This is a genomic window from Micromonospora sp. DT233, assembly GCF_049841815.1.
Classification (GTDB): Bacteria; Actinomycetota; Actinomycetes; order Mycobacteriales; family Micromonosporaceae; genus Micromonospora.
In genome coordinates this window covers 337,840-395,510 of the sequence record NZ_JBNCLB010000005.1, presented here as the reverse complement: position 1 = coordinate 395,510, position 57,671 = coordinate 337,840, and the positions used below count along the sequence as shown (strand labels likewise).

Genomic DNA, 57,671 nt, shown 5'->3' with positions numbered 1-57,671 from the left:
AGCGGGCCGGTGAGGGCGCCCATCGCCGCCACGAGGGCGGGGCCGACGATGCCGGCCAGCCCGTAGGTGGCCGAGTCCCAGCCCTCGGCCCGCCGTTGCCGGGCCGGGGCCTCGCCGACCACACCGGTCAGCCGGCTGCTCAGCCCGCCCGTCATCAGCGGCCCGGCGAGGCCGGCCAGGGCGATCAGGGCCGCGACACCGAGCACGGGCGCGCGGCCGAGCAGCAGCGCCCCGGCGGCCAGGCCGACGCCGAAGACGGTGAACGATCCGGCCAGGACGAGTCGGCCGTCGCGGGCGGAGTCCAGCCACCGCGCCAGCCACGGCCCGGCGATGTTCGGGGCGGTGAGCAGCGCGGCGAGCATCCCGGCGAGGGCGGCGCCCCCGCGCTCGCCGGAGCTGATGGTCAGGGCCACCAGCCCGACGGTGGCGCCACCCTGGGCGCATCGCACCAGGCAGGCCGAGAGCAGATAGCGGATCAGTGGCGACGACACGGCCGGCCGGGCCACCTCGGCCGGTGCCCGCCCGGCGGGCGGCTCGGCGGGGGTGGACGCACGGTCGGTCGTGGTCGGGACGTCGGTGGGATGGCCCACGTTCGCACCTCTCGGATCCCGGCGGTCGGCGCACTCGACGGTGTCACAGGGCACCGAGGGCCGCAACCGCATTCCCCGCCGGCCCGTACGGCTCGTCGGCCGCCGCGCCGGAGCCGGTCCCGACCGAGCGGGCGGGCACGGCCGGGGCGGCGACGCGATGACGGGGCATGCTGGTGGCATGCGCGCGGTGGTCTACGAGACGTTCGGCACGATGCCCGAGGTACGACAGGTGCCCGACCCGGTGGCTCCGCCCGGCGGGGTGGTGGTCGCCGTCGAGGCGACCGGGGTGTGCCGCAGCGACTGGCACGGCTGGCGGGGGCACGACCCGGACATCCGGCTGCCGCACGTGCCCGGCCACGAGTTCGCCGGGGTGGTCGCGGCGCTCGGCACGGGGGTCACCGGCTGGGCCGTGGGCGACCGGGTGACCGCCCCGTTCGTCTGCGCCTGCGGCACCTGCCCCGCCTGCCTCGCCGGGGACCACCAGGTCTGTCACCGGCAGCGGCAACCGGGGTTCACCCACTGGGGGTCCTTCGCCGACCTGGTCGTCGTGCACCACGCCCAGGTCAACCTGGTCCGCCTGCCGGACACCGTGGACTTCCCCACCGCCGCGGCGCTCGGCTGCCGCTTCGCCACCGCGTTCCGGGCGGTGCTGGCCCAGGGGCGGGTGCGCGCCGGGGAGTGGGTCGTCGTGCACGGCTGCGGCGGCGTCGGGCTCTCCGCCGTCATGATCGCCGCCGCCGCCGGGGCCCGGGTCGTGGCCGTCGACGTCCGACCGGAGGCGCTGGCCCTGGCGGCGCGCTTCGGCGCGGCGGTCACGCTGGCCGCGGCGACGGCGGCGGTGGACGTCCCCGCCGTGACCGGCGGCGGGGCGCACGTGTCGATCGACGCCCTGGGCAGCCAGGCGACGCTGACCGCGTCGGTCGAGGGGCTGCGCCGCCGGGGCCGGCACGTGCAGGTGGGGCTGCTCCCGGCGCGGGTGAGCGTGCCGATGGACCGGGTGGTGGCGTACGAGTTGGAGATCGTGGGCAGTCACGGGATGGCGGCCCACGCGTACGGCGACCTGCTGGCCCTGGTGGAGTCCGGCCGGTTGCGCCCCGGCGACCTGGTCACCGAGCGCCTGCCCCTGGCCGCCGCGCCGGCCGCGCTGGCCGCCATGGACGGCCCGACGCCGCCGGGCATCAGGATCGTCACGCCCTGACGTGGCATCAGGATCGTCACGCCCTGACGAGGAGCAGCGTCACGGCCTGGCGGTCAGGGTCGGCCCGGTGCTCGTCCGCTCCGGCGCAGCAGCAGCCCGAGGGCGACCAGGCCCAGCAGCACCCCCGCCGCGCCCACGGCCAGGGTGACCGGGCCGGCGCGGTCGGCGTCGGGGCTGCCGGTGCCCGGCGCCGCCCGGTCGACGGTGTCGTCGGCGGCGCGGTCGCTGGGCTCGGGGCGGGAGGTGGCCGGCGCTGGGTCGGGCCGCCGGCTGGGTGTGGCGGTGGGCGGCCCCGGAGCCAGGGCGTAGCGCAGGATGACCGGCAGGGTGCCCGGCGGCTCGTTCGCGGTCTCGGAGACGGTGAGCAGGGAGCGGCCGTCGCGGCTATAGGTGATCGACTCGCCCTGGGGCTCGTCGGGCAGCGCCACGACCCGGGGCGTGCCGGTGGTCAGGGCCGCGACCACGTCGCCGCCGGGGACGTCGTACTCGAACGCGTCGGCGTAGCTTCGCAGCGCCACCCGGCGGCCGTCCGGGGCGGTCGCGCCGCCGGTGACCAGGCCCCGGCCGACGAAGAAGAACGGGTTGCGGGTCCCGGTGGCGGGCAGTCGCAACTGCCCCACCCGGGCCAGCGGCACCGTCGCGCCGGGCCGCAGCGGCCCGGTCGGCCGGTACAGCCCCGCCACGCCGCCCTGCTTGGTCACGATCACCGGCGGCCCGTCGCCGGGGACCAGCAGCGCCTCCGCGTCGTGCGGCCCGTCGGGGTACGCCAGGCGGTGCAGCACCGGGCGGGTCGCCCCGGGGGCGAGTCGCCACAGGGCGACGGTGTCGCGGGAGCGGTCGTTGTCGCCGGTGTCGGCGACCCAGACCGTGCCGTCCGCGCCGACGCCCAGGTCCTCGGTGTCGCGGGGGCGCGACGGGTAGCGCACCGCGCGGACCACCGCGCAGTCGGCGTCGAGGAAGAAGATCCGGCGACGGGACGCCTCGTCGGCCCCGTCGTTGACCACGACGTACCCGTCCTCCGTGGCGACCAGCCCGGAGATCTCGTTGAGCCGGGCGTCGCGGATCCGGCAGACGGACGCGGGCGCGACGGCCGCAGACCCGGCACCCCGGCCCGAAGCGGGCCCGGTGCCCTGGCCCGATGCGGGCTCGGTGCCCTGGCCCGATGCGGGCCCGACGCCCTGGCCCGATGCGGGCTCCGCGCCCTGGCCCGGTGGGGAGGCGGCGGGCGGGCCGGCGAGCGCGGGGCCGGGGGTCGGGGTGGCGACGCCGAGGACGACCGTGATCGCCCCCGCCGCCGCCCACCGCCGACGTCGCGTACCCGACTGCGCCCGCATGGCCCGCCCCCTCATGCCGCCACCGGGCCGCCCGTCACCACCCGCGCCCCGGAACTCGGACGCCGTCAGTGGATCAGCACCGGGGCGACCGGCTCGTCACTGCGCTGGTCGTCGAGCAGGTGGGACTTCTGACGACGGCGCGGCAGGAAGAACACCGGGACGAAGGTCAGCAGCATCAGCAGGAAGCCCACCCAGAACGTGGAGGCGAACGAGTTCGCCACGAAGTCCAGGCCCCGCTGAAGGATCCCCGGGTCGACCGGGAACGCCTGACCCAGCTCCGGGTTCTGCTTCACGGCGATCGCGAGACCGGCCTCGGTGACCGGGGCACCGGTGTTCGGGTCGACCGCCCCCGGGATGACCGGCGAGGAGTTCAGCTTGTTGGTCAGGATCACCGACATCAGCGCCGAGCCCACCGAGCCGGCGATCTGCTGGAGAATGTTCAGCAGCGTCGAGCCCCGGGCCACCTCGTGGTTCGTCAGCGTCTTGAGCGCCGAGGTCATGACCGGCATCATCGTGCCGCCCATGCCGAGGCCCATCACGAAGAGCGAACCGCAGAGCAGCAGGTACGACGTGTCGGTGCCGACCTGGGTGAAGGCGAAGAAGCCGGCCACGATCAGCAGCAGCGCGAACGGCACCGTCCGGCCGACCGGGAGCCGGTCGGCCAGCATGCCGGCGATGGGCATGGTGACCATCGCGCCGATGCCCTGCGGCGCCATCAGCAGGCCGGCGTCGAGCGTCGACTCGCCGCGCACCTGCAGGAAGTAGCTCGGGAAGAGCAGACCGGCGCCCATGAAGGCGACGGTGAAGACCGCCAGCGTCAGGGTGGCGACGGTGAGGTTGCGGTCGCGCAGCAGCCGCAGGTCCAGCAGCGGGTGCTTCGGCTTGAACGAGTAGAGCACGAAGGCGATCACCAGCAGGCCGCCGACCAGCATCGGCAGCCACACCTTCCGGTCGGCGAACGTGCCGGTCTCGGGCAGCGACGACACCCCGTACAGGAAGAGGGCCAGGCCCGGCGAGAGCATCAGCATCCCGACGAAGTCGAACGACTCGGACGGCTCGGGGGCGTCCTTCGGCAGCGCCCACTGCGCGTAGACCAGCGAGAGGGCACCGATCGGCAGGTTGATCAGGAAGATCCAGTGCCAGCTCGCCACGTCGATCAGCCAGCCACCCAGGATCGGGCCGCCGATCGGGCCGAGCAGCATCGGGATGCCCAGCACGGCCATCAGCCGGCCGATCCGTTCGGGGCCGGCAGCCCTGGTCATGATCGTCATGCCGAGCGGCATGAGCATGCCGCCACCGAGGCCCTGCAGCACCCGGTAGGCGATGAGCTGGCCGATCGAGTCGGCGGTGGCGCAGAGCCCCGAGCCGAGCGTGAACAGCAGCAGCGCCGTCATGTAGAGCCGCTTGGTGCCGAAGCGGTCGGCGGCCCAGCCGGTCAGCGGGATCACCGTGGCCAGCGCCAGCGTGTAGGCCGTCATCGTCCAGGCGACCCGGGCGTACGACGCGTCGAACTCCGTCTGGAACGTCGGCAGCGCGACGCTGACCACCGTGACGTCGAGGATCGACATGATCGCGCCGAGGACCACGACCCCGGCGATCTTGAGTACGGCGGCGTCGATCCTGCTCGACACCGCGGGTTGACTACTCACAGCACATCTCCTGGTGAAGCTGGCGGATGTCGCAGATCGACCGAGCGACGGTAACAAGCTGCGTGCGCACGCACCCGCCCTATCCACCCGTTGGCATGTGTGACGGGTCACGGCAGCGGCATCCGCCGATCGACCGGCCCGCCCCGGGCGGCCGCGCCTACGCGCTCCCCGCCGCGCTCCCCGTCGGCCTCGCCGGCCCGGAGCGCGGCACCGCTTACCCCCCGGCGGGCGGCGGGCGGCGGGCGGCCGCGGCTTCCGCCCGAGACGGTGACTCCCCGCCCGAGACGGCGACTTCCCGAACCCCGACGGCCTGCGTCACCGCCCGAATTGCGCCGCGCCCCAGCGGCCTGAGCAGATGATGATCAGGACGCCATGGACCTTAAAACGCCCGCGTAGCGTCCATGGCGTCCTGATCACCATCAGTCGACCGCCCCGCCCCGCCCGGTCAGGGCCGGACCGGTCAGGACCGCCGGTCGATCGCGACGTGCGCGGCGACGGTGAGCAGGTGCCACAGCTCCGGCTCGATCCGGTACGTCGGGGGCAGACCGTAGAAGCGGCGGGTGCCGTACTCCCAGTCCAGGTCGCGGACCGCCTCGTCGGCCGCCGCCAGGACCGCCGCCCGACGGACCTCGGCAAGCCGCGTGCGGCCCGTCACCAGGTCGCGCAGGATCAGCCGTAGCTGGGCCTCCTCGCCGACCTGCTGGCTCTGCCCGCCACGGTGCGAGCGGGTGTGCCAGCCGAGGACCTGGTCGCCGCCGTCCTCGGCGAAGACCGGCGCCAACCGCTCGTTGGCCAGCGCCACGGCCGCGGCGTGCAGCAGGTCGGCGTCCCGACACAACAGCAGCATCCCGCCGGTGACCCGGCCCAACGGCCGGGCCAGGACGCCCTCGCCGACCAGTTCCTCCGAACGCGCCTCCAGCACCGCCGCGTTCTTCTCCTCGGTGATCACATGCGGCGACGGCGGGGTGTCCCGGCGCTCCTCGTACGACCTGCGCAGGTCGTTGAAGCCGTCGAAGGCCGCCAACCGAAGCGAGTGCCGGGAGGCGAAGAGCACGATCTTGTCGGTCGCCGGTCGCTCCTCGGCCTCGTTCGAGGGCACGATGTCGTTGAGGTTCACCCGCTGCTGGCGCAGGAACTTCCAGAGCTCGCGGCTCAGCCCGGCACCGGGGGCGTCGGTCGAGGGCAGGGCGGCGAAGGCGTACACCTGCTGTTGGGTCTCGTCGTCGTCGGTGCGGGAGAGGTTCACCAGCCGGCGGTGCTCCTCGTCGTCGTAGCTGACCAGCCAGGCACTGCCGTCCAGCAGCTCCCGGCCCAGCTCGTCGCCGGCCTCGCCGCGGCGCTCGAGCAGTTCGAAGACCGACATCTGCCGCAGCGGCGCGACGAGCGGGCGAGCCGCGTCGCGCAGCGCCCCCACCACCGCGTCGACCGGACCGGCCGGGGCCCCCGGGCCGGCCCCCGCGACGAGGCCCAGCGTCGGCACCTCACCGACGAGGGCGACCCGCCAGGTCAGGGCGGCGCCCACGGCGTCGAGGCGGGGCCGCCGGCCGGAGCTGTCGGCGGCCCCGACCGAACGGTCGTAGAGCCACTCCTCGGTGTCGCGGTCGTCCACCGGGGGCAGGACCCGCCGCAACGGGAATCGCTCGGCCTGCCGCCGTTCCTTCTGGACGTCCTCCATGGCGAGGCGCACGACGCGGCCCGCGTCGTCCACCGCGTCGGCCCAGGCCTGCGTCTCCTTGCGGACCAGCGCCACGGTCTGCGTCATCCGCTCCAGCATCAGCAGCGTCCGGCGCTGGCAGTCCTGCTGGTGACGGGCGGTCAGCAGGGACTGCTCGGCCGCCAGGTAGGTCAGTTGGTGCCGGCCCCGGAAGAGGCCCTTGTCCTCGCGTACCCGCTGCTCCTCGCGGTCCCGGACGGCCTTGGCGCTGCCCGGGTCCGCCCGCTGGGCGTTCTCCACCCGGTCGCGGAACACGTCGAGCCGCTGCTGCACCTGGCCCAGGAAGGCCAGGCCGCCCCGGGGGCCGCCGTCGCGGCGGGACATGATCCGGGCCACCGCGCCGCGCAGCGCGAGCCCCCACTGGTGATCGCTACGCCGGGCGTGATGATCGGCCACCGGGTGCCACTGCTGCTGCGTCCTCAGCGTGAGCGGGACGTTCTCCTCACCCCAGAACAACCGCACCGTCTCCTGGGTCGCGTCGACGACCACCTGGCCCCGGTGCTCGGTGCGCATCGCCCCGATGTCCTCGAACGGCAGGTGCAGGTTGGGCAGCTCCGGCAGGCGGGGGCCGCCGCCGGCCGTCGTCAACCAGGTCGAGGTGGGGGTCAACAGCCCCTCCCTGGCCGAGTCGCTGTCCAGCTCCTGGAGCACCGGCGGCGGCTGGGCGCCCTCGGCCTCCGGCATGTCGGTGGCACCGCCGAGGAACTGGTCGACCTCCGGCCCGAGGTCGGTGAAGGTGCGGGGCAGCCCGGCCAGCACGTCGGCGGCCACCCGGTTGACCAGCCCACGGATCAGCGGCTCCCAGGCGTACTCGACCAGGTAGACGCCGAAGGTGGAGTAGAGGTCCGACGAGCCGTGGGTGTACGGCCTGGCGTTGACCCGGTAACTGCTGAACGCCGGGCCGACCGTCGGCAGCAGGTGCGCGTACACGGCGTCGGCCACCGCGACGGGGCAGACGGTCCCCGCGTCGAAGGCCGGCAGCTGCCGGCCCGCCGAGCGCGACCGCCGGCCGTCGACGAGGTAGACGTACTGCACCGGTGCCGCCGTCATCTCGTGCCGGTTCCGCGGCGACCAGCGGAACTCCGCCGGATGCGCGCGGTCGGCGTACATCAGGCGGTCCAGCTCGCGCAGCAGCGCGTAGCCGTTGGCCTCGCTGCGGGCCCGCTGCGGCCCCTCCAGGCTGCGCCGGAACGCTCCGGAAAGCACGCAGAACAGCGTCACCGAGAACTTCGCGTCCTGCGCTTGGCGCAGTTGCTGCAGGTACGCCAGGACGTCGAGCAGGATGCCCGCGCCGGTGCCGCCCGCCGTCGAACTCACCACGTAGATGTTCGGCGTGCTGTCCGCGTTTTTCTGGATGAGCTGGTCGAGCGCGTCCTCCAGCCGCTTCATCACCGGCGTCGCCCCCAGCACGTCGGAGAAGAACGACAGCCGTCCGAACGAGCGGATCTGCCCGGCGCCCTCGACCAGGAAGGAGAGGGCCTCGTCGTCGCGGATCTGGCGGGCGTCCTGCGGACCGAACCACGGCACCACCGTGGGGTAGAACTGCTCGGCGACCTCCCGCCCCTGCCGGATCTTGTTGATCATCGAACCGATCGAGCCGTCCAGGTAGAGGTCCTCGGTGTCCACGTCCAGGCTCATGCCGTCCACCCGGGGGCGGGTACGGCGGTCCACGTCGAGGGCGCGCAGCAGGACGGGCCAGTCGTGCACGTGCCCCTCCGCCCGCTCGGGCGCGCCCGGATCGTGTCGCAGGTCCTGCCAGCGCTGCTCGGTGGCGAGCCGGTACTTCAGGTGGGCCGCGGCGGCGCTTCCGGTGCCGCCGAGCCCGATCACCAATGCGGGAAGCACACTGTCCTCCATGTCCGCCGTGAGGCTGGGTCAGGGTTGGTAGGTGAAGATGGTTCCGTCGGCCGCCGACACCGGCTGCCGAGGCGGGCAGAGCACGCGGTGCCGCCGGCCGGCGCGGCGGAAGTCGACGTGCAGCACCAGCTCGGTGCCGCCGCCCACCGCGCGACGCCGTCGTCGGGCCCGCACCGTGCCCGTGCCCTGCGCGCCGCCCCTGCCCTGCGCCGCCGGGAAGCGCACCCTGCGGCCGGAGAGCAACTGCCGGTACGGCGCGACCCCGCCCGGCTCGGCGACCAGCAGGTGTCCCCCGCCCATGGACTTCCAGCGCCGCCGCAGCAGCACGACCAGGAACGCGACCAGCGCCGCCAGCGCGAGCCCCGCCAGGACCACCAGCCAGACGGGGATCCCGGTCGCCGTGCGGGACGTCGACGCCGTCCCGGCCACCGGGTGCGGGGCGAACTCCAGGCCCAGGTCGCGATCGATCACGTCCCGCCACGGCGAGTCGACGGTGCCCACCAGCCGGGCCGTCCCGCCGGTGCTCCGCTCGCCGCCGACCCACCTGCCCGACAGCGCCTGCGGCTCGAGCCGGATCCTGACCTGCCGCTCGGGCGCGGACGGGTCCAACCCGACCTCCGCGGGCGTGACCGTCCCGGTGAGCCGCACGCCGTCGACCTCGACGGCGAGCCCGCTGACCGTCATCGGCACCCGGGCGGCGGTGCTACGGAGCCGGGCCACCAGCTCCACCGGCTCGTCCCGCACGACGACCGAGGCCGGCTCCAGGGCGATGGTGACGTCGAGCGCGTCGCGGGAGACGTACGCCCGGGCCTTCTCCACGGCGATCCGGTCCCGCACCCGGTCGAGGTAGGCGCCCACCTGGCCCGGGGGCAGGTCCATCAGCACCGTGTCGTCGAAGACCTCGTCCAGCAGGCGCACGTCGGTCCGCCCGGTCAACGGCAGGCCGAGGGCCCGCACCGACCGGCGCTCCTCCACCGCCCGCGCCCGGCGGCGCATGGCGTCGAAGGCCGCCCGGCCGGAGCGGGCGAACGTCGAGTCCGCGGGCGGGTCCTGCAGGCCGTCGGTGAGCAGGATCACCGTCGCCGGGTCCGTGTTGCCGGGCTCCTCGATGATCCTCAACGCCGCGTCGATCGCCGCGCCGATGTCGGTCTTGCGCCCCTCCGCTCGGGGTGGCAGCCGGTTCAGCACCCCCGCGCCGCCCGCGCCGACGACCCCGCTGAAGACGGGGTCGGGCCGCTCGGCGAAGGCGATCAGGTGCAGCCGGTCGACCGGGGCCAGCTCGCCCAGCAGCGGGCGCAGCGCCGCCCGGGCGGCGGCGTAGAGGTCACGGGGCCCGTCCTGCATGGACGACGAGACGTCGAAGAGCACGACGTAGTCGGCGGGCAGGGTGTCCACGCGTAGCCCACGCAGGACCTCGGGCAGGCCCGCCTGCCCGGTGACGGACGCGGCACGGGCCTGCGCGCCGACGGCGGACGGCAACGCCAGCAGGCAGAGGATCAGCACGGAACGGAGTGTGCGGCTGAGCACCATGGGACTCCTCCTTCAGCGGATGGCGCCGTAGACGACCCGGCCGGGCTTCTGGTCGATCTCCGGGGAGCGCAGGTACGGCCGGAGGCAGTCCAGGACCTGGCCGTCGTCCTCGGGGCGGGCCTGGAGCCGGACGTCCTCGCGCCCGACGGTCAGGCCCTCCTTGCTCACCTCGGCGTACCGGCCGGCGACCTCGACGACCTGCACGTGCGGGGCGTGTTCGTGCCTGACCCGCCCCACCAGGATCAGGGCCTCCGCCCGGGCCCGGCCCCACCAGCTGTCGGGCGCGACCAGCGGGCGGTGCACCACCAGCCGCAGTCCCTCGGCGAGCTGGGCGGCGCGCACGACGCAGTGGTCCCGGTAGTTGCCGTCGATCGCCTCGGAGAACCTCGCCGACCGCTCGGCGAGCAGCGCTTCGTAGGCGGCGAGTTCGTCGCGCTCCCGCAACGACACCAGCCGGGCGGTCCGGGCACTGAAGACCGCCGGGTCCGTCCGGGCCAACCAGGCCATCTGCCCCGCCAGGGCGGTGGCGAGGGCGGACGTGGGCGAGGCCGGGCGTCGGGCGACGCCGTCCTCGTACGCCGCCGACGGTTCGGCCAGGACGCCGGCGCGCGGACCGCAGGCCGGCACGAGGATCCGGCCGCCCAGCGCCCGGGGCGTGGGAAGCCGCTGCCACGCCTCGCCCGGTTGCTGCCAGGCCGGCGGCGCGGCGGCCGCCATCCGCCGCCGCCAGCGCGACTCCACCTCCGCCGGCAGGCGCAGCAGGCGCAGGTGGAACGCCGTCCACCGGTCGGCGAGGTCGTCCGCCTCGGCCGGGTGCTGGTCGCCGGTCCAGGCGCGTACCTCCGCCGCCTCGGCGAAGTCGGCGAAGACCTGCTCCATGGCCCGGCGTATCTGCCAGCCGGTCTCCTGGACGACCGGGCGCGGCTCGCCGGCCCAGGCCCCTCCGCCCGCCCTCGCGACCGTCGGGGGCCGGGCGCCGCCGGCCCCGCCGACCGGCCCTGCGCCCTCGCGGTCCCGAGCCCCGGGGTCTGCCGCTGGCGCGGCCAGGCCGGCCCGAGCCGGCGGGACGACCGAAGCCGGCGGGACCCCCTGAGCCGGCGGCACGGCCTGGGCCGGCGGGGCCGGTGAGGCCGGCGGGGCCGGTGAGGCCGGCGGGGCGGGCGAAGCCGGTGGGACCTGGGCCGGTGGGACCTGGGCCGGTGGGGCCCCCGAAGCCGGGGGGACCACCTGGACCGCCGGGGCGGCCGGGGCGGCGGCGGGCCGCAGCGGCTCCCGCCCGCTCGGGGCCGGCCCGACCGGGCTCCGCCCGACGGCCTCCGGTGGGTGCCGGCGCAGGTGCGACGCCACCCGGCGGTACAGCTCGGCGATCCGCTGCCGCATCCTGTCCTCCTCCTCGCCGGGAGCGGTGCCCCGGGCCCGGTCCAGCTCGGCCGCGATCAGCTCCGCCTGCATCACCCCGCCGAGCCTGGTCACCTGGTCGCGCAGCGCGGCGCAGAGCCGACCGTCGCCGACCAGGACCGCGGCGAGCAGTTCCTCGAAGGGCACCCCGGAGAAGTCCGATCCGCGCTCCATCAGTGCGTCCCGTCGAAGGGGTCGTCGTGGTCGTCGACGTCCACCCGCGGCACGCCGAGCCGCACCCGGAACACCAGCCCCGGCCGCTGCTCGATCTCCACCGGGTCCTCGGCGGTCCACAGCGGCGGGTCGCCCGCATGCACCCGGACGGCACCGTCGGCGTCCAGGCTCAACACGTGCGGCGCCCGGGTGCCGGGCACCGCCGAGAGGGTGCCGATCCGGTGGTGACGGTCGTCGTCTGCCCGGAACAGCAGGCTCCACTGCCCCGCGTCGTCGGGCGGCGGCAGCACGGCCCCGCCGAGCACACCGGCGCGGGGCTCGCCGCGCTCGTCGACGAACGTCTCCCGGGTCGGGCCCGCCGACCCGTCGGCGGCGCCCAGCGCCGGTTGCGGCCGGCGCGTCGCCGCCCCGACGACGTAGAGCCGGTCGGCGAGGACCGTCGCGTCGATGCCGACGCCGTCAACGTCGCCGACGCCGACGCCGTCAACGTCGCCGACGCCGACGCCGAGCAGCTCCGCCGGCAGCCGCCGGGCCGGCTGCGCGCGGTCCACCCGCAGGTACGGCCGGTCCCCCCGCCACAGCAGCAGGTCCAGGTTCAGCCCGCCGTCGACCTCGACGCCGGCCCGGATCCGTCGCGGCCAGACCTGACGGTCGAGCCGCCGGGCCGGCTGCGTCGCCGCCGGCCGGGAGTCCAGCTCGCTCCACCTGAACACCCCCCACGGCACGGGCTGCCCGCCGTCGACCTCACGCCGCACGATGCAGCGATCGCCCAGCGGCCCGATCGTGGCGAAGGCGCGCAGCCGGCCGTCGGCCTGCTCCCGCAGCGGGGTGCCCGCCGGCAGGAGCACCCGGTGCTGGTCGGCGCGGCCCTGCACGCTCAGGGCGCAGGGCAGCTCCAGCAGCATGTTCTCGACCTCGATGGCGACCTCGGTGGCGCCCTGCCGCAGCAACTCCTCGTCGGCCACGGGCGCGCCCAGGGAGCCCAGCGACGCCGCCCAGGCCGCCCCCATCGAGGCCGCGTTCTTCGCGTACGTCCGCTCCACCACCACCCGTACGGGCGGCTCGCCCCGCCGGTCGCCGGCGGCCAACTCCCGCGCCGCCACCTCGGCGGCGAGCGCGAGCTGACTGGCCTTGCCGGTGAGGATGACCCGGTCGAGCCGCTCGCCGGGCCCCAGCCGGGCGCGGGCCAGGCCGGCCGCCAACCGGCAGACCTCCACCAGCATCGGTTCGGTCACCTCGGCGAAGTCCTCGTAGGACAGCTCCAGCGGCCCGCTGCCGACGGTCGGGGGCAGCTTCGCCGGTACCCCACCGGCGAAGCTGACGATGTCCTGCACCACGTCGGCGGTGAGCCGGAAGGGCCGGCCCGGCGCAATGGTGATCTTTGCCCGCTCGGCCAGGTTCCAGAGGTCGCCGAAGGCCCGCTGGCGTTGGTCCGGCAGGCCACCCGGGGCGGCGCCGACGGTGCGGGTGCCCACGACCCGCTCCACGTTGTCCCGCAACCGTCGCCCCGCAGCGCCCTGCGCGACCGAGGTGTCCCGGCGCAGCGCCGTCAGGGCCTGACGGACGAGCCTGCCGGGCACGTACCGGCCCTCCTCGCCGCAGCACGACGCGTCGAGCTGGGCGGTCACGGCGTGCTGCCACTCCCGCCAGGTCTCGGCGTCGTCGAGCCGACCGGTGTCGGGGTAATCGGTGCTGAGGAGGTGGTCGGCGATGAGCGCCTTGAGCAGGTGGAAGACCTGCAGGGTCAGGAAGTCGCCGCCGCGCCGGGCCCGTCCGCTGGTGCCCCGCAGCCGGGGCAGCAACCGGTAGAAACGGCCGGTGGTGCCGGGCCCCGCGCCGGGCAGCTCCGGCGTCTCGTCGCGCAGGTCGATGGTGACGAGCGCGATGTCCGTGGTGCCACCGCCGATGTCGATGACCAGGTTGTTCTCGATCCACTGCCGCGAGCGGCCGGGCACCGGGCGGAACCGGGCGCGCAGCGCCTCGATCCCGATGGCGTAGTGCGCGCCGAGGTCGCGCATGAGGAAGAAGAGCGCGGCGGAGATCGCCTCGTCGTAGCGCAGGTCCGCCTCGCCGACGCCGAGCACCTCGGTCAGCACGCGCGCCAGGCGTTGGCGGGCCGACGGCGGGGCCATGGTCGGGTAGGTGGCCACCACCTGGTCGACGTGGCCGTTCTCCAACCGGTCGGGGTGGGTCCGGGTGAACTCGTCGGTGCAGTCGAGCAGGAACCCGAGGGCGCCGCCGAGCAGCGCCTCCAGGTCGACCGAGCGGTGGTCGTCGCGCAGCCCGACCCGGAAGTCGGGCTCGTCGAGGTGGTGCTTGAGGCCGCGTACGGAGGCGAGCGGGACGCCGTCGCCCAGGGGCAGCCCCAGGCGGACGCGCAGTCGCGGGTCGACGGCCACGACGTCGAGCCGGCTCGGCACCTCCTCCGCCTCGATCGCGCTGTCCAACCGCACCGGGAACAGGCAGTGGTGCTCCAGGGCCGGGGTGTCGAAGGCGATGTCGTAGCAGCGGTGCAGCCGGTCGGCCAGCCACGCCGCGAACGGCGCGGTGCCGCCGGGCTGCGCCAGGTCCAGCGCCAGCAGCACCCGGTAGAGCAGCGTCCCCCCGGCCGCCTCGTCGGCCTCGAGGGCCTCGGCCAGGTCGCGGGCCCCGACGCCGGCCATAGTGGTGGCGATCCGGTCGCGCAGGCTGAGCCATTCGGCGCGGCTCTGGGCGGCGCGGGGCCCGGCGAGGTCGTGCCCGGCGGGCTCGGCGCGCAGCAGGGCGACGGTCTCCCGGCACAGCGCCGCCCGCTGGTCGGTCGGCATCGGCAGTTGCGGCGGCGGCCGGTACGGGTCGTAGAGCGTGACCGTGGAGTTGGTGGTGCCGAAGTCGACCGCGGCCAGACCGCCGTGCCGGTCGGGGAAGTCACGCCGCCCCGGCCGGATCTGCCGGTCGGCACCGGGCGTCCGGGGGTCCTCGGTCGTCATCTGCCCTCCTCGTCGGCGCGGGGCCAGTGGTCGTCGTCGTCGAGGAGGGCCTCGATCCGCCGCGCGAGCAGCTGCGGAGGGTCCGGATCCGGCAGCCGCTCGACGCCGGTCAGCACCCGGATCTCCGCGTCGGTGCGGGGCAGCGCGTCGCGCAGCTCACGCAGCTCGCGCCGGAGGGCGTCGACCCGACGTACCTGCTCGACGGCGAGGCCTTCGATCGCCAGCCGACGCACGGCCTCGACCAGCTCCCGGCGCAACCGCATGACGGTCATCTGGTGCCGCCCGTGCCCGTGCGGGTCGTGCCAGGGCAGGAGCCGGTCCGGCGCCAGCGGGAAGGCCGCCCGCGCGGCCTCGGCGTCGAGGGGCGCCACGGCGGCCGGTGGGCCCACCCGGGTCAGCCACTCCGGCTGCACCGCCCGCCGCAGGCGGCCCAGCACCGCGTCGGCACCCTCCCGGGCCAGTCGCTCGCGTGCCGGCTCGACGTCGTCGAGCAGCGCGGTCCGCAGCGGGGTGAGCCGGGTGGACCACCGTTGCTGCCACGCCCCGACCGTCGCGTCGACGACCTCGGCGACCATGGCCGGCACCTCCCGCAGGGTGGCGCGGAAGCGCGCCTCGAAGGCATCGGGCCGGACGGGCAGCTCCTCGCGGTCGAAGCCGGCACCGGGCTGCAGCACCTGTTCGTCGAGGGCGGCGAGGAGCATCGCCCACTGCGGCCAGGAGTGGACCCGGACCACCACCCGCCGGGTCAGCGCCTCCTGCGGCGACGCGTCCCCGGCGAGCCGGGCGTCGGGGCCGGCCACGCCGCGTGCCACGTCGTCGATCAGCGCCGACAGTTCGGCGCCGACGCGGCCCACCAGGTCACGCAGCCGTCCCTCGGCGGCCGGCGGCGGCGGGGCGACGGCGGGCTCCCGGTCCAGCGCCGCGACGGTGTCGCGCAGCACCCGGCGCAGGCCCAGATGGGCGGCGTGGGCGCGGGCGGCGCGGGCGGCGCGACCGGCCTGTCGGCCGACGCCGAGGACGGCGGCGCGCAGTTCGTCGACGCGGTCGAGGGCGAGCCGGCCGGCCAGCAGGGTCGCGCTCGGCGGGCCGGTCAGCACCGTCAGCTCCGGGAAGGCCTGGACGGCCCGCTCCGCCTCCCGCCGGGGGCCGGGCAACAGCACCACGGCGGTGGCCGCGGCCAGTTCCCCGTCGCTGAGCCGCACGGCCCGGCCGGTACGCACGCGCGGGTCGAGCACCGGCAGGTCGACGAGCTCGACGGGTTCGTCGGCCAGCGGCCAGTGCGACTGCGGCACCTCCACCTCGACCGTGACGCGGCGGACCACCGGGAGGATCCGGTGCAGGACGCCCTCGGTGAGTGCGGTGCCGGGCGCGTAGGGGCCCGGCGCGACCGGGTCGGGAAAGGCAGGGACGCCACCGCCGGCCCTGGCCCGCTGGAACGGCATCGTGGCCTGGTGTACCGCGCCGAGCCGGGCCGGCACCTCCTCGGCGCCGAGGAGGTACTCGGCGAAGACCTCGGCCCGGTACAGCGCGACGAGTTCCGTCAGGCCCGCCCGGGTGACCGGGTCGGCGCCGGGCCACCGCCGCCGGGCGTCCGCGAGCGCGTCGGCCCAGTCGGCGGTGGGCTCCGTCGTCGGGGGCGCCCCACCCCACCGCGTCACCAGGTCGGCGCGGCAGCGCGCGATCTCCGCGCGGTCGAGGAACGACACCGACACGGTACGCAGGGCCGCCCGCCCGGCGTCGACGGCGCGCAGCCGCACGGCCGTGACGTACCCGATGGTGGACCGCTCGGGGGTGACGGCCGGCGCGCCGTCACCGAGCAGCGGCTGCCAGAGCCGATGGCTGACCACCCGGTCGTCGCCGCCCTCGGCCAGCAGCGCCACGCGGGTCGGCGCCCCGGCGGCCCGCGTGACGGCGACGGCGGCGTCCCGGGCCGCGTCGGCGTGCGGGCCGGGCGGCAGCACGTCGACGACCGCGCCGAGCAGCCGGTCGGCCCGCGCACGGGTCTGCGCCGCGGTATCCGTGCTCTGTGTCGGCACAATTTCCTCCGGGGTGGGGATGCGGCCCGCCAACCGTTTCCGGCCAGCATCAGGCCACCGGCGGCACTGGGACGAGAAGGGGAATTTCCGCGTGGACCGTCCGGGTCCGACCGACTCTAGTCACCGATCGGGAATTGTTCGTGTCGGCCTCCAGACAGTTATTCACCGCGTTTTCAGGAAAGGCCGTCCGGTGCGCGGCGGCACCCGAATGGGCACCGGATTTCCGCGATTTGGCGGCCGGCGGCCACCCGCGTCGCCCATTCGTACGATCCGGTGCCGGTGTTCGTCCTACGGCGGAGGCAACCGACCGCGTCCGAATCCGTCCTCCCGGGCGCGTTCGAGAAACTGCACGCGGTGTTCGATCGGCCGGCCGGCCTGGGCGTACTTGTCCCTGATCCGGCTCAGGTAGGTGCGCACCGTGCCCGGCGCTATCCCCAGCACCCGGCCGACCGCCTCCAGGGTGCGCCCGCTGCCGTAGGAGATGAGCACCTCCCGTTCCCGGGTGGACAGTTGCGGCCGGTCCCGGCGGGCGTCGCGGCCGAGCCAGAACGCATGCTCCGTCGTCGTCGGCGTCTCGCCGGCGGCGACCTGCCTGAGCACGCCGGCGAGGACGTCGAGGTTGTTGGCCTTGAGCACGTACGCCGAGGCGCCCGCCTCCGTGGTCGCCGCGATGTACACCGGGTCCGGGATCACCGAGACGACGACGACCGTGTGCCCGGCGGCGACCAGGCGGCGGACGTTCTCCGCGGGGTCGGTGAAGTTCTCCAGGTTAAGGTCGAGCACGACGATCTGCGGCCGTTGCGGCATCGCCAGGTACCCGTCGACCGAGGCGGCCAGCGCCGTGAGCGAGATGTCCGGCAGCCGGCTCATCCAGGCGGACATGCCCTCCAGCAGCATCTGGTCGTTGTCGATCGCGCCGATCTCGATCATGGGCGCCATGAGACCTCCACCATCGTTCCCTGTTCCGGTGCCGAGTCGATGGCGACCCGCCCGCCGACTTCGATGACGCCGTGCCGCAGGTCGCGCATCAGCCCCCGGCCGGTGGCGGTGGTCTCGGGCCGGAACCCGCGTCCCCGGTCGACGACGCGCAGGGTCACGCCGCCGTCGCCGCCCACCGCCGTCAACCAGGCCTCGTCGGTGCCGGCGTGTTTGGTGACGTTGGTCAGCGCCTCGCTGACCGCGTTGGTGAGCGCCTGCTCGACGTCCTCGGGCAGGCGGTCGGAGAGGTCGTGGAACTGGGAGTGGACGTGCAGGCCCAACGCCTGCTTGTCCCGCACCACCCCGGCCAGCGCGGTCGCCAGGTTGGCCGCCGGGCCGCCGCTGCCGGCGGTCACCAGCCCACGCAGGTAGTCGGCGTCGCGCTGGGCGAGCGCGCGCACCTGGTCCTGGCGGTGGTCGAGCCGGCCCCGGGCGATCATGCTCAGCGTGGTCAGCACGGTGCGGTGCAGCGCGTCGTACTGGCGGGTGCGCTCGTCGAAGCGGGCCTGGGCGGCGGCCTCCCGGGCCCCGGCGGCCAGCGCGGCCTCGGTCGCGTCGTCCAACTGGGCGGCGCTGCTGCGCAGGTAGCCGGCGACCACGGCGGCCAGCACCGCGAAGCCCAGCAGCGACACCGCGTTGACGATGACCGAGCCCGAGCCGTCCGGGCCGGCGGCCAGTTCCCGGAAGGAACCGACCAGGTAGCCGGCGACGAGCAGCCCGACACCCAGGATCGCGGGCCAGCGCGGCGCGAAGCCGGCGACCACGATCGCGGCGCCCATCGCCGGCGGGAGGACGAAGTGCTGCCAACCGGTGGCGCAGGAGGTGGCGCAGGCGGCGGGGACCAGCAGGAGCCCGAGCAGCGCCACCAGCACGTCGGCGTAGACCCAGCGGTGGTCCATCCGACGCACCCGCCCGGCCCGGAGGAAGAACAGCGCGGCCCAGGCCACCGTCAGCAGGTAACCGGCGAGGACCAGGCCCGGTAGCCGGTACATCCGCAGGCCGCCGATCAGCGGCACCGGCAGCCAGACCGCGAGCTGCACCGCCCGCAGGCAGCCGGCGGCCCAGATCAGCAGGACGTCCACCCGCTGGGCGGCTTTCCCGTACGTCGGCACATCTGTTTGCACCACGCACCGACCATCCCACGGTGGGCCCGCCCCGGACAGTCGGCATATCGGCGGACACGGCTGCCTCGTCGGGTCCGCCGGAGGACTTCTTCGCGCAATCTCCGCAAAGGCATTGACTCAACGAATAGTGGGCTGCGACGCTGGCACGGCCGAATCGGCACCCCCCTTCTCATGCCAACCGTTCGGATGATTCATGCTGAAAGCGATGGGGTTCATTCCCTGCCATCAGGTCGATGCCGCGGTGCGCGCCGCAAAAGATCAACTTGCGGCCGCCGGAAGCCGTTCCGCCGCCGAGCGGCTCGGGTTGCTCTGGAAGCTTTGCGACGCATTCCAGGGCCGATTCCTGTGCACCAATTCCGCCGCCGACCTGGACGACGGGATCGCCGCCCTGGGCGCGGCCCGGGAGCTGGTGCCGGCCGCCCGGCCCGAGGCGCGGGCGGTCGCGCTGCGGCTGGCGATGCTGCTCGCCATCCGCAGCCGACCCGGCGACGAGGAGGAGGCGCTCGGCGCCCTCACCGCCACGCAGAAGGCGCTGCGTCCGGGCGGAGGGGAGCACGCGGCGATCGACGTCATGATCGGCCTCACGCTGCTGCCCCGGTACCTGCGCCACCGGCGCGAGGCGGACCTGAGCGACGCGATCGAGCGGGTCGAACGGGCCATGCCCGTCTTCGACGCCGAGGCCGCCCGGGACCGACTGAACCCGCAGCACGCGGAGCTGCTGGCCGCCGTGGCGGCGATAGTGCGGCTCCAGCTGGCGATGGCGGACACCAGCCGGCTCACCGCGGTCGACAGCGCCGACGAGGGTACGGAGGATCGGGTCGGCGCGCTGCTGGCCGAGGTAGAACGGCTCTCGCCGGAGCTGGCGTACACGGCGGGCATGGTCGGCGGGGTGCGCCGGCTGCACCGGGGCCTGGTCATGGGCGAGGCGGACGACCCGCTGACCCTGGCCGAGACGGCCTCGATCGGGGAGGACGCCCCGTTCCCGGGCCTGACCTCGATGCTGGCGACCACGACCGGCGCGATCCGCAGCGGGGGGCGGTTCGGCTACTCCGGCGACGTTCAGGCGCTCGACGCGCAGATCACCGCGCTGGAGGCCGAGCGCGCCGACCCGGCCCGCCACGAGCCCGACCCGTCGAGCCAGCTGACCACCCTGGCGCAGTGCTACCAGCTGCGGGCCAGGACCAAGGCGCTCTCCGACGACCCGTCGGCGGGATCGGACCGGCGGCGGGCCGAGGAGTTGGCGACCGAGGCGCTCGGCCTGGGCGGCGACTCCGACCGCGCCCGGCTGGTGCTGGGTGGCTGCAAACTGGACAGCTACCGCCCGCAGCGACCCGACCCGCAGGTGCTCGACGAGGCGGTCCGGTTGCTGCGGCTGGGCACCAGCGACGGCGGCGACCTCAGCCCGGCGCTGCGCCAGGCCGCCCGCAACCAACTCGCCGAGGCGCTGATCGCCCACGCCACGCTCACCCGCGACCCGGACGAGGTCGAGGAGGCGGTGGGCATCGTCACCATGCACCGCGACCGGTTCCGGCCCGGTTCCCTGCAGTACGCGGTGGGCACCTCCCGGGTCGCCGCGATGCTGCACGTCCGGGCCGAGATGACCGGCACGACGGAGGACCTGCTGCACGCGGCGGACGAGTCCCGCCGGGCGACGGCGCTGGTCGGGGAGCTGAGCCCGATGTGGGCGTACGACACCGCCCTGCTCTGGGCGGAGTGGTCGTTGCGGCACGGGCGGATGGCCGACGCGGCGGAGGCGTACCTGCTCACCCTGCGCCGGCTCAACCAACTGGCCCGGGCTCAGCTCAGCCGCGCCTACGGCGAGCTGGCCCTGCGCCGGCGCACCTCGGGGCTGCTCGGCCGGGCCGCGTACGCCCTGACCCGCCGTCGGCGGCTGCCCGACGCCGTCGTCGCCCTGGAGTCGGGGCGGGCCGTGCTGCTCTCGGCGGCGTTGGAACGGGACCTGGTCGGCCTCAGCGCCCCGGAACACCTGCCGGCGCGCGAGCGCTACCGCCGCGCGGTCGAGCGGCTGGCCGCGGTCGAGGAACGGGCGCTCAACACGGCGCTCGACGAGGAGGCGGCATGAGCGACGTCCCGACCCGACGCGAGGGCGGCGGGCGGCACACCCCGCCCACCACCGCCGACCCGAATGGCAACATCGCCCCGCCCACCACCGCCGACCCGCCGGGCGACACCGCCCCGGCCACCACCCGGGAGCCCGCCGGGCACACCCCGGCGGCCCCGGCGACCGGCGGCGACGACGGCGGCCTTCCCCGGGGGGTGTCGGCCCGCTTCGACCCGGTGCGGCACCTGGCCACCGGGGGCGAGGCGCACCTGGTGATGCTGGTCGAGGAGCGGGAGACCGGCAGCCAGCGGGTCGCGAAGGTCTACCCCACCTCCATCCGCCCGGACCCCCGGCTGCTCGCCGCGCTGCGCACCGCCGACGAGCGCCACGTGGTCCGGATGATCGACTACGGCACCGAGGTCAACCGGTACGGCACCGCCACCAGCTGGGAGGTCCTGGAGTACCTGCCGCACGGCTCCCTCGCCGAGCTGGCCGCCGGACGGGGCGGGTCGCTCCCGCCGGAGCAGGTCCGCCGGGTCGTGGAGGAGGTCACCGCCGCCCTGGCCTACCTGCACGGTGAGCTGCACCACGGCGACGCCACCGGCATCGCCCACCGCGACATCAAGCCGGAGAACGTCCTGGTCCGCAGCCTCGACCCGCTGGAGCTGGTGCTCTGCGACTTCGGCCTGGTCGCCGAGCTGCGCGCCACCCGACGCACCACCGGCCGGGCGGGCACCCCCGCCTACCAGGCACCGGAGACGTGGTGGCAGAAGAGCCAGGAGCCCGCGCAGGACTGGTGGTCCCTCGGCGTGCTGGTCGTCGAGCTGCTCACCGGCCGCAACCCGAACAGCGGCGTGGGAGGAGCGGCCGCCAACGAGCGGACCATCTTCGCGCACATCGCCACCCACGGCGTGGACCTCAGCGGGGTCACCGACCCCGGGTGGCTGCTGCTCTGCCGGGGCCTGCTGACCCGGGCCCCCGACCGGCGGTGGGGCGCGGCGCAGGTCCGCGACTGGCTCGCCGGCGAGACCCCCGCCGTGGACGACCCCGACCCGGAGCCCGTCGCGCGGCCGGTGCCCCCGTTCGAGCTGGCCGGCCGGCTCTGCCGCTCGCCGCAGGACGTGGGGGTGGCGATGTCCGAGAACTGGCGGGCCGGTGTCGAGCTGTTCCTGCGCCGGGGCAGCCAGCTCGACCTCGACGACTGGCTACGGGACAACTTCCCCGACGTCAACCTGCCGGTCAACCTGATGAAGTCGAAGACCACGGGGCGCGACGACGCGGCCGCCCGGGTGACCCGCCTGGTCTCCCACCTCGCGCCGGAGCTGGTCCCCGCCGTGGAGGGCGTGCGTGCCGACGCGCCGGGCCTGGCCGCGTTGTCCGCCCGGGCCGCCGGGGGCGACGCGGACGCGACCGCGCTGCTGGCCCGCCTCGACGCCCAGCTGCTGCGGGCCCTGGCCCGGCACCGCTGCCGGGCCCACGACACCTGCCCCGGTCCCTGCGCCGTCCTCGATGACACCGCCGAACGGCTCGACCGGGTCACCGCGCTCGTCACCGGCCGGGCCGAGCGGATCCGCGCCGAGTTGGAGTCGGACACCACGCGGGGCTGGCCGCGCGAGGTGGGGCCGGAGCTCGACCGGGCGCTGCCGGTCGCGCGGGCCGCCGCGCTGTGGCTGCTCGTCGACCCCGACCACCGTGAGCAGTCGCGCACGGCGCTGCGCAAGCAGGCCGTGGCCCGGCGCTGCCCCTGGTGGGACCAGCTCCGGAAGGAGGCCGGCGCCCTCGCCGACGACCCGCAGCTCGCGGCCGGCGCGCTCGCCACCGGGCTGGTCCCGCTGGCGACCGCCCGGGTGGCCGAGGAGCGGGCGCAGGTCGCGCAGGAGCGACAGCGGGCACGCAACGAGCGCGCCGCCCGCGCCGGAGGGCGGACGGTCGACTGGTCGACGCCGCTGCGCAACGCCGGGCGGGACGCGCTGAACTACCTGGTCGTGGTCGCGATCGGGTACCTGACCACGTTCGCGGCGGGCGCGTTGTGGACCGTCGTCGTCTTCCCCGACGCCCAACTGCGCCCGGAGGCGATGCTCGCCCTCGTGGTGGACGTGCAGACCTCCGTCGCGCTGCCCCTGCTCCTGGTGCTGGCCTGCCTGGTGATCTGCCCGGCCACCGCCGAGGTCGGGCTGCGCCGGGCGCGCTGGCTCTGCTGGATCGCCGGCGCGCTGGTGTGGGGGCTGCTCACCGTCGACGACAGCTCGTACGCGATGTTCCTGCAGTTCCCCGTGGTCCTCGACACCGGCGTGCGGGCCGGGCTGACCGAGGTGGCCGCCACGTACGGGCAGTCCTACCCGTACGTGGCGGCGGGCGGGCTGCTGCTGGCGGTCTGGCTGGGCCGCCGGCAGGCCACCCGGGCCCACCGGGTCGAGAGCGGCCGGCTGTCGGGGCCGGTGCCCCGCGCCGTCCGCGTCACGGTGATCGCCCTGGTGGTCGGCCTCTACCTGCTGCAACCGGCGTACGTCTGGAAACAGTGGACGGTGCCGTTCCTGCCCGACCCCACCCAGGTGTGGTGGGTCCTGTGAGGAGCCCGCGATGAGTGGAATCACCGGTGCCCGGTACGTGGTGGAGACGCCGGCCGAGCGCCTCGCCCGCGAGCAGCGGGCCCAGTGGCAGCAGTTCGTCCAGGCCCGGGGCGAGCTGGAGGCGCTGCGGGCCGAGGCCGACGCCTACCGGTCGGTCTACGGCAGGCGGATCGGCCGGGTCGCCGCCGGCGCGCGGGCTCGACCCGGCCACTCCCCCGACCGGATCGCCTCGGCCACCGCCGAGGTTTCCCTGCTGGTCGAGCGCGAGCGGGAGCGGCTGCGCGAGCAGGTGCGCGCGGCCGCGCAGGAGGACATCGGTGGCCTGCTGGCCGCCCCCGCGACGACCGGGACGGCCCCGGCGTCGACCACCCGCCGCCGGTGGGACGACCGCACGGTCGCCGAGCCGGCCCCGCCGGCCGCGCCGCCGCCGGACACCGGGGCGCAGGAGCGCCGCCGGGTCCGCGCCGCCCGCGCCGCGGAACTGCTCTCCCGGCTGCCCGCCACCGCCCCGGACGACGTCCGGGCGCCGTGCGTCGCCGCCGTCGCGGAGATCGCCTCGGGGGCGCCGGCCAGCCGCGCCCAGTTGCTGCTGCGGGACCTGGAGCACCGGGTCCGCGCCCAGCGGCGCGTCGAGGAGCGGATCGCGCTCGCCCGCCGGGACCTGACGGCGCTGGCGGCCCCGCTGGAGACGGTGCCCGGTGCGGCCGCCGCGCGGCTGCGCGAGCAGGTGGCCCGGCTCGTCGCCGAACGCGCCGACCGGGTTCCCGACGGGCTGCGGGCCGCCGCCGACGAGGTGGTCGGGCAGGCCGACCGGGCCCGCCGACGCAAGGCCGTGGCCGACGCGGTCCGGGTCGGGCTGACCGATCTCGGCTACCGGGTCGACGAGGGCTTCGACACCGCCCTGGCCGGCACCGGGGTGGCCTACGCGGCGATGGACGGTGACCGGGGCTACGGCGTCAAGGTGCTGCTCGACCACGACAGCCCGGTGCTGCGTACCCAGGTCGTGCGCGGCGGCGGCACGCCGGCCGACCGGTCGGACGACGCCGCCGCGGAGCGGAAGTTCTGCGACGACTACGAGGTGCTCAAGCGGCGGGTCCGCCGCAACGGCATCCCCATCGACCAGTTCGGGCAGGTCGACCCCGGCCAGCGGGCGGTCCAGGTCGTCGCCGACGAGGTGATCCCGGCCCGGTCCTCCGGCGCCGCCGGGCAGCAGCAGAGGAAGCAGGAGAGATGACCACACCCGCGACGAGCGTGCCCACCGTCGACGACGTGCCGCAGCAACCGGCGTGGCTGCGCGAGGTGAGCCTGGCGCTCTGCGCGCACCCGCAGATCCTGCTCACCGGCAACGTCCGTGACCTCTACCGGCTGCCGGACCCGCAACGGGGGGGCGCGGTGCGGTTCATGGGCCTGGTCGACGCGCTGTGGAGCGTCGCGCAGGCCCGGGGGTACGCCGCGCTGCTGACGTACTCCAGCGGGGTCGGCGTGGAGATCGCCGCGCACCGGCCCGACGACGGCGCGGCCGCCGCGCAGGCCGCGCTGCGGGAGGCCGACGTCGAGCCGAACCGCCCGCTGCACCTGGCCCAGGTGCGGGACCTGATCACCGCCGTGGTGGACGTGCCCCGACGGCGCGCGGCCGGCCCGCCCGTGGCGCTGGTCCTGGTCGACGCGGCCCGGCTCTTCACCGGCGAACTACTCTCCCCGGAGGAGCGGCTCCTGCTGGCCACCGCCGACCGGCTGGCCTACCGGGCGACGCCGGTCGGTGCCGGCTACCACACCGTCTTCTGGGTGCTCGACCGCGAGCACGACCTGCCGTCGTGGTTCGCCACCGGCAACCACACGCTGCGGATCACCGCGATCCCCGAGCCGGACCTGACGGCCCGTCAGCAGACCGCCGAGGACCTGGTCGCGACGCTGCCCGGGATGTCCGGCGAGGAGAGCCAACGGCGGGCGGTCGTACGCCGGTTCGCCGAGGCCAGCCACGGCATGCGGCTGCGCAGCATGCGCGACGTGGTGCGCCTCGCCGTGGCCGCCGGCATCCCCGGCCCCCGGGTCGACGACGCGGTCCGGGCCTTCCGGGTCGGCGTGCCCGACAACCCCTGGCAGAGCGCCGGCCTGCGCCAGCGTCTCGGCAGTGCCCAGCAGGAGCTGAGCCAGCGGGTGCTGGGGCAGCCGGACGCGGTGCGCCGGGTGCTGGACATCCTGGCCCGCTCCGCGACCGGCCTGGCCGGCGCGCACACCGGCGGGCACAGCAAGCCCCGGGGTGTGCTCTTCTTCGCCGGGCCCACCGGCGTCGGCAAGACGGAGCTGGCGAAGGCGCTGGCGGCGCTGCTCTTCGGCGACGACAACGCGTACCTGCGCTTCGACATGAGCGAGTTCGCCGCCGAGCACACCGAGGCGCGGCTGATCGGCGCCCCGCCGGGCTTCATCGGGCACGACGCGGGCGGCGAGCTGACCAACGGCATCCGGCAGCAGCCGTTCCGGGTGGTGCTCTTCGACGAGATCGAGAAGGCCCACCCGAGGCTGCTGGACAAGTTCCTCCAGATCCTCGACGACGGCCGGCTCACCGACGGCCGGGGCGGCACCGTCTACTTCACCGAGGCGCTCATCGTCTTCACCACCAACCTGGGCATCATCGTCCAGGACGAGGACGGCAAACCGAAGGAGAACGTGACCTCCGCGCAGGAGCTGCCGGAGATCGAAGAGGGCGTGCGGCGCTACATCGAGCTCTTCTTCCGCCACCTGCTGCGCCGGCCGGAGCTGTTCAACCGGGTGCAGCAGAGCATCGTGGTCTTCGACTTCCTGCGCCCGGACACGGCGGTGGAGATCGCCGACCGGGCCATCGCCCACGTCGCCGAGACCGTGCAGCGCACGTACGGGGCCACCCTGGAGTTCAGGGACGAGGCCCGCGACGAGCTACGCAAGGAGGCCACCTACGACCTGTCCAACGGCGGCCGGGGCATCGTCTCCGCCATCGAGAGCATCCTGGTCAACCCGCTCGCCCGGGAGGTGTTCGCCCATCCGCCCAGGCCGGGGCAGACGCTGCGGGTCGCCGCGATCGCCCAGGACGGTCAGAACCGTGAGCTGGTGATGGAGTGAAACTGCGGCTGTCCCGGCTGCACCACCCGGTCACCGTCCTCGGGCCGGGCCGGCGCATCGGCATCTGGTTGCAGGGCTGCACCATCGGCTGCCCCGGCTGCGTCTCCCGGGACACCTGGGTCGCCGAGCCCCGGCACGACCTCGAGGTCGCCGCCGTGCTCGACTGGGTCGCCGACCGGGACCCGGCCGAGGTCGACGGGGTCACGATCACCGGCGGCGAGCCGTCGGAGCAGCCCGAGGCGCTCGCCGAGCTGGTCACCGCGCTCGGGGCGCTCGGAGCCGGGCACGACTGGGACGTCCTGTGCTACACGGGCGTCGAGCTCGACGAGTTCCGCCGGCGTTGCCCGGCGGCGTATCCCGGCATCGACGCGCTGATCACCGGCCCGTACCGGGCGGGCGAGCCGACGGACCTTCTCTGGCGGGGCTCGGCCAACCAGCGGCTGGTGCCGTGCTCGGAGCGCGGCCGACGCCGCTACGCGCAGTGGGTCGACGCCCGCCGCGACCGGCCGGAGCTTCAGCTCCAGGTCGACGACGACCGGGTCTGGCTGATCGGCATTCCCGGCCGGGGCGACCTCGCCCGCGTCCAACGGGACCTCGACGCCCGGGGCATCCGACTGGAGGGAGTCTCATGGCGGCCCTGATCTGCCCGAACCACGGTCCGCAACCGACCGGCGGCACGCTCTGCCCGATCTGCCAGGAATTCTTGGAGCCGGCGCCCGCAACGCCACCGCCCGCCGCCGAGCCGGTCTGCCCGATCCCCGGCTGCGGCAACGTGCTCGACGCCGACGGCCGGTGCCCGCTGCACGATCTCGGCGGGATGGCCGCCGAGGCCGCGGCCTGGGCCGGGGCCTCGGCCGCCGCAACGACGCCGGGGCCGGTGGGCGCGGCGGCGACCACCCGGGAGGCGGCGGCGCAGGCGTCGGGCTTCCGCCTCGAGTTCCCGTTCGGGCCGGTCCACGTCGGCCGCGCCGAGGTGCGCCTCGGCCGGGCCGACGACCTCGGCGAGATCGCCGTGCGGCTGGGCGCGCACGGCAACGTCTCCCGCCAGCACGCGCTGGCCTGGGTCGAGAACGACGAGCTCTACGTGCAGGACCTGAACTCCACCAACGGCACCTACGTCAACGACCGCCGCCTCGACCCGCACACCCGCCAGCGTCTCTTCGACGGCGACGAGCTGCGCCTGGCCGGCACCGTGCGGGCCCGGGTACGCCGCACGGGAGGATCCAGATGAGCACACCCGCACCCGCCCGGCCGAGCTTCGCGGCGGTCCGGGCGTGCGCCGTCACCGCCCGCGGTGCCGTCCGGCCGGGCAACGAGGACGCCGTCCTGCTCTTCGACTGGATCAACCAGTCCCCCCGCGCCCGTCTCACCGAACTCACCACCGCCTGGACGCCGCCGCTGGTCTGCGCGGTCGCCGACGGTCTCGGCGGGCACAGCGCCGGTGAGTTGGCCAGCCGGTTGGCCGTCGCCGACGTCGCCAACCGCTACATCGCCTGGGACGGCCCGCAGGCCGTGCACGACGGGGTGATCGCCGTCGGCCACGCCCTGCACGACACGGCCGCCCGCCAGCCCGGCACCGGCGGCATGCGGACCACGCTCGCGGGCGTCCTGCTCGTCGACGACGGCGCGTACGTCTTCAACGTCGGCGACAGCAGGGTCTACCGCCTCACCGACGGCTACCTCGAGCAGCTCAGCGTCGACGACGCCGGCCCCGACGGGGCCACCGTCACCCAGTCCCTGGGCGACCCGCCCGAGCCGCCCCTCGCCCCGCACGTCGCGCTCGCCCGGCTGGACCCGGCCGGCGGTCGCTTCCTGCTCTGCACCGACGGCGTCCACGGCCAGCTCGACGAGCGGCAGTTCCGGGCCATCTGCCGGGAGCCGGACGCCCGCGCCCTGGTCGAGAGGCTGCGCGACGAGGTCTACGCCGCCGGCGCCGCCGACAACCTGACCGCCGTGGTCGTCGACGTCCTGCCCCACCCCGTCGACCCGCCCTCGGGCGACCCCGACCGGTGAGCGGGAGACGGCCCGGTCGCGGACGGTCCCGCCGGTCGGTCCTGGTGGCGACGGCGTTCGTGCTCCTCGCGGTCGCCGGCTACCTGTTATTGGCACCGCACGGGACACTGCTCGGGCAGTTCGACCAGTTGGCGAGCGTCATCTCGGCGATGGCCAGCGTGGTCACCCTGGCCATCGCCCTGAAACCCGAGCCGGCCGCGGTGCGGGGTGCCGACGAGGACGACACCAAAGCTCGAAGGGAGCTCGCGGAGCGGGTCGCCGCGTCGTACCAGCAGCGGTTGGACCGCCTCGGCGGGGATACCGGCAGGAGGCTGTGGCTGAGCTGGAAATCGGTGGACAACGACGTCACGCAGTACATCGCCATGCGACAACCGCGGGCCCGCGCCGGGGCCTCCGGTGGGTTGCACGCCCTGATGTTGCTCTTCCACGACGTGCCCGGCCGGCGGTTGGTGATCTGCGGGCCAAAGGGATCGGGAAAGACGATCTTCGCGATCCAGTTGGCCAACGCCCTGCTCGCCACGCCCGAGGAACGAACCCTTCCGGTCGTCGTCCAAGCGGTCGGTTGGCATCCCGAACGCCGGCCGTTGAACGACTGGTTGCCCGACGCGATCCTGGCGACGTACCCCGACGTGGAGGTGACCCGGGAGGCGGTCGCCCGGCTCGTCCGACGCAATGAGATCCTGCCGATCCTGGACGACTTCGACGAACTACCGCCCAAGCTCCGTCTGGCGGCCCTGCGGGCCGTGCCCGGGGGCTGCCTGCTCGTCACCCACGACGTGGCCTGGCGGGACCGGGCGTACCCCGGCTGGCAGACCTGGCGGCGGGTCATCCAGGTCCAGTCGATCTCGTGGCGGGACGGCGAAGAGTACCTCCGCGGTGCCGCACCCTCCGGTCCCGCCGCCGGCTCGCGCGTCGTCGCACTGACGAAACTACTGACCACACCCCTGGAGTACGACCTCGGGCTGCGGCGGTTGCGGCGGCTCGGCTGGCCGGAGCACGACGAGCAGCGCACGTCCCGAGACTGCCGGGCCGCCATCGACTCCTGGCTGGCCGACGAGGTCCTCGACACCGCCTACGAGGAGACGCCCGACGCGCACGACCGGCGGACGGTGGACCGACACCGCTCGTATCTGGCCCGACTCGCCACCGTCGGCGAGTCCGGGCCGGACGGCATCGCGTGGTGGCGCCTTCACCACCTGCTGCCCCAGCCGCTGCTCAGGCTGGCCTTCGGTGCCGTCTTCGCCCTGCTCGGCGCCGGGGCGTGGTGGGCGTTGCAGGGTACATCGGCCGCCGGGACCGCCGCTGTGCTGGCCGGCGGGGCGGGTGTCCTGCTGGCGGACCCGACACCACCTCGTCGGTTCCAGCTCCGGCAGCAGTGGCTGGCCGGTGCCGGATGGATGATCGGTGCCACCGTCGGCTTCTGCGCCAGCCAACTGCTCGCCGACGGACCCGTCGGACAGGTGGTGGTCGTCGCGGGCGCCGCCGGCCTCGCCGCCGTAGCGCTTTCCATCGTGGACCGCCCGGCCGACCCGGACCGGGAGACGTGCCCCCGCCAACTGCGGCGGGCCGACGCGGGCGCCGCACTCGGGGAGGCGGGCGCGCTCACCGTGCTCCTCGCGCTGGCGGAGATCGCGGCGGCGCGTTCCATCGGCCGGCCGGTCAACATGGCGTACCTGGTGCTGCCGCTGCTCGCGGGCATCGGCTGGGCCGTGGTCCGATCGGCCTGCGGCTGGTACCTCGTCACGTTGGCGATCCTGGCAGCCACCCACCGCCTGCCGGTGCGGCTGTTGGCGTTCCTTGCCGATGCCCGGCGGCGCGGCCTGGTCCGCCGCGTCGGTGCCTGCTACGAGCTCAGGTATCCGTTCCTGGCCGAACGGCTGCGGGGAGTCGTGGGCGGGCGGCACCGGCGTGGCTGAGCAGGCGTTCGGCGAGGCGGGCGTGGCGGAACTGGTAGACGCCGCCGATCTGGCGCAGGACGCCCCGACGGTGCGCGTCGTCCAGGAACGTCAGCGTCCGCCAGGGCAGTTGCCCGCGCAGGGCGAACCAGAACCGGGCGACGGCGAAGCGTCCCCAGGCGGTGAAGAGGATGCTCGCGGCGACGGCGCCGACGGCGACGGCGAGGCCGGTGCGCCGGTCGATCAGCGCGGCGGCGGTCAGGCCGAGGATGCCGCCGCGGACGACGGCCCGGAGCAGCGCGGTCCGGCGGTCGGCGCGCAGCACGGCCAGCGGGCTCGCGGCGACCGTCACGTCGGTCGGCACGTCCAGCCAGGCGTCCAGGGAGAGGGCCAGCAAAAGCGCGCCGGTCGCTGCCAGGGCGGCGGTCGCCCCGGCGGTCAACCAGGCGGCGACGACCAGCGCGGTGCCGCCGGTGAGCCAGCCGATCAGGCCGGGCGTGACGCGGTCGATTCGTGGCGCGCGGGCGATCCTCGGGTGGAGGGCGTCGCCACGCGTCGGACCGGTCCGCAGGCCGGTGGGCACCAGTGGCTGGCGGATCATGACGAACGCGCCGGCCACCACGCCGGCGAGCGCGCCGAGGCACCCGGCGGTCACGCCGCCGGCCAGCCCGGCCACCGACCCGAGGGCGACACCGCCGCTGGCCGCGCCGACCCCGGCGAGGACGGCCGTCGGCAGGACGGCGGAGAACCGCCACCAGGCGATGTCGGGGCCGACGTGCGCGGCGAGCCAGGCCAGCCAGGGCGTGACCCGCTCGGCGCCGCCGCCGGGATGCGACGGGTAGGCCAGCGGCACGGCTCGGTCGAGCAGGTGTCCCGCGAGGTCGTCGGCGCTGCCGAAGCGCTCCGCGTCGAACAGCTCGGCCGGATCGGCGGTCGTGTCGCTGTAGGCGGCGCGGGCCAGGGACGTCATCAGCGGCGTGGCCAGCACCTCGGCGACGACTCGGGCCCGGGGGTCGGCGGGCACGGCGCCGAGGCGGCCCAGGACCGGGTCCCAGGCGGTGGCCCAGGCGGGACCGGCCGGGCGGGCGGTGCGCGGCAGGTACGCCGCGAGGTCGGTCACCCGCAGCGGCAGCAACCGCACCACGGCCGCGCCGGTGAGCACGTCACCGGCGCCCACGGCGGCCAGGTACTGCTCGGGCCGGCTGGCCACCACCAGCCCCGCCAGCTGCGGCGACGCGGCGTTGAGGGCGAGCAGGGTGGCCCCCCGGGCCGGTGGGGGCAGCTCATCGAGCCCGTCGAGCACCGGCAGGATCCGCTCGGCTGCCAGCAGCGCCCCGGCCACCGTGCCGAAGTCGGGGTGCGGGGCGGCCAACGCCGGGTATTCGCCGACGAGCCGGGCCGCCAGCCAGCGGGTGAGGCCGTCGCGGGTGGGGTCCCAGGAGGTCAGCGAGAGCAGTACGGGCACGGGCTCGCCCGGCCGTTCGTCCTCGATCAGGTCCAGCACCAGCCGGATCAGCAGCACGGACTTGCCGCTGCCGGCCGGCCCGAGCACCACCAGCCGGCGCGACGGGATCCGGCGGAACACCTCGGCGACCTCCGCGAGCCGGCCGCCGACGGCGGTCGCGGAGGCACCCGTGGCGGCCCCGGCCAGCCCGACGTTCTCCCAGTGGTCCTGCCCGCCGAGGGCGGCGGGCAGCGCCTCCCAGCGCACCGGGATGGGCACCGGGTCCTGCACCCGGCGCAGCCCCTCCTCGGTGCGCCACTGCTGCCGTACCGCCGAGCGCAGCGCGGCGTGGTGCTCGTCGAGGGTGCGGGCGGGCCAACCGGCGCGGCGGCCCCAGAGGGCGACGAGCAGGGTCGCGGCGGCGACCGTGAAGCTGCCGACGCTGGCCACCCGGTCCGCCGTCTCCAGGTCGGAGCGCCAGATGACCACCGCGACCACGAGGAGGGCGACCGTGACGAGGTACGGAAGGAAGGTTCGATGACCGGCTTTGAGCTCAGTTCTCCGCACGCGGACCATGATGGCGGGCGGCGTCCAGAGCGGCTCTTCGACGAGCTGCGCGCGGCCCGCGACGAGCTGCGCGCGGCGATCGGTGAGATCCAGCAGATCCCGGGGTACGAGCAGTTCCTGGCCTCGGTCGAGATCGGCGACGTGACGGCGGCGGCGGAGCATCCGTTGGTCTACGTGACGCCGGCCGACGAGGCCGGGCTGGCGCTGGTGGTGCGGGGCGAGGAGATCGTCGACGTCGCGCTGCCCGGGCTGCGCGCGGCCCACCTGCACGAGTGGGCCGAGCGGCACCGCGAGCACTTCCCCCGGGTCGGGGAGCCGGCGTCGCGCCGGGTCGCCTGGGACCGGCATCTGGCGGCGCTCTGCGACTGGTTGTGGGAGGTCGTCGCCGGGCCGCTGCTGCCCGAGCTGGCCGGCGAGGCGCGGGTCTCCGTCGTGCCGTGCGGCCTCGTCGGCTTGCTGCCGCTGCATGCCGCGCGGTGCGCCGACGCGACCCGGCCGACGGGCTTTCGCCACCTCGTCGACGAGGTGGCCGTGGGCTACGTGCCGAACGCCCGGGCGCTGGCGGCGAGCCGCCGGCGGGCCGCCGCCGAGCCGGCGGGGGGCCTGCTCGTCGTGACCGACCCGGAGGATCCCGACCCGCGACAGCGGCTGCCCTACAGCCGCTGGGAGGGCGAGACCGCCGCCGCCGGCTTCGCCGGGCCGGTGACGCCCCTGTCGGGGCCCGACGCGACGGCGCGGCGGGTCCGCGCGGAGCTGCCCGCCGCCTGGGAGGTCCACTTCGGTTGCCACGCCAGCGCCGACCAGCGGGACCCGTTGCAGAGCGCGCTGCGACTGGCCGGTGCGGATCGGCTGCGGCTGGCCGATCTGCTGCCGCTGCGGCTGCGGATGCGCCTGGCGGTGCTCTCGGCGTGCGAGACGTTCCTGCCCGGCCTGGACCTGCCCGACGAGGTGATCTCCCTGCCGGCGGGGCTGATCCAGGCGGGCGTGGCCGGCGTGCTGGCGTCGATGTGGCCGGTCGACGACCACGCGACCGCCCTCTTCATGACCGAGTTCTACCGTCGTTGGCGGGCCGACGACCGGCGCTCGCCGGCCGACGCGCTGGCCGGGACCCAGCGCTGGCTGCGGGACGCGACGCCCGGGGAGGTCGAGCAGCGCTGGGCGGCGGCGTTGGACGCCGGCGAGCCGTGGCTGCCGGCCGAGGTGGCCGGCGCGTTGCTGCCGCAGTTGTTCCGCAGCGGCTCCGCCGATTCCCGGCCGTGGTCGGCGCCGGCGGTCTGGGCGGCCTTCGCCTTCACGGGGGCGTGAGCATGTCGCAGGAGTCGTGGACGCTGCGGTGGGTCGCCGAGCAGGCCCGGTCCCGCCTCGGGGAGTTCGTCGGGGACCCGGAGTCGGCCGGGCGCATCGAGCGGATGCTGGCCGAGGCGCTGGCCCAGCAGTCGGGGGCGGTGGCCGATCTGGCGATCGCGCACGCCCTGCGGGGCGCCCCCGCGTTGGAGCGCTGGGCGATGGAGACGGTGCGCGCGGCGGAGAGCCGGTTCCGCTCCGCGCCGGGCACCGCGCCGCCGGTGCGCTATCTGACCACGGCGCTGCCCGGCCGGGCCCGCCTCGGCACCCGGATCGCGTTGCACGTGACGATCACCCGCGACGGCGGCCCCGGCAGTGTCCCGGCGCGGCCCTTCCCCATCCCCGAGCGGGGAGTGGACGTGCTGATCACGGTGGCCTCGGCGACACTCTCGGTGGACTCGGACGCGGTCCACGTCGTGCGGGTGTACCCGGAGGGGGACTCCGACACCGTCGCGTTCGTGCTCGCCGCCGGGGAGGAGGGCGAGCACGAGGTGAAGGTCCGGGCCTTCCTGGACGGCGGCGGCAGCCAGCTCGGCGCGATCACCCGTACGGTGTTGGTAACCGACTCGGCGTCGTACGTCGCGCCGGCCCGGCTCTCTGCGCGCATCGAGCATCTCGCCGTGAGCCCGACCGAGGTCGCGCTCCAGGTCGACCGCCACCGCGACGGCCTGGTCTTCCGACTGGTCGGCCGGGACGGCCCGGTGGCGACCGCCGAGCCGATCCCCGACCGGATGCTCGCGGAGCTGCTGCGCACCGTCAACCGGATGGCCCGTGGCCAGGACTCCACCCGGGTCCGTGGCGGGCTCGCCGACTACGGTGCGGTGCTGTGGCGGATGCTGCCGCCGCAGATCGGCGACGAGGTGGACGTGCGGCTGCGCTCGGCCAGCGGCCTGATGATCTGCAGCGACATCAGCGAGCTGCCCTGGGAGCTGCTGCTGCCCCCGAAGTGGGAGCACTTCCCCGCCGAGCGGCTGCCGGTGCTGCGGCAGACGCCGGCCCGCTCCCTCGCCCGGTCCCTGTCGCTGACGGACCCGATCTTCGTGCTCGGGACGAATCCGCCGGCCGGCGCCACCGCCGAGACCACGAGGATCGCGGCCGGTCTCGGCACCCCCGTCACCTCGGTCGACGCGCTGACCCGGCGGATCGACCGGGGCGACTTCGGCCTGCTCCATCTGGCCTGCCACCAGGCGGATCCCCGCGACGACGCCGACGGTGGCGTCGAGATGGCCGACGGCGCGTTCCGCCCCGTCATGCTGGCCGGCGCCGCCAACCGGCGCAGCCTGCGCGACCGCAGCCCGTTGGTGTTCTTCAACGCCTGCCGCAGCGTCGCCGGCGGCTACTACGACACGCTGATGGGCGGCTGGGCCAACGAGTTCGTGCGCGCCGGGGCGGGCGCGTTCGTCGGCTCCACCTGGGCCGTGCGCAGCGAGTCGGCCAGCGTCTACGCCGGCCGGTTCTACGCCGAGCTGCGCGGCGGCGCGTCGCTGGCGGCCGCGTCGCTCGCCGCGCGGCAGGAGTTGCTCCGCGACCCCGACGATCCCACCGGGCTGGCCTACGCGGTGTACGGAGACCCGCGCGCAACGCTCCTGGGCCCGACCGGAACGACCATGCTGGGCGGAGGCAGACCATGACCGACCCACGACCGGTGTTCGTGATCCACGGCATCGGCAACCGAGACCGGGCGGCCGTCGCCGAGCGGGTGGCGCGGCTGAGCGCCGCCGCCTTCGACCGGTGGCCGTTGCACTCCGTCTACTGGGGTGACCTGGGCGCGTCCACCCTGGGGGTGGACCTGGCGGTCCCGCCCGGCCCGGGGCAGCGCTGGGACGTCCGGGGGGATGCCGGGCCCGCCGAGCACGACGCGGAGCTGATGCTGGGCGGCCCGGTGCCGTTGCGGCCGGCGGACCGGCTGGAGCTGGTCCAGGCGGCGGCGGAGCGGTTGCTGGATGCGCCGCCGGTCGAGGTGCGGGGGGTGACGCCGGACGTGGCGCAGGAGGTGCGGGCGGCCATCGCGGCGGCCTGGCCGCAGACCCGGTGGCTGCGCTACGCCGACGACCCGACGCTGCTCGGCGAGGTGGGCGCGGCGCTGGCCGGGGCCGTGCTGGAGGCTGCCGGCGACGACGTCGGGGGGCACGAGGTCCGGGATCCGGGGCGGGTCCGGCAGCTCGTCCGGCGGCACCTGCCGGAGCTGGACCGGGTGGCGGGCGCGGCGGTCGGGGCGGCCGGCGAACGCTTCTACACCTGGGTGCGGGTGACCCGGGCGGAGCGCGTCGCCCTGACCCTCGGCGACGTGCTGGTCTACCAGCGGCACGGCGAGCGCATCCGGCAGCGGATCCGCGAGCAGATCGCCGCCGTGGCGGGGGCGGACGGGGAGCGCGCCGTCCACCTGGTCGGGCACAGCCTCGGCGCGGTGATCGCGCTGGACCTGGCCACCGGGGAGGACCCGGTACGCACGGCGGGGCTGGTGACCTTCGGCTGCCAGTGGCCGCTGTTGCACCTGTTCGACCCGCGCGGCGGGCAGCTCGCCGCCTACGACGGGACCGGGCCGGTGCTGCTGCCCCGGTCGCTGGGCCGGTGGACGAACCTGTGGCATCCGCTGGACCCGCTGGGCTTCGTCGCGAGCCGGCTGTTCCGGCTGCACGACGGCCGGCCGCCGCGCGACGTCCGGGTGGCGCACCTGCTCTCCGACGCGTTGTACACGCACTCCGAGTACTGGGGCAATCCGCAGTTGGCCTCCGCCCTGCACGAGACCTTCGCCGACGACGGGGAGCCCTGAGCGGCCCGGGAATCGGCATCGATGGGCCGGAGCGCCCGGACATCGACGTTCCGCTTCTTTAACTTCTTGAACTTAGCCGTGACTATGTTATCCCCTCGTTATTGACGTGACCGCCGTCACTGGGATTGACTGCGACGGAACCGCTTCCGCAACCGGTTCCGCCCACCGCCCGCCCCTGCGATCCGGAGGCGACCCGTGCCCATCACCATCGCCGACGTCGCCAGCCGGGCGGGGGTGAGCAAGACGACCGTCTCCCGGGTCCTCAACGGCAAGGGCGAGCTCGGCCAGGCCACGGCCGCCCGGGTCCGCGCGGTGATCAAGGAGTTGGGCTACGTGCCCAGCGCCCGCGCCGTCGGCCTGGCCCGAGGGCGGGCCCGGGTGGTCGGGATGCTGGTCCCCTCGCTGACCTGGCCGTGGATCGGCGAGGTGCTCCAGGGTGCGGTCGACGTGGTGCAGAGCGAGGGCTACGGCCTGCTGCTGTTCACCCACGACCGGGGCGACGGGTCGCTGCGCCGCTTCGCCGCCCAGGTCTCGGCGAAGTCCTTCGACGGCCTGCTGGTGGTCGAGCCCGACGGCACCCTGGAGCGCATCGCCGCGCTGCACGACCAGGGGCTGCCCGTGGTCCTCATCGACGATCGCGGGCACCGGCCGCGATTTCCGTCGGTCCGCACCACCAACCGGGCCGGCGCGCGCGCCGCGGCGGAGCACCTGCTGACCCTCGGCCGACGCCGCCCTCTGGTGATCACCGGGATGCGCCGCTTCGGCTGCACCCGGGAGCGCCTGACCGGCTTCGCCGAGGGGTACGCGGCGGCCGGGTGGCCGCTGGATCCGCGCCTGGTGGTCGAGGGCGACTTCACCCTCGACCGCGCCCGCACGGCGGTGCAGCGGCTGCTGGCGGCCGGCACCCCCTTCGACGCCGTCTTCGCCCACAACGACCTCTCCGCCGCCGGGGCGCTGCACGCCCTGCGGGGCGCCGACCGCCGGATCCCCGAGGACGTGGCGGTCGTCGGCTTCGACGACCTGCCCCTGGCGACGCAGACCCACCCGCCCCTGACCAGCGTGCGCCAGCCGCTGCGCCAGATGGGGGAGGCCGCCGCGCACGCCCTCATCGCCCACTTCGACGGCACCGCCCTGCCGGCGACGCCGACCGTCATACCGACCACGTTCACCATCCGCGGCTCGACCACCGGGGTCTGAGCCGGCCACCCCCGTGCCCGACCGGCAGACACCACCCGCACGCCGCCGGCCGGACGCCCCAGCGCACACCCATCCCCCACCATCGACCCCGCTCCCCCGATCGGGAGGAGCACCGAGGGAGACCACCGTGAGAAGACGCCAGTTCGTCGCCGTCGCGTTGGCCGGCGCGCTCGCCGCCACCGCCGCCGGGTGCGGCGAGACCGCGAACACCCGGGCCCGGGACAAGGGCACCGGCGCCGCCGCGACCGTGCTCAACATCGGCATGCCCAACGGCCCGCAGACGGAGAACCACAACCCGTTCCTGACCACCTCGGCGGCGTCGTCGCTGGGCTACAAGTGGCAGATGTACGAGCCGCTGATGATGTGGAACCCGGTCAAGCCGGCCGACCCGTTCCGGCCGTGGCTGGCCACCAAGGCACAGTGGACGCCGGACTACCGCTCGGTCACCGTCACCGTGCGGGACAACGCCACCTGGTCCGACGGCAAGCCGGTCACCGCCGCCGACGTCGCGTTCACCTACAACCTGGTCAAGGCCAACGAGGCGCTGAACCTCGCGGCCACCCCGTACACCTCGATCAGCGCCTCCGGCAACCAGGTGACCATCGGCTTCGCCACGCCGCAGTTCGTCAACCAGCAGAAGATCCTGGCCCAGGTCCCGATCGTGCCGCAGCACATCTGGTCGACGATCAAGGAGCCGACCACCGACACCAACAAGAACCCCGTCGGCAGCGGCGCGTTCACGCTGAAGTCGTTCACCCCGCAGACCACCACCCTCACCCTGCGCGAGAGCGGCTACTGGCAGGAGCCGCCGAAGGTCAAGGAGCTGCGCTACACCTCCTACACCGACAACAACGGCCAGACCACCGCGCTGACCAACGGCGAGTCGGAGTGGAGCTTCGTCTTCATCCCCAACGTCAAGACGGTCTTCGTCGGCAAGGACCCGGCCCACCACCAGGTGTGGGCGCCGCCGGTGCTCGGCATCCACGGCCTCTACGTCAACACCACCCGCAAGCCGTTCGACAACCCCGCGCTGCGCCGGGCGATGAACATGGTGATCAACCGGGACGACATCTTCCAGCAGGCCTCGTCGGGCTACTTCCACCCGGTGGTCACCAGCGTGACCGGGCTGCCCACCCCGGCCGGCGACCCCTTCGTCGCCGCCGAGTACAAGGGCCAGCAACACCGGGTCGACGTCGCCGGGGCCAAGCAGGTGCTCACCGGGGCGGGCTTCCGGTTCTCCGGTGACAAGCTGCTCGACCCGAGCGGCAAGCCGGTCACCCTCACCCTGACCGACCCGGCCGGCTGGTCGGACTACCAGACCAGCCTGGAGATCGTGAAGGACAACCTGGCCACCATCGGCATCACCGCCGCCGTCGACAAGGCCAACCAGGAGGCCTGGTCCCGCAACGTGGAGGAGGGCAAGTTCGACGCCACCTTCCGCTGGACCAACGGTGGCGCGACCCCGTACGACATCTACCAGACGGTGATGGACGGCCGGGTGCTCAAGCCGATCGGCAAGGCGTCCCCGGCCGGCAACTTCGGCCGCTTCGACAGCCCGCAGGCCACCGCCGCGCTGACCGCGTACGCCAACGCCACCGACGACGCGGCCCGCACCGCCGCGCTGGCCACGCTTCAGAAGATCTTCGTGGAGCAGACGCCGATGATCCCGGTGGGGGCGGACAACGTCGGCGCGGCGTACAACACGAAGAACTGGGTCGGCTGGCCGGACGACGCGAACCCCTACGGCGCGGGGCAGCCCACCCAGCCCAACGCGGCGGACGTCGTGCAGCGGTTGCGCCCCGCCGGCTCCTGAGCCGCCACCGGTGCGCCGGGCGGGCGGGCGCATGCCGCTCGCCCGGCGCACCGAGGGCCGCCGACCCGCGCGCCCCGCGACCATCCCTGAGCAGACAGGAACCCGGCATGACGACGCCCACCCCGTCGGCCCCGGCCGCCGGCGAGGAGGTGCTGGAGGCGATCGGCCTGACCAAGCACTTCCCCGTCCGCAGGCGGCTGCGCGGCCTCTTCTCCCGCACGCCCCTGGCCGTGCATGCGGTCGACGACGTGCACCTGACCCTGCGCCGAGGCCGGGTCACCGCCCTGGTCGGCGAGTCCGGCTCCGGCAAGTCGACCGTCGCCCGGCTGCTCGCGCAGCTCTACCCGCGCACGGCGGGCACCGTGCGACTGCACGGCCGGCCGGTCACCGTGCGCGGCGGTCGGCCCTTCCGCGCGTACGCCCGGCAGGTGCAGTTGATCTTCCAGGATCCGTTCGCGTCGCTGAACCCGGTGCACACGGTGCGCTACCACCTGACCCGGGCGCTGCGGGTGCACGGCCACGCCGGGCGCGGTCAGGCCGAGCTGGACGCGGCGCTGCGGCGGCTGCTGGAGCGGGTCCGGCTCACCCCCGCCGAGCGCTACCTCGACGCATTCCCGCACGAGCTCTCCGGCGGGCAGCGGCAGCGGGTCGCCATCGCCCGCGCGCTCGGCGCCGACCCGCAGGTGCTGCTGGCCGACGAGCCGGTCTCCATGCTCGACGTGTCGATCCGCCTCGGCGTGCTGAACCTGCTGCGCGACCTCAAGGAGCGCTTCGACCTGGCGATCCTCTACATCACCCACGACATCGCCTCGGCCCGCTACTTCGCCGACGAGACCCTGGTGATGTACGCCGGCCGGCTGGTCGAGGGGGGCGACAGCGAGACGGTCACCCAGCGCCCCGCGCACCCGTACACCCGGCTGTTGATCGGCTCGGCGCCCGACCCGGACCGGATCACCGGCGGCGGGAGCTTGCCGGTGGAGCGCGGCGACGGCGAACCGCCCAGCCTGATCCGGCCCCCGGCCGGCTGCCGGTTCCACCCGCGCTGCCCGGTCGCCCTGGCCCGCTGCGCCGAGGAGCTGCCCCCACGGCTGCCGGTCGGCGACGGCGACGGGCACTGGACGGCCTGCTGGCTCTACCACCCGCAGCACCGCGCGCCCGGGGCGGCGGCCGTCGCAACGGGCGGGGAGGCCGGCCGGTGAGCTACCTGCTGCGGCGCGTCGCCTTCTACCTCTTCACCGCCTGGGCGGCGCTGACCATCAACTTCTTCATCCCCCGGATGCTGCCCGGCGACCCGGTGACGGCGCTGATCTCCCGCTTCCAGGGCCAGCTCAGCAGCGACGCCATCCACTCGCTGTACGTGCTCTTCGGCCTCGACTCCGACGCCGGGCTCTGGGAGCAGTACGTCGACTACTGGGCGCAGCTCGCCCACGGTGACCTGGGGTTGTCGTTCGTCGCCTTCCCGACGCCGGTGTCGGAGGTGATCGGCGAGGCGCTGCCCTGGACGCTGGCGCTGGTCGGCATCACCACCGCGCTGAGCTTCCTGCTCGGCACCGGCCTGGGCGTGCTGGCCGGCTGGCGGCGCGGCTCCTGGGTCGACGGCCTGCTGCCGGTGACCACGTTCCTCTCCTCCGTGCCGTACTTCTGGCTGGGCCTGGTGGCGATCGCGGTGCTGGCCGGGCCGGGCAGCTTCTTCCCCTCCTCCGGCGGCTACACCCCCGGCCTGGTCCCGGCCCTGGACACCATCTTCCTGGGCAGCGCGGTGCAGCACAGCCTGCTGCCCGCCGCCACCATCCTGATCTCCTCGGTGAGCGGCTGGATCCTCAGCATGCGCAACATGATGGTCACCGTCGCCGCCGAGGACTACATCACCGTCGCGCACGCCAAGGGCCTGCCGGAGCGGCGGGTCGCGGTGAGCTATGCGGCCCGCAACGCGCTGCTGCCCAACGTGGCCGGCTTCGCCCTGTCGCTGGGCTTCATCGTCGGCGGCACCCTGCTCGTGGAGATCGTCTTCTCCTACCCGGGGCTGGGGTTCCTGCTGTTCCGGGCGGTCGGCGCCAAGGACTACCCGATGATGCAGGGCATCTTCCTGGTCATCACGCTGTCGGTGCTGGTGGCGAACCTGATCGCCGACGTGGCGTACCTGCTGCTCGACCCGCGCACCCGCAAGGAGGGCTGAACCGTGAGCATCCCGACCTCCAGCGTCGAACAGGTCATCCCGGAGCAGGGCGCGATGGCCCAGCCCGTCGTGCGCCCCACCCGCCGCCGGTTGCGCTTCGTCAGCGGCGGCAAGGCCGTGACCGGGTTGATCGTGGTCGCCGGCTACGCGCTGATCGCCGTGATCGGCCCGTGGATCGCCCCGTACGACCCGGACGCCCGCAGCGGCGCGCTGCTGCAGCCGCCGTCGGCGCAGCACTGGTTCGGCACCACCCACCTCGGCCAGGACGTGTTCAGTCAGATCCTGGTCGGCACCCGTGGGGTGATGCTCGTCGGCCTGACCGCCGGGGTGGTGGCCACGGTGCTGTCGGTCCTGATCGGGGTGACCGCCGGCTACCTCGGCGGGTACGCCGACGACGGGCTCTCCGCGCTCTCCAACGTGTTCCTGGTGATCCCGGCGCTGCCGTTGATCATCATTGTCACGTCCTCGGTCAACGAGGCGGGCCACCTGGTCGTCGCCCTGGTCATCGGGTTGACCTCGTGGGCGTGGGGGGCCCGGGTGCTACGCGCCCAGACCCTGTCGCTGCGCAGGCGCGACTACGTGGAGGCCGCGCGGGCCACCGGCGAGAGCAGTTGGCGCATCATCGTCTTCGAGATCCTGCCGAACCTGACCGCGATCATCGCCTCCGGCTTCGTCGGCACGGTGATCTTCGCGGTGCTGGCGGAGATCACCCTGGCCTTCATCGGCGTCTCGGCGATCTCGTCGTGGAACTGGGGCACCATCCTGTTCTGGGCGCAGAGCCAGCAGGCCTTGGCCCAGGGCGCCTGGTGGTGGTTCGTCCCCGCCGGGCTGGCCATCGCGATCCTCGGCACCGCCCTGGCACTGATCAACTTCGGCATCGACGAGTTCGTCAGCCCGCGCCTGCGCAGCGGCGGGAGCGGGCGGGTCCGCACCGCCGACGGGCGCACCGTGCGGATGCGGGTGGGCTTCACCCCGGTGCTGGCACCCCGGCCGGCGCCGCCGGCCACGACTCCGAGGCGAGAGGAGGCCGGGCGATGAGCGATCCGGTGCTGGAGATCCGTGGGCTCAGCGTCGACTACGGCCTCGGCGCGGACGCCGTGCGCGCCGTCCGGGAGGTCGACCTCACCCTGCACCGGGGCGAGGTGCTCGGCCTGGCCGGGGAGAGCGGCAGCGGCAAGTCCACCCTGGCGTACGGGCTGACCCGGCTGCTCCCGCCGCCCGGCGTGATCAGCGGCGGCGAGGTGCGCTACCACCCCGTCGACGGCCCGCCGGTCGACGTGCTCACCCTCTCCCCCGCGCAGCTGCGGGCGTTCCGCTGGGCGCAGATGTCGATCGTGTTCCAGGGCGCGATGAACTCCCTCAACCCGGTGCACAAGGTCTCCACCCAGCTCGTCGACGTGATCCGGGCGCACGAGCCGGGGCTGAGCCGGGCCGCCCGGCTGGCGCGGGCGCGGGAGCTGCTGCGCCTGGTCGGCATCTCCGCCGACCGGCTGGACAGCTACCCGCACCAGCTCTCCGGCGGGATGCGCCAGCGGGTGATGATCGGCATGGCGCTGGCGCTGGAGCCGCAGGTCGTCATCATGGACGAGCCGACCACCGCCCTGGACGTGGTGATGCAGCGGCAGATCCTCGGCCAGCTCGCCGAGCTGCGCGAACGGCTCGGCTTCGCGGTCCTCTTCATCACCCACGACCTGTCGCTGCTGGTGGAGTTCTCCGACCGCATCGCCATCATGTACGGCGGGCGGATCGTCGAGCAGGCCCCCGCCGCGGCGCTCTACGGCGCGGCGCTGCACCCGTACACCGACGGGCTGCTGCACTCCTTCCCGGCGCTGCGCGGGCCGCGCCGGGAGCTGACGGGCATCCCCGGCTCCCCGCCGGACCTGCGGGCCATGCCCGCCGGCTGCGCCTTCCACCCGCGCTGCCCGAGGGCGTTCGAGCCGTGCGACCACCGGCTGCCGCCGCTCGGCCCGCCGGGCGACGCCGTCGCCGACCGGTCGGTGGCCTGCTGGCTGCACCCGGCCGCCGAGGCGGTGCCCCGCTGAGCCATCCCGGCCGCCGCGCGGGGCGGTCCGGGGGTCGGGCGCTGTCGCCGTCCCCCGGACCCATTCATTGACAGGCATGAGTATTGCGGGCTACGGTGCGGCGGGAAAGCGCTTTCACGACCTCCCCACCCGTCCCCGGAGGTTCACCCCGTCATGCCCAGAAACCGCCGGCCACTGTTCGCCCTCGCCGCCGCCGCGCTGGTCGCCCTCACCCAGCTCGGCGGCGCGCCGTCCGCACACGCCGCCACCCTCTTCGGCGACGACTTCGCCGACGGGGACACCGCCGGCTGGTCCCGCTCCGGCGGCGCCTGGTCCGTGGTCGCCGACGACGGCCGGGCGCTACAGCAGGCCAAGGGCGACACCGACAACGCCCGGCTCTTCGCCGGGGACCCGTCCTGGAGCGACTACGCGGTGCAGGCCCGGGTCAAACCGCTGACCCTGCCGGCCGACGGCGCGACGGCCCTACTGGCCCGCGCCTCGGGCACGACGACCTTCTACCGGCTCGCCCTGCTCCCCGGCAACCAGGTCCGGCTGGAGTCGGTGCGCAGCGGCACGGCCACCGCCCTGGGCGCGACGTCCCGGCCGGTCGCCGCCGGCACCTGGTACACGCTGAAGATCGAGGTCGCGGGCGCCACGGTGCGCGGCTACGTCGACGGGACCCTGGTCGGTGCGGGCACCGGCGCGCTCGCCGCGACCGGCCGCATCGGCGTGCAGACCCGCTACGCCACCGCCCGGTACGACGACGTGACGGTGACCAGCGGCGGCACCGCCCCCACCACGCCGCCGCCCACGACCAGCCCCACAGCCAGCCCCACCGGTCCTCCGCCCGCCGGGCGGTCCGCCGTGGTCGCCAGGGACGGCAGCGGCGACTTCACCAGCGTGCAGGCGGCGGTGAACGCCGTGCCGGCGGGCAACTCCGCCCGGTTCACCATCACCATCAAGCCCGGCACCTACCGGGAGCTGGTCACCATTCCGGCCGACCGGCCGTACGTGTCGTTCGTCGGCTCCACCGGCAACGCCCGCGACGTGGTGATCACCTACGACAACGCCTCCGGGACGCCGAAGCCGGGGGGCGGCACCTACGGCACCTCGGGCAGCGCGTCGGTGACGATCGACGGGCACGACTTCACCGCCACGCACCTCACCTTCTCGAACAGCTTCGACGAGGCGGCGCACGACTACGGTGCCGAGCAGGCGGTGGCGGTGCTGACCCGCGCCGACCGGCTGGTCTTCGACGACGTCCGGTTCCTCGGCAACCAGGACACGCTCTACCACAACAGCGCGAGCAACAGCGCGATCGGCCGGGCCTACTTCCGGGGCTGCTACGTCGAGGGGGACGTCGACTTCGTCTTCGGCCGGGGCACCGGGGTCTTCGACCGCTGCGAGATCCGGTCGTTGAGCCGGGGCTCGTCGAGCAACAACGGGTACGTCACCGCGCCGTCCACGATGATCGGCAACCCGTACGGCTTCCTCTTCACCGGGTGCGCGCTCACCACCGACTCCGCCGCCGCGCAGAGCGTGCACCTCGGCCGGCCGTGGCACCCGAGCGGCGACGTCAACGCGATCGGCCAGGTGGTGTTCCGCGACAGCACGCTCGGCGCGCACGTCAAGAACTCCCCGTGGACTGACATGTCCGGCTTCTCGTGGCGCGACGCCCGGTTCTCCGAGTACCGCAACACGGGCCCCGGTTCGGCGGTGACCGCCGACCGGCCGCAGCTCACCGACGCGCAGGCGTCGACCTACACCGCGCAGCGGTACCTGGCCGGCCCGGACGGCTGGAACCCGACCTACTGACCGGGCACCACCGGCGGGGCGGCAGCGACGCTGCCGCCCCGCACCGCGTCCACCCGACAGGCCCAGGGCTCGGGCCGAAACTTTCGCACACCAACGTTGCGGCACGCCGCCGCCGACCAGCCCGCAGGTGCGACGGGCGCGCGGGGGTCAGCGGGCGCGCGGGCCGGGCTTCGACCGCGCGGAGACCGCCGGGCGGGCGGGGTTGCCGCCGGGGCGCGGCACGCCGCCGTCGCGCAGCAGCAGGGTCATCGGCAGCGTCGCCGCGCCCATCGCGACCGCGTCGGGCCCGAGCTGGCACAGCTCGATGGTGGCCTGGGCGTACGGCTGGCGCAGCGCGTGCCGGGCGGTGGCCTCGCGGATGCGGGGCAGGAAGCGCTCGCCCAGGGCCAACCCGGCCCAGCCGCCGAGCACCACCCGCTCGGGGTTGAACAGGTTGACCAGGTTCGCCACCCCGGCGCCGAGGTAGCCGACCGTCTCGTCGAGCACCGCGGCGGCGGTCGTCGTCTCCGCCCGCAGCAGCTCCCCCAGCGCGCTCTCCTCGTCGTCGCCGGCCACCGGCCGCCCCCGGTTGGCCTGGCGGTAGCGCTCCAGGATGGCCGCCGCCCCGACGTACGCCTCCAGGCAGCCGAGGTTTCCGCAGCGGCACCGGCGGCCGCCGTACGCGATGGTGGTGTGGCCCCACTCGCCGGCGCTGCTGTGCGCGCCCCGGTAGCTCACCCCGTCGGTGATCACGGCCGCGCCCACCCCGGAGCCGACCAGCGCCACCACGGCGTGCCGCGCTCCCCGTCCCGCCCCGAACCACATCTCGGCCTGGCCCAGGGTCTTCGCGCCGTTGTCGACGTGGACCGGGATCGCGGTGCCGGCGCGGAGCATGGCGCCCAGCGGGACGCCCGCCCAGCCGAGGGTCTGGGCGTGCACGACCGCGTCGGCGGTGCGTTCCACCGTGCCGGAGACGGCCACCCCGAAGCCGAGCACGGCGGACGGGTCGACGCCGGCCTGCTCGGTCACGGCGGTGAGCCCGTGCAGCAGGTGCGCCACCACCTCGCCGGGGTCGGGCGCGGCGGCGTCGATCGGGTGTTCCGCCTTGGCCAGCGCGGTCATCGCCAGGTCGAAGAGCTCGACCTGGATCCGGGTCTCGCCGACGTCCGCGCCGACCAGGTAGCCGTAGCCGGGCCGCACCCGCAGCAGCACCCGGGGGCGGCCCCCGTCGGACTCGACCGAGCCGGCCTCCTCGACCAGCCCTTCGCCGATCATCTCGCCGACCAGGTTGCTCACGCTGGCCAGGCTCAGCGCGGTGGACTGCCCCAGCTCCTGGCGGCTGAGCGGGCCGTCCAGCCAGATCCGGGTCAGCAGCACCGCGCGGTTGGCGCGGCGCATGTCGCGCACGGTGGTGCGTCTGGCGTCCATCGACCCGCGTCCTCTTCTGGGGAGTCACCGGCCGACCCGCCCTCCCACAGAATGCCTCATGGCCACCATTAAGGCTATGAACTAAGCTGTGAAAAAGGTGGCGGTCCGGGTGCGCGTGGCCTCCACGCGGCGTCCTCGCGAGCCGCCGTGCCGCACCCGTGTCCCGCCGGCTCGCCGCCGCCGCGCGCCACCGGAGACCGGACCGAAGGAGCACCCGCCATGGCCGACCTGACCGCCCTGCCCGCCCACTTCCGCTGGGGCGTGGCGACGTCCGCGTACCAGATCGAGGGGGCCGTCGACGCCGACGGCCGGGCGCCCTCCATCTGGGACACCTACTGTCGGGTGCCCGGCGCGATCGACAACGGCGACACCGGCGACGTGGCCTGCGACCACTATCGCCGCTGGCCCGAGGACGTGGCGCTGATGCGCGAGCTGGGCGTGCAGACGTACCGCTTCTCGGTGGCCTGGCCCCGGGTGCTGCCCGAGGGCACCGGCCGGGTCAACCCCGCCGGGCTGGCCTTCTACGACCGGCTCGTCGACGCCCTGCTGGAGGCCGGCATCCGGCCGCTGGTCACCCTCTACCACTGGGACCTGCCGCAGGCGTTGCAGGACCGGGGCGGCTGGCCGGCGCGGGACACCGCGTACGCCCTGGCCGACTACGCGGCCGTGGTGGCCGACGCGCTCGGCGACCGGGTCCGCGACTGGGCCACCATCAACGAGCCGCTCTGCTCGGCCTGGATCGGCCACCTCGAGGGCCGGATGGCCCCCGGGGCCGCCGACCTGTCGCTGGCCCTGCCCGCCGCCCACCACCTGCTGCTCGGGCACGGCCTGGCCACCGCCGCGATCCGCGCGCACGCCACCGCGCCCGCCTCCGTCGGGGTGGTGTGCAACCTCAGCCCGATCGAGGCGGCCAGCGACCGCCCCGAGGACGTGGCGGCGGCCGTCCGCGCCGACGGGCACACCAACCGGTGGTGGCTGGACCCGCTCTTCGGCAAGGGCTACCCGGCCGACATGCTGGAGGTCTACCGGGCCGCGCCGCCGGTGCGCCCCGGCGACCTGGACACCATCGCCGCCCCGCTGGACTTCTTCGGGCTCAACTACTACTTCCGGCAGCGAATCGTCGCCGACCCCGAGGGCCCGGTGCCGTACGCCCGCCAGGTGCCGGTGCCCGGCGCGGTCGAGACGGCGATGGGCTGGGAGTCCCACGCCGCCGGCCTGGAGGAGCTGCTGGTACGCGTCGCCGAGGAGTACGGCGCGGGGCCGATCCACGTCACCGAGAACGGCTCCGCCTGGCCGGACCGGGTCGACGCCGACGGTGTCGTCGACGACCCGGAGCGCACCCGCTACCTGGAGGAGCACCTGGCGGCCTGCGCGTCGGCCGCCGCCCGGGGTGCCGACGTGGCCGGGTACTATGCCTGGTCGCTACTGGACAACTTCGAGTGGGCCTACGGGTACGACAAGCGCTTCGGCCTGGTCCACGTCGACTACGCCACCCAGCGGCGCACGATCAAGGCCAGCGGACGCCGCTACGCCGAGCTGATCCGCGCCCACCGGGGCATGCCGGCCTGACGCCGCGCCGATCCGGGGCCCGCAGGCGCGATGGCCGGGCGATCGAGGCCCGGACGCGCACCGACCCCGCGACCGGGGCCCGCAGGCGCGACGGCCGGGCCCGGAGAGCCGACGGCCCGCGGAGCAGCTTGGCTCCGCGGGCCGTCGGACCGGCAGGAATCAGAGCAGGCCGAGCTTCTGCACGGCGGCGCGCTCCTCCTGGAGTTCGGCGACCGAGGCGTCGATGCGCTGCCGGGAGAACTCGTCGATCTCCAGGCCCTGGACGATCTCGAACCGGCCGTCGCGGGCGACCACCGGGAAGGACGAGATCAGGCCCTCCGGCACGCCGTAGGAGCCGTCGGAGACGATCGCGGCCGAGGTCCAGTCGCCGGCGGGGGTGCCGTTGAACCAGGTGTGCACGTGGTCGATCGCGGCGGACGCGGCGGACGCCGCCGACGACGCCCCCCGGACCTCGATGATCTCCGCACCCCGCTTGGCGACCCGGGGGATGAACTCGTCGGCCAGCCAGGCCCGGTCGTCGGCCAGCCCGCTCGCCGGGCGGCCGTCGACCTGCACGTGGGAGACGTCCGGGTACTGCGTGGCCGAGTGGTTGCCCCAGATCGTCAGCTTGCTGATCTGCCCCACGGAGACCTTGAGCTTGCGGGCGAGCTGCGCGACCGCCCGGTTGTGGTCCAGCCGGGTCATCGCGGTGAAGCGCTCGGCCGGCACGTCGGGGGCGTGCGCCTGGGCGATGAGGGCGTTGGTGTTGGCCGGGTTGCCCACCACCAGCACCTTGATGTCGGACGCGGCGCCGGCGTTGATCGCCTCGCCCTGGGGCTTGAAGATGCCGCCGTTGGCCTCGAGGAGGTCACCGCGCTCCATGCCCTTGGTGCGGGGACGCGCGCCGACCAGCAGCGCCACGTTGGCGCCCTCGAACGCCCGCTTCGGGTCGTCGAAGACCTCGACGCCGGCCAGCAGCGGGAAGGCGCAGTCGTCCAGCTCCAGGGCGGTGCCCTCGGCCGCGCGCACCGCCGCCGGGATCTCCAGCAGCCGCAGCTTCACCGGCCTGCCGGCGCCGAGCAGTTGCCCGGAGGCGATCCGGAACAGCAGCGCGTATCCGATCTGTCCGGCTGCGCCGGTGACGGTCACGGTTAGGGGCGTCTGGGCCATCAGAACTTCTCCTGCCGAAGGGGCTGTCGGTGCCGATCAGGGGCCAAGTCACCATATCGCGCAGCGCCGTCCGAGGTGCGCAAGCGCCCGGTGGGCCCGGTCACCCCCCTCGACAACGACCCGCAGGCCCCAGCAGGCCGACGGCACCACCGTCGCCGCCTGGGCGATCACGACGCGCTGACCGCCGTCCATCACCACGAAGGCCGCCCCGACACCGGGGCGGCCTTCGTCGCGTGCGTTGCGGGTGCGGCCGGTCAGGTCATCTCGTCGTAGCGACGCTCGATCGGTGCCGGGGCCGCGACCGGCGCCGGCACCTCGATCGGCGCCGGGGCGTCGATCGGGGCGGTGGCCTCGACTCGCTGGCCGGGCGCGACCGGGTCGTCGTCGAGCGTCAGCGGCGACACCTCGTCGTCGTCGAGGCCGGCGTAGACCTCCTTGCCCCGCCCCCGCCGCCGGTCGTTGAGGAACGCCACCCCGACGGCGGCGAAGTACAACGCACAGAGGCAGATGGCCAGGGCCGTCATGCCGAACGGGTCCGGCGTCGGCGTCACCACGGCGGAGAAGGCGAAGAACACGAAGACCGCCACCCGCCACCAGCTGAGCAGGCGCTTGCCGCTGGCCAAGCCGACGAAGTTGAGCATCAGCACGATGAGCGGGAACTCGAACGCCACCCCGAAGAGCAGGATCAGGTTGGTGACGAAGGAGATGTACCGGGTGACCTCGAGCGTCGTCGCGATGCCCTCGCCGGAGACGTTGAGCAGGAACTCCAACCCCTTGGCGGTGACGAAGAACGCCAGCACCGCCCCGGCGGCGAAGAGCGGCGCCGCCAACGACGTGAAGATGTACGCGTAGCGCCGCTCGTTGCGGTGCAGGCCCGGCGCGATGAACGCCCAGAGCTGGTAGAGCCAGACCGGGGCGGCGATGATCAACCCGACCCAGAGGCCGATCTTCAGGTTGAGCAGGAAGACGTCGGCGACGCCGAGCTGCACGAACTCACACTTGCCCGTCGTCTTGTTGATCGACGCGGGCAGGTCGCAGTACGGCTGGGAGAGCAGCTTGCGCACCGGCTCGGCCAGCCAGATGCCGAAGCCGAAGCCGACCAGGATCGCCAAAGACGCCCGGAACAGCCGGTTACGCAGCTCACGGACGTGCTCCATGAGCGTCATCGAGCCGTCGGCGGCCCGCTCGAAGGTGCTCGGGCCGCGTTTACGCAGAGCGAAGGCCACGGTGGTGGGCCCCTCGATCAGTTGTCGCGGACGCGGTGCACCGGGTCGATGACCGGTTGCTGCGGGGCCTGCGGCGGGGCGTACGGCTGCTGCGGCGACTGCACGTACGCCTGCTGCTGCGCGTACGGCTGCTGGGCCTGCTGGCCGGCCTGCGGCTGCAGCGGCTGGTAGCCCGCCTTGGCGTCGGCCTTCTCCGCCAGGTCGCGGTCGTCGTCGTGCAGGCTCTTCGTCTCGGCCTTGATGATCCGCAACGAGCGGCCCAGCGAGCGGGCCGCGTCAGGGAGCCGCTTCGCGCCGAACAGCAGGATCAACACGACCACGAGAACGGCGATGTGCCACGGCTTGAGGGCACCCATGGAAAGCTCCAGTCACTCTGTGTCGTCGCGGGGGTGTACCGAAGCCCATCGTACGTCCGTGCCGGCCCGTTGCCACCCGCCGGCCGCTGGTGGTTGTGGCCGGCCGGTGAAGTCTTGACCAACCCCGCGCGTCCCGTCAACCGTCGGTGCCGGACCGGCACCGACCGCCGCCTCGGCCGCACCGCCCCGCCCGACCCGGCCGTCGCGCGCCAGCGGCACGTCGCCGGGCAGCGGCACCGCCGCCGAGGCAGGCCCGAGCGCGGTCAGTCGCCGCGCTTGGCCTTGATCACCTCGAGCCGCCGCTGGGTCACCTCGAGCCGCCCCTGAAGGGCCTCCGCGCGCTCCTGGAGCCCTTCGGCGGCGACCAGCAGCCCCTCCGCCTCGGCCTGCCGCCGCTGCAACGCCACGGCGGCCCGCCGCAGCCGGGGCAGCCGCGCCACCACCGGCCGCACCGCCAACGCCAGCGCCACGAGCGCGAAGAGCACCACCGCCACCACGATCCACGTCACCACGGCGGTCAGCCTACCGGGGCGCGACGGTGCCCGCCGGGGCGGCCGACCGCACCACGTCGGGGATCGCGTACGCCTGCAGGGCGGCGACGGCCTGGGCGCGGACCTGCTCGGCCAGCTCAGCGGGGGCCACCACGGTCGCCCCCGGCCCCAACCCCAGCACGAACCGGCGCGCCCACCCCAGGTCGGTCACCCGCAGCGAGACCAGCCACTCGTCGCCGCCGCCGGCCTCGACCCGCTCGCACGGATAATATTCCGTGATCCACCGCTCGCCCCGGCCGATGCGCAACGTGATCAGCGGCAGATCCGGCGCGGGACGGAACACCCCCTCGGTCAGATCGTGCGGGCGGGCCTGCGGGGGCACCACCGCCGGCTCGTCGAGCTCGGTGACCGCGTCGATCCGGTCCACCCGGAACAGCCGCACCCCCTCCGCCCGACGGCACCACGCCTCCACGTACGCCCGGCCGCCGACCATCAGCATCCGCAGCGGGTCGATCACCCGATCGGTGCTCTCGTCGCGGGCCGCCGTGTAGTAGGTGATCCGCAGCGCCCGACCCCGCCCCACCGCCGCCCGCAGCTGCTCCACCCGCCGGCTGTCCACCGGCAGCCGCACCTCGACCGGGGCGGTGACCAGGTCACCGGCCGCGTCCTCGATCTTCGCCAGCGCCCGCTCGACGGCCTCCCGGTTGCTCACCCCCGGGGTCTCCGCCAGCATCCGCAGCGCCACCGCCAAGGCGAGGGCCTCGTCCGGTGTCAGCCGCAGCGGCCGGTCGATCCCGGCGTCGTAGGTGATCGTCACCCGGTCGCCGTCGAAGGCCATGTCGATCAAATCACCCGGGCCGTAGCCGGGCAGCCCGCACACCCACAGCAGCTCCAGGTCCTCCCGGAGCTGCCGGTCGGTGATGCCCAGGTCCCCGGCCGCCTCGGCGATCTCGATGCCCGGCCGGGCCAGCAGGTAGGGCACCAGGTTCAGCAGCCGGGCCAACCGGTCGGCCGAGGCCCGGTTGCCGGCCGGACGGGCCCCCGCCGCGCGGGAACCGGCGGGACGGGTCATCGGGCACCTCCGGTCACGGTCAGCTCCTCGTGCCGGGCGGCGATCTCCTTGAGCCGCTGGATGACCGCGTCCCGCACCTCCGGCGGGCCCAGCACCCGCACGTCCGGGCCGTACCCCACCAGCTGCCCGGCGAGGGACTCCGGGTCGGCGTACGGCAGGACCAGCCGGTCGCCGTCCGGCCCCGGCGTCGTCTCCACCGCCCAGCGGCGCAGCCCCGCCGCGCGCCCCGGGGCGACCAGCACGCTCGCCCGCCCGGTGCGTTCCACCGGCCCCGACCAGGCCGCCACGTGGCTGATCAGGTCCACCCCCGTCGGCGGCACGTAGCCGCCCGGCGCCCCGGTGACCCGGACCGCGCCGACGACCCGGGAGAGCCGGAAGCAGCGGGTCGCCGCCCGGTCCAGGTCGTGGCCCACCACATACCACCGGCCCCGCCAGCAGACCACCCCCCACGGCTGCACCCGGCGGCGGGTCGGGGCGTCCCGGTCTGGCACCCGGTAGTCGAAGCTGACCTCCCGGCGATCGCGCGCGGCGGCGGTCAGCGGGGCGAACGCCGGATCGACCGTGACCATCGGCTCCAGCCCCAGGGTGGCCTGCGGGTCCACGTCCACCCCGGCCGCGCGCAGCTTCGCCAGCCCCGACGACGCCGCGGCGGCCAACCCGGCGTGCTGCCACAGCCGCGCCGCGATACCCACGGCGGCGGCCTCGTCGGGCTCCAGCAGGATGTCCGGCAGCGCGTACTCCCGGTGGGCGATGCGGTAGCCCGGCTCGGCGTCGAAGATGCTGGCCGTGCCCGTCTCCAGCGGCACCCCGAGCTCCCGCAGCTCGGCCTTGTCCCGCTCGAACTTGCGCTGGAACGCCTCGTGGTCCTTCGCGTCCTCCGGATCGTGCTCGTAACCGGGCACGGTCGCGGCGATCTGCGCGGCGGTCAGGAACCGTCGCGTCGACAACAGGCAGATCACCAGGTTGACCAGGCGTTCGGTGCGGGTCCGCGACACGGCGCAACGCTAGCAGCCGAAGCGGCGCGACCGGGTACCCGCGCGGGCGCGTCGCGGGAACCCGCGCCGGTGACCCTGCGCCACCGGCGGATGATCACCGCAGGGGGCGCGCGGGGCCGCCGGACACCGCGCCCCGCCCGAGGGGCGACACCCCCGCAGCGGTCATAGGGTGGCTCCATGTCGGACACGGACGTCAAGACCGAAAGCCTCGGCACCGTCGTGGTCGCCGGCGCGGCGAACCTCGCCATCGCCGTGGCGAAGCTGATCGCCGGCCTGCTCTCCGGCTCCGCGGCCATGCTCTCCGAGGCCGCCCACTCGGTCGCCGACACCACCACCGAGCTGCTGCTCTTCCTCGCGCTGCGGCGCGGCGCGCGCCCCGCCGACGCCCGGCACCCCTTCGGGTACGGCAAGGAGAGCTACGTCTGGGCCTTCTTCGCCGCGCTGTTCACCTTCGTCGCCGGCGCCGGCTTCGCCATCACCCACGGTGTCACCACCATCCTGGTGCACGAGCACAGCGGCGACTACCTGGTGTCGTACATCGTGCTGGCCGTGTCGTTCGCCATCGAGTCGATCTCCCTGGCCCGGGCGGTGCGGCAGATCCGCGGCGAGTCCCGGCGCTGGCGCACCACCCCGCGACGGTTCCTGCGGCTGACCGCCGACACCGCCGTCAAGGCCGTCTTCCTGGAAGACAGCGCCGCCCTCATCGGCCTGCTGCTGGCCGGGGCCGGCGTGGGCCTGTCGCACTGGACCGGCTCCGAGCTCTGGGACGGCCTCGCCTCCATCGCCATCGGCCTGCTCCTGCTGGTCGTGGCGATCATCCTGGCCAGGGCCAACATCTCGCTTCTGGTCGGCCGCGCCGTCCCCGAACGGCTGCGCCGGGAGATCGAGCGGGAACTGGTCGACCTGCCCGCCGTGGAGCGCATCGACACCCTGCTGACCATGCAGCTCGGCCCCGACGACATCCTGGTCGCCGCCAAGGTCGACTTCCGCGACGACGCCAGCGGCGCCGACATCGAGGCCGCCGCCGACGAGGCCGAGCGCCGCCTCACCGCCCGCTACCCCGAGATCGAGTACGTCTTCCTCGACCCCACCCCCACCCGCCCCGGAGCCCGCGAGCGCCACGCCCGACACACCCAGGACGACCCGCCGGGCTGACCCCGCCGTCGCCGCCGGCCCCCCGCAGCCGCTAGCGTGCCCGCATGGTGCGATGGCGGACGGGAACCGTGACGGCGCTGCGGCGGCAGTGGAGCGGCGCGGTCGAGCTGGACGTCGAACTGGCCGACGGCGCCACGATGCGGGCCCTGGCGTACCCGGAACTCGTCGGCCGCCCCGAGCCCGGCGACCGGGTGCTGCTCAACGCCGGGGCGCTGCTGATGGGCCTCGGCACCGGCGGGTACGCCCTGGTGGTGGCCCTGCCCGACCGGCTGCCGCCGGACCCGCCGCAGGCCCACGACACCCGCGACGCCGGGCACCTGGTCAAGGCCCGCTACACCCCGCTGCAACCGATCCTGCTCGGCGTCGACGAGGAGGCCAGCCCGCACCGCGCGGTGCTCGAGGCCGCCGAGGACGTCGCCGGGCTCCCCGTGGTCACCGCCGACCTGCACTCCGCCCTGCCCGCGATCCTCGCCGGCATCCACGCCGACGCCCCCGACGCCCGGGTCGCGTACGTGCTCACCGACGGCGGGGCGCTGCCGGCCTGGTTCTCCCGCACCCTCGACGGGCTGCGCGGGCGACTCGTCGGCACCGTCAGCGTCGGGCAGGCCTTCGGCGGTGACCTGGAGGCCACCACCGTGCACAGCGGCCTGCTCGCCGCCCGGCACGTGCTCGCCGCCGACGTGGTGATCCTCGCCCAGGGTCCCGGCAACCTCGGCACCGGCACCCGGTGGGGCTACTCCGGGGTGGCCGTGGGCGAGGCCGTCAACGCCGTCGCCGCCCTCGGCGGGCGCCCGGTCGGCTCGCTGCGGATCTCCGACGCCGACCCCCGCCCCCGGCACCGGGGGGTGTCGCACCACAGCGTCACCGCGTACGGGCGGGTCGCGCTCGCCCCGGCCGACCTGGTGGTCCCCGACGGTTTGGAGCCGGCCCTGGCCCGCGACGTCGACGCCGCGCTGGCCCCGCTGACCGGGCGGCACCGGGTCGTCCGGGTCCCCACCGACGGGCTCGACGCCGCGCTGCGCGCCAGCGCCGTGCCGCTGTCCACCATGGGCCGGGGCCTCGACGCGGACTACGCCTACTTCCTGGCCGCCGCGGCGGCCGGCCGGCATGCCGCCGCGCTGGCCGGCACAGCACCCGAGAGCCGCTGACGGTCCGCTCCCCCGCCCCCCGCGCCGGCCTGCGGGCCGGGCCGGGCCGGGTAGAGTGCCTGCGGGCCGGGCGGGCCCGCGAGCCGGGCCGGCGGGGCTCAGGCCAGGAAGATCAAGGCGAGCCAGCCGCCGACGAGCAGCGCCAGCGTCACCGCCAACACCCAGGTCGGCACCGTGTAGTCACCGCGCCGGTTCCGCTCGACCTCCGCGCGGATCTTCTCGCGCCGGCGGTCGATCCAGTTCAGCTTCTCGGCGCCGCGGTTGCGCTCGGGAGGTTCAGACGTCGTCATGGCAGGGCCAGCGTACCCGCCGGGCCCCCGCCCGCCGCGACCAGCGCCACGGGCGGGAGCCGGCGACGGTCACATGCTGGCGATCAACCGCTCCACCCGTTCGTCGTACGCCCGGAACGGGTCCTTGCAGAGCACGGTGCGCTGGGCCTGGTCGTTGAGCTTCAGGTGCACCCAGTCGACCGTGAAGTCGCGCCGCTTCTCCTGCGCGTGCCGGATGAACTCACCACGCAACCGGGCCCGGGTGGTCTGCGGCGGCGTCTCCTTCGCCTCGAAGATCTCCGGGTCGGTGGCCACCCGGTCCACCTCCTTGCGCCGCTCCAGCAGCCCGTACAGGCCCCGGCCGCGCCGCAGGTCGTGGTACGCCAGGTCCATCTGCGCCACCCGGGGGTGCGACAACGGCAGGTCGTGCTTGCGCTGGTACCGCTCGATCAGCCGCAGCTTCGTCACCCAGTCGATCTCCCGGGACACCGGCTCCAGGTCACCGGTCTCCACCGCGCGCAGCACCCGGCCCCAGAGCTCCACCACCCGCTTGGCGGTCTGGTCCCCGCCCCGGCGCTCCACGAACTCGATCGCCTTCGCGAGGTATTCCTGCTGGATCTCCAGGGCGCTGACCTCCTTGCCGGAGGAGAGGCGCACCTTGCGCCGCCCGGTGATGTCGTGCGAGACCTCGCGGATCGCCCGGATCGGGTTCTCCAGCGTCAGGTCCCGCATCACCACCCCCGCCTCGATCATCTTCAGCACGAGGTCCGCGGAGCCGACCTTCAGCAGCGTGGTGACCTCGTTCATGTTCGAGTCACCGACGATGACGTGCAGCCGGCGGTACCGCTCCGCGTCGGCGTGCGGCTCGTCGCGGGTGTTGATGATCGGCCGGCTGCGGGTGGTCGCCGAGGAGACCCCCTCCCAGATGTGCTCCGCGCGCTGGGACAGGCAGTAGACCGCCCCCCGGGGGGTCTGCAGCACCTTCCCCGCCCCGCAGATCAACTGCCGGGTGACCAGGAACGGAATCAGCACGTCCGCCAGGCGGCCGAACTCACCGTGCCGGGACACCAGGTAGTTCTCGTGACAGCCGTAGGAGTTGCCGGCCGAGTCGGTGTTGTTCTTGAACAGGTAGATCTCACCGGCGATGCCCTCGTCGTGCAGGCGCTTCTCCGCGTCGATGAGCAGCCCCTCCAGGATCCGCTCACCCGCCCGGTCGTGGGCCACCAGGTCCAGCACCGAGTCGCACTCCGGGGTCGCGTACTCCGGGTGGGAGCCGACGTCCAGGTAGAGCCGGGCGCCGTTGCGCAGGAACACGTTGCTCGACCGGCCCCACGACACCACCCGGCGGAACAGGTACCGTGCGACCTCGTCAGGGGACAGCCGCCGCTGCCCGCGGTAGGTACAGGTGACGCCGTACTCGGTCTCGAGGCCGAAGATTCGCCGCTCCATGATGTGACATTAGCCCTCCGAGGCCCCGAATGGGCAGGGCTGACCGTC

The 57,671-nt window shown here is 74.8% G+C and carries 42 protein-coding genes (1 of these 42 running past the window's edge); 22 read left to right on the top strand and 20 right to left on the bottom strand.

All coding sequences use genetic code 11. From position 1 onward, the window contains the following. Positions 1-590, bottom strand: partial view of an MFS transporter gene (locus tag ACLQ2V_RS15525; RefSeq protein WP_425719170.1) — the 5' portion only. 715 nt of this gene lie to the left of the window's left edge; the window shows 590 of its 1,305 coding nt (coding positions 1-590); it begins with the start codon at positions 588-590; the stop codon falls past the left edge of the window. 178 nt (positions 591-768) lie between these two features. Between ACLQ2V_RS15525 and ACLQ2V_RS15520 the strand changes: the two genes are divergently transcribed. Next, on the top strand, positions 769-1,788 hold the full coding sequence (locus ACLQ2V_RS15520) for an alcohol dehydrogenase catalytic domain-containing protein (protein ID WP_425719169.1): 1,020 nt from the start codon (positions 769-771) through the stop codon (positions 1,786-1,788). A gap of 53 nt (positions 1,789-1,841) precedes the next feature. Here ACLQ2V_RS15520 and ACLQ2V_RS15515 read toward each other — a convergent pair whose 3' ends face one another. The 9 genes from ACLQ2V_RS15515 to ACLQ2V_RS15475 form a co-directional block, all read right to left on the bottom strand. Beyond that, positions 1,842-3,122, bottom strand: coding sequence for a hypothetical protein (locus ACLQ2V_RS15515; protein ID WP_425719168.1), 1,281 nt, complete (start codon positions 3,120-3,122; stop codon positions 1,842-1,844). Positions 3,123-3,187: 65 nt separating this feature from the next. Beyond that, entirely contained in the window at positions 3,188-4,771 is a 1,584-nt protein-coding gene (locus tag ACLQ2V_RS15510; RefSeq protein ID WP_425719167.1) for a DHA2 family efflux MFS transporter permease subunit, read from the bottom strand. A 460-nt stretch (positions 4,772-5,231) separates the two neighbouring features. Next, positions 5,232-8,342 (bottom strand): tubulin-like doman-containing protein, encoded by a 3,111-nt coding sequence (locus ACLQ2V_RS15505; RefSeq protein ID WP_425719166.1) that lies wholly within the window; start codon positions 8,340-8,342, stop codon positions 5,232-5,234. A gap of 18 nt (positions 8,343-8,360) precedes the next feature. After that, positions 8,361-9,872, bottom strand: coding sequence for a vWA domain-containing protein (locus ACLQ2V_RS15500; RefSeq protein ID WP_425719165.1), 1,512 nt, complete (start codon positions 9,870-9,872; stop codon positions 8,361-8,363). A gap of 12 nt (positions 9,873-9,884) precedes the next feature. After that, complete coding sequence (locus tag ACLQ2V_RS15495; protein WP_425719164.1) at positions 9,885-11,444, bottom strand: hypothetical protein; 1,560 nt, start codon at positions 11,442-11,444, stop codon at positions 9,885-9,887. Further along, positions 11,444-14,413: a hypothetical protein gene (locus ACLQ2V_RS15490; protein ID WP_425719163.1), complete on the bottom strand. Its 2,970-nt coding sequence runs from the start codon at positions 14,411-14,413 to the stop codon at positions 11,444-11,446. The genes ACLQ2V_RS15495 and ACLQ2V_RS15490 overlap by 1 nt, the downstream gene beginning before the upstream one ends. After that, on the bottom strand, positions 14,410-16,449 hold the full coding sequence (locus tag ACLQ2V_RS15485) for a hypothetical protein (RefSeq protein WP_425719162.1): 2,040 nt from the start codon (positions 16,447-16,449) through the stop codon (positions 14,410-14,412). The genes ACLQ2V_RS15490 and ACLQ2V_RS15485 overlap by 4 nt, the downstream gene beginning before the upstream one ends. A gap of 288 nt (positions 16,450-16,737) precedes the next feature. Beyond that, positions 16,738-17,388 (bottom strand): LuxR C-terminal-related transcriptional regulator, encoded by a 651-nt coding sequence (locus tag ACLQ2V_RS15480; protein ID WP_425719161.1) that lies wholly within the window; start codon positions 17,386-17,388, stop codon positions 16,738-16,740. Next, positions 17,376-18,554 (bottom strand): sensor histidine kinase, encoded by a 1,179-nt coding sequence (locus ACLQ2V_RS15475; RefSeq protein ID WP_425719160.1) that lies wholly within the window; start codon positions 18,552-18,554, stop codon positions 17,376-17,378. The genes ACLQ2V_RS15480 and ACLQ2V_RS15475 overlap by 13 nt, the downstream gene beginning before the upstream one ends. Positions 18,555-18,756: 202 nt before the next feature. Here ACLQ2V_RS15475 and ACLQ2V_RS15470 point away from each other — a divergent pair, with 202 nt between their 5' ends. The 8 genes from ACLQ2V_RS15470 to ACLQ2V_RS15435 are packed head-to-tail and all read left to right on the top strand — an operon-like array spanning position 18,757 to position 30,208. Then, complete coding sequence (locus tag ACLQ2V_RS15470; RefSeq protein WP_425719159.1) at positions 18,757-20,634, top strand: hypothetical protein; 1,878 nt, start codon at positions 18,757-18,759, stop codon at positions 20,632-20,634. Beyond that, complete coding sequence (locus tag ACLQ2V_RS15465; protein ID WP_425719158.1) at positions 20,631-23,183, top strand: protein kinase domain-containing protein; 2,553 nt, start codon at positions 20,631-20,633, stop codon at positions 23,181-23,183. The genes ACLQ2V_RS15470 and ACLQ2V_RS15465 overlap by 4 nt, the downstream gene beginning before the upstream one ends. A gap of 10 nt (positions 23,184-23,193) precedes the next feature. Then, the gene (locus ACLQ2V_RS15460) at positions 23,194-24,417 is read left to right on the top strand and encodes a hypothetical protein (RefSeq protein ID WP_425719157.1); all 1,224 of its coding nucleotides are present in this window, start codon (positions 23,194-23,196) and stop codon (positions 24,415-24,417) included. Further along, positions 24,414-26,279: an AAA family ATPase gene (locus ACLQ2V_RS15455; protein ID WP_425719156.1), complete on the top strand. Its 1,866-nt coding sequence runs from the start codon at positions 24,414-24,416 to the stop codon at positions 26,277-26,279. Before ACLQ2V_RS15460 ends, ACLQ2V_RS15455 begins: the two co-directional genes overlap by 4 nt. Then, on the top strand, positions 26,276-26,920 hold the full coding sequence (locus ACLQ2V_RS15450) for a 4Fe-4S single cluster domain-containing protein (protein WP_425719155.1): 645 nt from the start codon (positions 26,276-26,278) through the stop codon (positions 26,918-26,920). Before ACLQ2V_RS15455 ends, ACLQ2V_RS15450 begins: the two co-directional genes overlap by 4 nt. Then, positions 26,908-27,510 carry an FHA domain-containing protein gene (locus tag ACLQ2V_RS15445; protein WP_425719154.1) on the top strand — a complete coding sequence of 201 codons (603 nt, stop codon included), beginning with the start codon at positions 26,908-26,910 and terminating at the stop codon, positions 27,508-27,510. Before ACLQ2V_RS15450 ends, ACLQ2V_RS15445 begins: the two co-directional genes overlap by 13 nt. Next, entirely contained in the window at positions 27,507-28,292 is a 786-nt protein-coding gene (locus tag ACLQ2V_RS15440) for a PP2C family protein-serine/threonine phosphatase (RefSeq protein WP_425719153.1), read from the top strand. Before ACLQ2V_RS15445 ends, ACLQ2V_RS15440 begins: the two co-directional genes overlap by 4 nt. Positions 28,293-28,336: 44 nt before the next feature. Next, entirely contained in the window at positions 28,337-30,208 is a 1,872-nt protein-coding gene (locus ACLQ2V_RS15435) for a hypothetical protein (RefSeq protein WP_425719152.1), read from the top strand. On the opposite strand, the gene ACLQ2V_RS15430 is transcribed toward ACLQ2V_RS15435, so the two are convergent. Then, positions 30,144-32,198 (bottom strand): NACHT domain-containing protein, encoded by a 2,055-nt coding sequence (locus ACLQ2V_RS15430; RefSeq protein ID WP_425719151.1) that lies wholly within the window; start codon positions 32,196-32,198, stop codon positions 30,144-30,146. The genes ACLQ2V_RS15435 and ACLQ2V_RS15430 overlap by 65 nt on opposite strands. Here ACLQ2V_RS15430 and ACLQ2V_RS15425 point away from each other — a divergent pair. The 10 genes from ACLQ2V_RS15425 (at position 32,169) to ACLQ2V_RS15380 (ending at position 45,337) form a co-directional block, all read left to right on the top strand. Further along, positions 32,169-33,503: a CHAT domain-containing protein gene (locus ACLQ2V_RS15425; protein ID WP_425719150.1), complete on the top strand. Its 1,335-nt coding sequence runs from the start codon at positions 32,169-32,171 to the stop codon at positions 33,501-33,503. The genes ACLQ2V_RS15430 and ACLQ2V_RS15425 overlap by 30 nt on opposite strands. 2 nt (positions 33,504-33,505) lie before the next feature. Next, a complete protein-coding gene (locus tag ACLQ2V_RS15420; protein ID WP_425719218.1) occupies positions 33,506-35,173 on the top strand; it encodes a CHAT domain-containing protein in 1,668 nt (555 codons plus the stop codon). After that, the gene (locus ACLQ2V_RS15415) at positions 35,170-36,315 is read left to right on the top strand and encodes a hypothetical protein (RefSeq protein WP_425719149.1); all 1,146 of its coding nucleotides are present in this window, start codon (positions 35,170-35,172) and stop codon (positions 36,313-36,315) included. Before ACLQ2V_RS15420 ends, ACLQ2V_RS15415 begins: the two co-directional genes overlap by 4 nt. 195 nt (positions 36,316-36,510) lie before the next feature. Then, positions 36,511-37,512, top strand: coding sequence for a LacI family DNA-binding transcriptional regulator (locus tag ACLQ2V_RS15410; RefSeq protein ID WP_425719148.1), 1,002 nt, complete (start codon positions 36,511-36,513; stop codon positions 37,510-37,512). A gap of 127 nt (positions 37,513-37,639) precedes the next feature. Next, entirely contained in the window at positions 37,640-39,325 is a 1,686-nt protein-coding gene (locus ACLQ2V_RS15405) for an ABC transporter substrate-binding protein (protein WP_425719147.1), read from the top strand. Positions 39,326-39,432: 107 nt separating this feature from the next. After that, positions 39,433-40,524 (top strand): ABC transporter ATP-binding protein, encoded by a 1,092-nt coding sequence (locus ACLQ2V_RS15400; RefSeq protein WP_425719146.1) that lies wholly within the window; start codon positions 39,433-39,435, stop codon positions 40,522-40,524. Further along, positions 40,521-41,501, top strand: a complete 981-nt coding sequence (locus ACLQ2V_RS15395) for an ABC transporter permease (RefSeq protein WP_425719145.1) — start codon at positions 40,521-40,523, stop codon at positions 41,499-41,501. Before ACLQ2V_RS15400 ends, ACLQ2V_RS15395 begins: the two co-directional genes overlap by 4 nt. A gap of 3 nt (positions 41,502-41,504) precedes the next feature. Beyond that, positions 41,505-42,539 (top strand): ABC transporter permease, encoded by a 1,035-nt coding sequence (locus tag ACLQ2V_RS15390; protein WP_425719144.1) that lies wholly within the window; start codon positions 41,505-41,507, stop codon positions 42,537-42,539. Further along, the gene (locus ACLQ2V_RS15385) at positions 42,536-43,543 is read left to right on the top strand and encodes an ABC transporter ATP-binding protein (protein WP_425719143.1); all 1,008 of its coding nucleotides are present in this window, start codon (positions 42,536-42,538) and stop codon (positions 43,541-43,543) included. Before ACLQ2V_RS15390 ends, ACLQ2V_RS15385 begins: the two co-directional genes overlap by 4 nt. Positions 43,544-43,696: 153 nt before the next feature. After that, complete coding sequence (locus ACLQ2V_RS15380) at positions 43,697-45,337, top strand: pectinesterase family protein (protein ID WP_425719142.1); 1,641 nt, start codon at positions 43,697-43,699, stop codon at positions 45,335-45,337. Between the two features lie 147 nt (positions 45,338-45,484). Here the strand turns inward: ACLQ2V_RS15380 and ACLQ2V_RS15375 are convergent, their stop codons facing one another. Then, positions 45,485-46,744: an ROK family transcriptional regulator gene (locus ACLQ2V_RS15375; RefSeq protein WP_425719141.1), complete on the bottom strand. Its 1,260-nt coding sequence runs from the start codon at positions 46,742-46,744 to the stop codon at positions 45,485-45,487. A gap of 219 nt (positions 46,745-46,963) precedes the next feature. Between ACLQ2V_RS15375 and ACLQ2V_RS15370 the strand changes: the two genes are divergently transcribed. Beyond that, positions 46,964-48,313 (top strand): GH1 family beta-glucosidase, encoded by a 1,350-nt coding sequence (locus ACLQ2V_RS15370; protein WP_425719140.1) that lies wholly within the window; start codon positions 46,964-46,966, stop codon positions 48,311-48,313. A gap of 159 nt (positions 48,314-48,472) precedes the next feature. On the opposite strand, the gene ACLQ2V_RS15365 is transcribed toward ACLQ2V_RS15370, so the two are convergent. The 6 genes from ACLQ2V_RS15365 to ACLQ2V_RS15340 form a co-directional block, all read right to left on the bottom strand. Beyond that, positions 48,473-49,462, bottom strand: coding sequence for a malate dehydrogenase (locus ACLQ2V_RS15365; RefSeq protein ID WP_425719139.1), 990 nt, complete (start codon positions 49,460-49,462; stop codon positions 48,473-48,475). A gap of 254 nt (positions 49,463-49,716) precedes the next feature. Continuing rightward, positions 49,717-50,688, bottom strand: coding sequence for a twin-arginine translocase subunit TatC (tatC, locus tag ACLQ2V_RS15360; RefSeq protein WP_425719138.1), 972 nt, complete (start codon positions 50,686-50,688; stop codon positions 49,717-49,719). Positions 50,689-50,705: 17 nt separating this feature from the next. Next, positions 50,706-51,044 (bottom strand): Sec-independent protein translocase subunit TatA, encoded by a 339-nt coding sequence (gene tatA / locus ACLQ2V_RS15355; protein WP_425719137.1) that lies wholly within the window; start codon positions 51,042-51,044, stop codon positions 50,706-50,708. Between the two features lie 263 nt (positions 51,045-51,307). After that, positions 51,308-51,556: a hypothetical protein gene (locus ACLQ2V_RS15350; RefSeq protein WP_425719136.1), complete on the bottom strand. Its 249-nt coding sequence runs from the start codon at positions 51,554-51,556 to the stop codon at positions 51,308-51,310. Between the two features lie 10 nt (positions 51,557-51,566). After that, positions 51,567-52,607 (bottom strand): helix-turn-helix transcriptional regulator, encoded by a 1,041-nt coding sequence (locus tag ACLQ2V_RS15345; RefSeq protein ID WP_425719135.1) that lies wholly within the window; start codon positions 52,605-52,607, stop codon positions 51,567-51,569. Next, on the bottom strand, positions 52,604-53,602 hold the full coding sequence (locus ACLQ2V_RS15340) for a helix-turn-helix transcriptional regulator (RefSeq protein WP_425719134.1): 999 nt from the start codon (positions 53,600-53,602) through the stop codon (positions 52,604-52,606). The genes ACLQ2V_RS15345 and ACLQ2V_RS15340 overlap by 4 nt, the downstream gene beginning before the upstream one ends. A 177-nt stretch (positions 53,603-53,779) precedes the next feature. Between ACLQ2V_RS15340 and ACLQ2V_RS15335 the strand changes: the two genes are divergently transcribed. Further along, positions 53,780-54,757 carry a cation diffusion facilitator family transporter gene (locus tag ACLQ2V_RS15335; protein WP_425719133.1) on the top strand — a complete coding sequence of 326 codons (978 nt, stop codon included), beginning with the start codon at positions 53,780-53,782 and terminating at the stop codon, positions 54,755-54,757. 44 nt (positions 54,758-54,801) lie between these two features. After that, positions 54,802-55,905, top strand: coding sequence for a DUF3866 family protein (locus ACLQ2V_RS15330; RefSeq protein WP_425719132.1), 1,104 nt, complete (start codon positions 54,802-54,804; stop codon positions 55,903-55,905). A 98-nt stretch (positions 55,906-56,003) separates the two neighbouring features. Here ACLQ2V_RS15330 and ACLQ2V_RS15325 read toward each other — a convergent pair whose 3' ends face one another. Both ACLQ2V_RS15325 and pafA read right to left on the bottom strand, forming a co-directional pair. Further along, positions 56,004-56,195: a hypothetical protein gene (locus ACLQ2V_RS15325; RefSeq protein WP_425719131.1), complete on the bottom strand. Its 192-nt coding sequence runs from the start codon at positions 56,193-56,195 to the stop codon at positions 56,004-56,006. Positions 56,196-56,264: 69 nt separating this feature from the next. Next, positions 56,265-57,623 (bottom strand): Pup--protein ligase, encoded by a 1,359-nt coding sequence (pafA, locus tag ACLQ2V_RS15320; RefSeq protein ID WP_425719130.1) that lies wholly within the window; start codon positions 57,621-57,623, stop codon positions 56,265-56,267. Between the last annotated feature and the right edge of the window lie 48 nt (positions 57,624-57,671).

Bases quoted from the DNA above. Each gene is read 5' to 3' on its own strand.
- ACLQ2V_RS15455 (WP_425719156.1), top strand. From the start codon at position 24,414: ATGACCACACCCGCGACGAGCGTGCCCACCGTCGACGACGTGCCGCAG.
- ACLQ2V_RS15385 (WP_425719143.1), top strand. From the start codon at position 42,536: ATGAGCGATCCGGTGCTGGAGATCCGTGGGCTCAGCGTCGACTACGGC.
- ACLQ2V_RS15370 (WP_425719140.1), top strand. From the start codon at position 46,964: ATGGCCGACCTGACCGCCCTGCCCGCCCACTTCCGCTGGGGCGTGGCG.
- ACLQ2V_RS15480 (WP_425719161.1), bottom strand. From the start codon at position 17,388: ATGGCGCCCATGATCGAGATCGGCGCGATCGACAACGACCAGATGCTG.
- pafA (WP_425719130.1), bottom strand. From the start codon at position 57,623: ATGGAGCGGCGAATCTTCGGCCTCGAGACCGAGTACGGCGTCACCTGT.
- ACLQ2V_RS15375 (WP_425719141.1), bottom strand. From the start codon at position 46,744: ATGGACGCCAGACGCACCACCGTGCGCGACATGCGCCGCGCCAACCGC.
- ACLQ2V_RS15330 (WP_425719132.1), top strand. From the start codon at position 54,802: ATGGTGCGATGGCGGACGGGAACCGTGACGGCGCTGCGGCGGCAGTGG.
- tatA (WP_425719137.1), bottom strand. From the start codon at position 51,044: ATGGGTGCCCTCAAGCCGTGGCACATCGCCGTTCTCGTGGTCGTGTTG.
- ACLQ2V_RS15495 (WP_425719164.1), bottom strand. From the start codon at position 11,444: ATGGAGCGCGGATCGGACTTCTCCGGGGTGCCCTTCGAGGAACTGCTC.
- ACLQ2V_RS15500 (WP_425719165.1), bottom strand. From the start codon at position 9,872: ATGGTGCTCAGCCGCACACTCCGTTCCGTGCTGATCCTCTGCCTGCTG.
- ACLQ2V_RS15420 (WP_425719218.1), top strand. From the start codon at position 33,506: ATGTCGCAGGAGTCGTGGACGCTGCGGTGGGTCGCCGAGCAGGCCCGG.
- ACLQ2V_RS15400 (WP_425719146.1), top strand. From the start codon at position 39,433: ATGACGACGCCCACCCCGTCGGCCCCGGCCGCCGGCGAGGAGGTGCTG.
- ACLQ2V_RS15345 (WP_425719135.1), bottom strand. From the start codon at position 52,607: ATGACCCGTCCCGCCGGTTCCCGCGCGGCGGGGGCCCGTCCGGCCGGC.
- ACLQ2V_RS15460 (WP_425719157.1), top strand. From the start codon at position 23,194: ATGAGTGGAATCACCGGTGCCCGGTACGTGGTGGAGACGCCGGCCGAG.
- ACLQ2V_RS15440 (WP_425719153.1), top strand. From the start codon at position 27,507: ATGAGCACACCCGCACCCGCCCGGCCGAGCTTCGCGGCGGTCCGGGCG.
- ACLQ2V_RS15505 (WP_425719166.1), bottom strand. From the start codon at position 8,342: ATGGAGGACAGTGTGCTTCCCGCATTGGTGATCGGGCTCGGCGGCACC.
- ACLQ2V_RS15520 (WP_425719169.1), top strand. From the start codon at position 769: ATGCGCGCGGTGGTCTACGAGACGTTCGGCACGATGCCCGAGGTACGA.
- ACLQ2V_RS15465 (WP_425719158.1), top strand. From the start codon at position 20,631: ATGAGCGACGTCCCGACCCGACGCGAGGGCGGCGGGCGGCACACCCCG.
- ACLQ2V_RS15445 (WP_425719154.1), top strand. From the start codon at position 26,908: ATGGCGGCCCTGATCTGCCCGAACCACGGTCCGCAACCGACCGGCGGC.
- ACLQ2V_RS15470 (WP_425719159.1), top strand. From the start codon at position 18,757: ATGGGGTTCATTCCCTGCCATCAGGTCGATGCCGCGGTGCGCGCCGCA.
- ACLQ2V_RS15365 (WP_425719139.1), bottom strand. From the start codon at position 49,462: ATGGCCCAGACGCCCCTAACCGTGACCGTCACCGGCGCAGCCGGACAG.
- ACLQ2V_RS15325 (WP_425719131.1), bottom strand. From the start codon at position 56,195: ATGACGACGTCTGAACCTCCCGAGCGCAACCGCGGCGCCGAGAAGCTG.
- ACLQ2V_RS15380 (WP_425719142.1), top strand. From the start codon at position 43,697: ATGCCCAGAAACCGCCGGCCACTGTTCGCCCTCGCCGCCGCCGCGCTG.
- ACLQ2V_RS15415 (WP_425719149.1), top strand. From the start codon at position 35,170: ATGACCGACCCACGACCGGTGTTCGTGATCCACGGCATCGGCAACCGA.
- ACLQ2V_RS15515 (WP_425719168.1), bottom strand. From the start codon at position 3,122: ATGCGGGCGCAGTCGGGTACGCGACGTCGGCGGTGGGCGGCGGCGGGG.
- ACLQ2V_RS15425 (WP_425719150.1), top strand. From the start codon at position 32,169: ATGACCGGCTTTGAGCTCAGTTCTCCGCACGCGGACCATGATGGCGGG.
- ACLQ2V_RS15335 (WP_425719133.1), top strand. From the start codon at position 53,780: ATGTCGGACACGGACGTCAAGACCGAAAGCCTCGGCACCGTCGTGGTC.
- ACLQ2V_RS15490 (WP_425719163.1), bottom strand. From the start codon at position 14,413: ATGACGACCGAGGACCCCCGGACGCCCGGTGCCGACCGGCAGATCCGG.